This window comes from Yinghuangia sp. YIM S10712 (assembly GCF_051388935.1).
Lineage (GTDB): Bacteria > Actinomycetota > Actinomycetes > Streptomycetales > Streptomycetaceae > Yinghuangia.
The window spans coordinates 81,523-137,445 of the sequence record NZ_JBPKBI010000016.1 but is presented as its reverse complement, the minus strand read 5'-3'; the positions used below and the strand labels follow the sequence as shown (position 1 = coordinate 137,445).

Genomic DNA, 55,923 nt, shown 5'->3' with positions numbered 1-55,923 from the left:
GTAGAGGACGGAGTGCACGCCGCCCTGCGGATTGATGTACACCCTGCCGGCCGCGAAGCCCTGTGCGGTGCCGCGCCCGTCCGGCAGCAGCGCCGCATCCGACGTGGGTAGGCCGATGGAGTGGCGGCGCGTCTTGGCGTAATTCCAGATCCGACCGGTGATGGGGTGGGCTCCGGTGGGCGCCGACCATTGGACCGAGCCGCGCTGGTAGACGACGGTGACGGCGCCGGACTCCTCCGAGCGGCTGACGAAGGCCCCCAGCGTCGCCGCGCCGCCGGCCCGGGCGTAGGCGGCCGCGAGCGGGAACAGGCCGGACCGGTCGGCGGAGGCGACGACCGCGCCCGTGGCGTCGAGGGCCTCGACCCGGACGAGGATGTCGTCGTCCGTGTAGGCGACCGGGACGGCGGTCCGGGAGCCGGTGCGCGGGACAGTGGCCAGCGCACGCAGGCTCTCCTGGCCGCTGCCTGCCAGTACGCGCCATTGGGTGAAGTCCGTTGTGTCGTCCCAGCTCAGATACACGACGGCACGGTTGTCGGGGAGCGTTTCCGCGGTGACGTCGGGAGTGGCTGCCGCGGTCTCGCCGGCCGCCGCGGGTGACTTCGGGTCGTTCGGTGCGGGCGCGGCGGTTGCGGAGATCTGTGCGGAGGTCGACGTCGGCGAAAGCGGAGCGGCCCGGGCGGTGGCTGCCGTCCCGGCCAGTGCGACCAGGCTCGTGACAGCGACGGCGGCCGCCAGTCGACGCAACGGACGAGCTGCATATGTGCTCACGCGTGCGCTCTCTTCCGGACGGTGGTTCTCGACAGGGCTCGGTGGCATCGGCGTTTTTTGCAAAGCCGACCGTTGGGATAGAGACCTGTGGCCCGCGACAGGTTGCATCGGATTCGGCGCCGGGAGGTCATCGAACCCGGCGCACCGCGCCGCGGCAGCGCCGGCCCGCGTGCGCGGCAGCCGCGGCACAGCCGAATGCGGTGCGTTCCAACGAGGCTGTCCGGCAACCAAGTTCGATGCCTCGTCCTCGCGTCCGACTCGATGAGTTCGTCGCCGTCCCCGACCACCGCGGAAGCGCGGGTCGGCCGGGCTCGTCTATCCGCCGAAGCTGGAGAACAGCGAGGCGACGGGGAATCGTTCGGGTCGTGGCAGCCAGGCGGGCTGGTCGGCGCCCCGGGCGGAGAGAACGTTGGTGTAGTGGTGTGGCGTGCGGGACAGCGTGACGTTTTCGGTGACGCCCTGGTACAGGCCGAGGGGTGTCACGGACCGGAAGAGTTGCGGATCGATGAGCTCGTGGTCGCCGCCGGTTCCGACGGTCGCGGCGACGTAGTCCTTGTCGAAGAGGCCGAGGCTCATGATCCACATGGCGGCTCGCGTGAGGGACACATGGACGCGGTAGCTGCCGCCTTCGACGGCGCGGCGGGCCAGCGCGGTCATCGCTCCGGTGGCCGCGAGCCACGCAACGAGGTAGTCGTTGACGATCGAGGTGGGCGGGAGCCGGGGGCGGGTCAGGGTGCCTTCGGCGGCGACCATGCCGGTGACGGTTCCGGCGACCTGGTCGAATCCGACCCGGTTGCGCCACGGGCCGCCTTCGCCGTGGGTGCTGACGGTGACGTGGATGAGGCCGGGGCGCAGCGCTGTCGCGGTTTCCAGGTCGACACCGAGTCCGGCGAGCAGGCCTGGGCGCCGGTTGGCGTAGAAGACGTCGGCCTGACGCAGGAGTTCGTGGAGTTGGGTCCTGCCCTGTGGAGTGCGTACGTGCAGCCGCGTGGAGCGGACGCCGACGTTCGCGGTGGTGAGGAGGGTGTCCGGTTCCCAGTCCATGGCGCGCCAGACATTGAGGCAGTCCGCGCCGAGGGAGCCGAGAGAGCGGCCGATGCCGGCTCCGGCGATGACATGGCCCATGCCGAGTGCGCGGATTCCGGACAGTGGGTGGGTGCCGAATTCGGGCAGTGGCTCGGGGGCGCTGTCGGCGATCTTGTCGATCTCGATCAGGGGGCGGGTGGCCAGGTACGCGAAGACGGGTTCGTCGGCGAACTCGCGAGCCGTACGCACTTTGGCGAACACGATGCCGTGTTCCGCGCCCAGGTGTTCGAGTTCGTCGGCGGTGTGCCGCCGGACGGCTGCGGCTATGGCCTGGGGGTTGTCTGCGCAGTCGAGAACCGCCAGCATGCGTGACCGCAGACCGGGATAGAGATTGGCGGGCAGGATGTGCCGGCCGTCCTTGGTCTCGTAGAAACCCAGGTAGGCGGGCAGGCTCCGGTCGTAGAGGTCGCTGGGGATTCCGTTGACTGTCTCCCAGGTGAGCTCGGAGGCGGGCGCGATGCGGCGGATGGCCTGGCCGAGGTCGACGCTGACGTCCTGGCCCAACCCGGTGCGCATTCTCCACAGGTGGGCGGCGACGACGGACTGCTGGACGAGGGCCAGGGCGGACGCGCCTCCCAGGCGTACGCAGCTCTGCATCAGCGGGTCCTTCCGCACCACGGAGATCCGGCCGCCCGCGTCCTCGGGAGCCAGGCCCAGGGGAGCCAGGATGCGTCGCAACTCGCCGTGGAAGTCGAAGGCGTCGTCGGTGGCCCGCTCCTCGACACCGTCGACGAAGGCCTCGCGAAGCCGTGCCACGTCGCGGTCCTCGGCCATGGGTCCTCCTTCGGGTAGGGGCGATCGCGCCCGCCGTATGGCGTGTCCGCCCGGGGCCGCGCAGGCCGGTACGAGCGAGGACAGCGGCGTCGCCGAGGATTTCGGCGTGCACGCGGGGGCTGCACCCCGTTGCGCGTGATGCGGGCAGTCGGCAGTCGGCAATCGGGGCGTCCAACGCGGCTTCGCGGCAATGAGAATAAACAAACGTTCAAAGAAGTGCCGGCCCATGCTTACCAGGCGCACAACCAAGGCGTCAACGGACTGTCCTGATCGGGGCACGTGGCACCGGCCGCCTGCCCACGCACCGGCTGTGTCCTGGGCAGCGGGCCGCACCACGCACAGCCGTGCGCACCGAGGACACGAAATCCGTTGTCCGTTCGCGGTCACATTCGCGGCACGCGATCCGTCAGTACGGCAGCACCGCAAACAACCCCGACGAAAGGCTGACGCACATGACCTCCGTGGCACAGCACGCCGACCGTTCCCGCCTCCCCAACCCGGCCCTGCTCATTCCCGAGATGGCCGAAGTGGGCGCCGCGTTGTTCAAGGCCACCGGCAACGGCTCGGTGCCGGGAACCACGATCAGCCTCGTCCAATTGCGTGCCGGACAAATCGTGGACAGCACTTACCTGACCGTCCTGCACACCGGCAACCTGCGCAACGCCGGTGAGAGCCAGGAACGCATCGCCGCCGTGGCGACCTGGCAGGACGCGTCCTGCTTCACCGACGCGGAACGCGCCGCCCTGGCCCTGGTCGAAGCGGTGTTCACCGCAAACCCGCGCGGCGAGCGGGTCCCGGACGAGTTGTACGCCCACGCCTCGGCGCACTACGACGACAAGGCTCTCGCCACACTCACTCTGGCCATCGGCCAGGTCGCGTTCTTCGTGCCCCTCGCCCTGATCGGCAAGCCGCTCCCCGGCAGGCCCCCGGCGGAGCAGTGGCGGCAACCGTGACACCCCGGGCGCGGCGGGGCCGTTCGTCACCGCCTCGCCGCCCCGAACGTTCGACTGTTGCCGGGACGTTGCTCGCGGCGGATCCGGCGAACGCGCGGATCGGAAAGTATGCGGGTCATGCCGACGGCGTGGCCCGCCACCCGTCTCCGAGGAGGTCGAACGTCTCCCCCGGCGGCCTCGCGGACGCTGAGACTCGGCGGGAACCGAGTGCGTCCCGGCCCAAGACGTTGACGTCGAACGCACCCCGCGCGCCCGTGTTTCCCGTCGTAAGGGCCTGGTCCGCTGTACGGACGTACCTGTGACTGTCCGGGCCGGATTCCGGTTCCGCCGGTCGAGGTGCGTGCGTCGTCACGATGCGGTGTCCGGCCGGGTCCGTGCGGGGTGCCCCGCCCAGGCGGCAACCGAGCGCGCGTACCCGCCGGGCAGCGGCAGGCCCGGGAGTTCGGCCACCGCGAACAGGCCGCCGTCGGAATGCTCGTCGCTGAGCCGGACCGCGCCGGACCCGGCGGCGAGGTGGCAGCCGTACGTCACGATGCGCACGCGACGGCCGGGCAGAGGCTCGTACACCCACTCGTCCAGCCAGGGGCCGGCGACGACCTCCCAGCCCGCCTCTTCCTCGATCTCGCGGACCACGCACTGCTGGTAGGATTCCCCCGGCTCGGGCCTCCCACCGGGGAGCTCGAACTCGCGGCGCGGATTGCGCAGCAGCAGGACGCGGTCTCGGTCGTCGAAGACCACCCCTTTGACGGACACCGGCAGCGACCTGCCTGCCGGCTTCCCCGTGCTCTCCGCCTGAGCATCGAACGCGTCCATGCGCAACCTTCCTTCGTAGGGGACGTGGCGCCGAACCCCGGTCCGGCGTCGCACCCACGGCCGGCGAGGTGCCTCGCCTGGTGGCAAGCGTCTCCGGTGGAGACCGGCCCCACGCCCCCGGCGAACAAGTCGGCGGAGCGAACGCACTGCGGTGGCCGGGAACGCGATCGGTCGGGGCACCGGCCCCTGGGCGACCAGGGCGGCGGTTGCGGGAACCGGTCGCGGCAACTGACGGCAACGGGTTGTCGCGTGCCGCGGGGTCGGGCTGGGATGTGTTCGCGGTGATCGGCGGGCACGGGGTGCCCGTGTCCGTGGACGGGTGCGGCGGTCTGCCGTGTGTGAATCCGCCCTCGCCGCTTGGGCGTAGCGGAGAGAGCGGCGATGGTCGTCGCGGAAGGGGCTTCATGGTCACCGCCGAGGCTGTCGCGGGTCTTGTCGCACGACTCACCCTCGAACAGAAGGTGGCGCAGCTCGGCGGGCTGTCTCTGCCCAGCCTGGTCGCGTTCGATCCGAAGACGGGGCCCGGTCTCGATACCGGCCGGGTCGCCGAGCTGTGCCCGCACGGCATCGGCCATCTGTCACTGGCCTGGTTCCTCGGCCAGGACGCCGACAGTCTCCGGGACGCGCTGGCGCGTGTGCAGGAAGCGGTGCGTGCGGCTTCGCCGTTCGGGATCGGCGGGCTGGTGCACTTCGAGGGGATCAACGGCTTTCTCCACGCCGCCGGCGAACAGTTCCCCACCGCGTGGGCGCAGGCGGCGACGTGGGAGCCCGATCTGGTCCGGCGGGCATCCTCGGTCACGGCCGCGCACATGCGCGACCTCGGTGTGCAGCTTCTTTTCTCCCCGGTGATGGACCTCAGCCGCGATCCGCGTTGGGGGCGGACGCACGAGACGTACGGCGAGGACCCGGAACTGGCGGCGCAGTTCGCTGTGGCGTTCGTCCGAGGCGTCCAGGGTGTCCGGGGAGACGGGCAGGACGCCGAACTCCTCGCCACCGGAAAGCACTTCCTGGGCTTCGGCGCCTCGGAAGGCGGTCTCAACATGGCGGCGACGCAGCTCGGGCGCCGCACGCTGACCGACGAGTACGCCGAGCCGTTCCGCCGGGCGATCGCCGAGGCGGGCCTGTCGGTGGTCATGAACTCCTACAACGACATCGACGGCGTTCCGGCGGCGGCCAACCGCTGGTTGCTCACCGATCTGCTGCGCGGCGAACTCGGCTTCACCGGCATGGTCGTCAGCGACTACGAGTCCGTCGACATGCTGCGCACCCGCTATCGCACGGCGGCCACTGCTGCGGCTGCGGCCGTACAGGCGGTTTCGGCGGGACTGGACGCCGAGCTCCCGCAAGCGCGGAATTACCCGAGCCTGGTCGAGGAGGTGGCCTCGGGGCGCCTCGACGAGCGCGTCGTCGACGAGGCCGTCGCCCGCGTACTCACCGTCAAGGCCCGCACGGGTCTGATCCCGGCGTTCCACACCCCCTCCCGCGGTCGTCCCTCGCCGCCGGATCGTGCCGCGGCGGCGGAGATCCGCACGGCGGTCGCTGACCGGGCCGTGGTGCTCTTGTCCAACGACGGGACCCTGCCCTTGGCGCCGGGAGGCAGTCGGATCGTCGTGGTGGGCCCGGCCGCCGACGAACTGCGCATCCATTTCGGCGCGTACACGTCGGTGGCGGCGGCCGAGATGCCCGCGGCGATCCAGGCGGTACGCCGCGGCGACATCCCGGGCATCGACCCGGCCGCCTTCGACGCCAGTGCGATCACGACCACCCCCCTGCCCGGCCTCCGGCAGCGCTTCGAGGAGATGGCCCGCGCGCTCCACCCCGACGCACACACGGTGGTGACGGCTTTGCGGGAGGTGGACCCGAAGGTCGAGTGCGTGCCGCTCGGTTCGTTCGACCCGCAGCCCGAGACGGCTCTGGACGCGGCGGCCGTCGAGGCGGCCGTGGCCGGTGCCGACGTGGTGGTGGCCGTCGTCGGCGAGCGCACGGGCCGGGTCGGCGCCAACACCGCGGGCGAAGGCCGCTCCAGCGCGTCTCCGACGCTGCCCGGCGACCAGGACGAACTGCTGGGGCTGCTGGCCGCGACCGGCAAGCCCGTGGTGACCGTGGTGGTTTCCGGGCGTCCGCTGCTGCTGGAGCATGCGGCCCGGTCGTCCGCGGCGATGCTTCTCGCGCCGCTGCTCGGCGAGGCCGCCGGCACCGCGATCGCGTCCGCACTGTTCGGTCGGACCAACCCCGGCGGCAAACTCCCCGGGACGTTTCCCCGTCATCTGGGCCAGATCCCGGCATACCACGGCCACCGCCACGGCAGCGGGTACGACCACCCCACCGGCGACACGTACGCCTACGTCGACTTGCCGGACCCGAGTCCGTTGTTCCCCTTCGGCCACGGGCTCTCGTACACGACATTCGACGTGGCCCTCAGCGGCGGCGCGGAGGTACGCGACGGTGTCCTGAGGGCCGCGGTCACGGTCTCCAACACCGGTGCGGTGGACGGCGAGACGGTCGTGCAGCTCTACGCCCGCCAAGAGTTCGCGAGCGTCGTGCGGCCGGTGCGCCAACTCGTCCAGTTCCGGCGCGTTGCCCTGGCGGCCGGGCAGGCGCGGGACATCGTCCTGGAGGCCCCGGTCGAGCGCCTGTGCCACACTCTGCCCGACGGCCGCCGCGGGCTGGAGCCGGGCGAGGTGACGCTGATGGCCGGGCTGAGCAGCGACGACATCCGCTGTACGGCGACGGTTTCCGTCCCGGGTGTCTGACCCGGTCCGTGCCGCAGGAAGTCACCCGGACGGCTTAATCCGGACGGAGGACGCGCGAGGTCGGCCGGGAACGAGGAGCGCCTTCCGACTGCATAGTTGTCTGTACGCCGAATCTCGGCGCCACGCAGGAGGAACCGAGCGTGATGGCGCGGAAGCATTGAGTCATCGGATGAAGGTGGCATCGGGCCACCGGTACAGCGTCCGGACTCGATTCGAGGAGTGCGCATGAACACCAACGCCACCCGCCGCCCCCGCGCCGCCCGTCGTCTGCGGTCCGCCGCCGTGCTGACCGCCGCCGCGCTTGCCGCGTCGGTGGCCGGCATCGTCTCCACCGCCGGCACCGCGAACGCCGCCCCGGAGGCGTGCGGTTACTACGAGCACGCCGACACCGGCTACTTCAGCAACTGCTCCAGCGAGGACGTCACCGTCGAGATCGACGACTGGGGCTTCAACTCGTACACCTGCGTCCCCGCCAAGTCGGTCAAGAACCTGGGCAGCGCCTGGGACATCGACGACGCGTGGGTCTACCACGTGGGCTGCAACTGATCTCGGACAAGCCCACGGTCACGACGTCGCCGCCGAGCCCGCGTCACGCACAACATGACGACGGGACTCGGCGGCGGCGGCCGGGACAACATGTGATGCCCCCGACCGTCCCCAGGTCGGGGGCATCACGCTGCTTTCGCGCCGCGAACTCCGTGGTGTCACGTCTGCGGCGTCGGGGCAGGTGCCCGCCAGGCCTCGGTGGCGGCTACTCCGCGTACGGCTGGTCTTCGCCTTGGGCGCTGTAGCCGAGGCTCCAGATGTAACCGTCGGGGTCGGCGAAGGATGCGCCGTACCCGCCCCACGGCAGGGCGCCGGCGGGTTTGAGGATCGTGGCGCCGGCCTTCTCGGCCTCCGCGATGATCTCGTCGACGCGGGCCTCGCTGCGGACCACGTACGTCAGCACGAGACCGCTGAACCCGCTGCCCTCCGGGCTCGTGCCCACTTGACCGGCCAGGCCCTCGCGGCCGTAGAAGCCGACGGGTGAACCGCCGTCGGGCGCGAAGAAGACCGAGACCCCGTAATCGTGCTGGATCGTCCAGCCGAGGCCCTCCGTGTAGAACTTCTTGGACCGCTCCATGTCGCGGACGCCGAGAAGGATCGAGCTCACATGCGCTTTCATGCCGTTTCCCCTTGCCGTGTCGATGATCAGGCACATGCGAGTCACGCTAGGGCGGCGGCGGGGAGGGGTGCTTCTTCGTTTCTGCTCAAGCTCGGGCGGGCGCCTGTCTTTCCCCTCGGGCACATCCGAGCCGACCGGCGCCTGCCTTCCGCCTGACTTCGGGCGGCGGAGTCAGACTGTGATGACGACCTTGCCCCTGGCATGGTGTCCGAGCATGTGGGCGACCGCGCTCGCGGCGTCGTCGAGGGCGTAGGTTGCGCCGATGAACACCTTGACGTCGCCGGATTCGAGGAGCGTGGCGAGCGCCGTCAGGTGCTCGCGGTCGACCGAGATCGGAACGGACCGCACATCGGTCGAACCCCGGCCCATCACGGTCGCCCGTGCGACCCTCGGCAGGGCGCCGAACCAACCTCCGGAGACACCGATGCTGTTGGGGATCAGCGTCCCGGTGGGGGTGAGTGCTCGGGCTGTCGCTTTGGGCGGGTGGTTGAGGACGTTGTCGAGGATGACGTCGTAGCGCCTCTCGCCGAGGGTGAAGTCCTCCTCGGTGTAGTCGACGGCATGGTCCGCGCCGAGGGATCTGACCAGTTCGACGTTCCGGGGCCCGCACACGCCGGTGACTTCCGCGCCGAGAGCCTTGGCGACCTGCACCGCGAGCGTTCCGACGCCGCCCGACGCACCGTTGACGAGGACCTTCGTCCCCGGGCCGACTCCGGCAACGTCGCGCATGGCCGACAACGCGGTCAGGCCCGACATGACCGATGCCGCGGCGGCCTCGAAGCCGAGACCGGCGGGCTTTCGGATGAGCCGGGACGCCGGGACGGCCGCGTACTCCGCGAAAGCGCCGCTTGTGGTCAGGGTGTTGTCCCAAAGCGACCCGAAAACCTCGTCGCCGATGTCGAGGTCGGTCACGTTTTCGCCGAGGGCTTCGACGGTCCCCGCGACATCGGTCCCTCGCACGGGTGTCGACGGCCCCCGCAGCCCGGCCTTGAGCCGAAGTACGTAGGGGACTCCGGCCACGGTGATCCAGTCCGGGGTGTTCACGCTGGTCGCCCGTACGCGGACCAGGACGTCGTCGTCACCGACCCGAGGCCGGGCCACTTCGGCGACTCGGAGCACGCGCTCGGGCGGACCGTAGGCGTCCTGGACGACTGCCGTCATCGTGCCTTCGGGGCCTACCACCGCAGCGCCTGACCGACGGCGGTCAAGGGATCGAACATGAGACTCCTTCGCCCGATTTTCGGGACTTACGGCGTAAGTTTTACAGCGTAAGGTAGCTCGGGTGCCGCAGGGATGACAAGACTTACGCGGTAAGGGAAAAGTCGGGACCGGTCAGGCCGCCGTACGAATCCTCTCCAGGCCGTCGAGGATCAGGTCCAAGCCGAACTCGAACTCGAACCGGTCGTCACACCAGCCCAACGTGGAGTCCGGGTCGTCATGCGCGACCTCCGCCACCATCCCCACCAGATAGGGGAGTTCGTCGGCCATCCGGGCGAGCACGTCGTCGTTTTCCGCGTCGTCGCCGTCAGTGGCCTTCGGCTCGAACAGCTCCTGGGTGAAGCCCAGGACCCGGCTTCCCAGGGCATGCAGCGCGTGATGCGCCAGGTCGTAGCTGAAGCCCCCGGCGCGAAACTCCCCGACCACGGCGTTGATGTACCGCACGACGCCCGGGCGCGTGGTGGTGCGCGTCTCGAAGACACCGGGAGCCCACGGGTGGCGGAGCAGGACCTCGCGTGCGGCGAGGATCCTCATGCGCATCGCGGTCTTCCAGTCGTCCTCGGCCGGGGGCGCGCCGGTGCTCTGCACGGCCGCGTCGATCTCGCCCATGACGACATCGATGAGGCCGTCGAGGATCGCCTCCTTGTTGTCCACGTGGTGGTACAACGACATCGCCTCCACGCCGAGCGCTTCCGCGAGATTGCGCATCGTGAGCGATTTGATCCCGCCCGCGTCGGCGACGCCCACGGCCGTGCGGAGAACCCGCTCCCTGCTCAACGGAACCTGCGCCTCGGCTCCTGATTCCGTACGTGTAGCCACCGTGAATTCTCCCGCCCACGCAACACTGCCGTACACGGTAAGTCTGGATCACGCACGGAGTTGCGCAGAACGCGAGGTGTCAGTTCGGACTCCTGCCGGCCGCAGGTGGTCAATCGTCGCAGCGGATGCGGACGACATGGTCGACTGTCAGGTTCTTGTCGAAGGCAATGAGCGCCGCCGCTGCGGCAAGCGTGCGGCGGACATGAATGGCAAGACGCCCGGCGGGTGTCGTGTCCGACGGGGCCACCTCGAACGACACAGGCGGCCCGTAGCTCACCGTGCCCGCCGTTCGGTTGTGCCCATGAGCCACGAAGTCAAGTCTGGTCGCTCCCCTCCCCGTTGGGGCCGCACCCCACAAACCGGCAGGAACACCCGTGCGACGGCGGGCTGGAGTATGCCACGGTGGTCGGCATGACCCTCTACGGCAACTCCGTTCGGTATGAAACCGCACCAGACGCCGGGTGGGTGTTCGCGGCCTGCCAGGCCACTGCCGAACCGGGCCGGGAGCACGCCGTCAACCGGAAGGCAGCCCTCTGCGGCATCCCGCGCGACCAAGTCACGGTCTACCGGCACCACTTCGATGGCCGCAAACCGAACGCCTGCGCGGACTGCCGCGCGGCGGCCTCCGATGCCCCCGATCCGACCCGTGTCCGGCACCGGTTGCGCGTCGGGATCGAGACGGCCGCGCCCGGCCGGCTGCTGGACGCCCTTGACTTCGGGCTCAGACAGGGAGCGGAGGTTCGGATGTGGACGGGGCCGGCCTATCGGATCGTGCACGAACACGCCGACACCGTCCGGCTCGCCGACTGCCGCGCCTACGCGGAAGACCTCGCACTGCGCGGTGGCACGCTCACTCTGGCCAAAGTCAACTATCTCGGACGGGAGTTCGTGGTGTTCCTGCCCATGGACGGTCCCCCGTCGATCACCTACACGCCGCGCGCCGCGCGTGGTCTGTGACGGGGGCGCGGCGACCGGCTGTTCGAAGCCGGTCAGGCCGGCCTCGGTGGGCCTGCGGCAGGCGGGTCGGTAGCGGCACACTGGTGGCCATGGCTGAGAGCACCGCCGCCGCGGTAACCGCGTCCTGGTCCCGTATCGACACGTGGTTGGCCGCGCACGCGCCCGCGAGCCTGGCCCGGCTGCCGGGAGGGGCGGAGCCCGCGGCGCTTGCCGCGGTCGAGAAAGTGTTGGGCATCCCACTGCCCGAAGACCTCGCCGCCTCGCTGCGCTGCCACGACGGCGTCGATCCTCAGTCGCGGGTGCTGCCGCAGATGGTGTTGCTGTCGGCGCAAGGGATCATCGAGCAGGTGGAGCTGCGCCGCCAGGTCATGGCGGAGTATCTGGAGGACGACGAGCCGTTCGCGGACGAGGAGGAGGACCCCTACTGGCATCCGTTGTGGGTGCCCGTGGCCCACTTCCAAGGGGACCTCGACGTCATCGACATGCGCCCGGGACCGGGTCGGGGCCGCCTGGGGTGGGCATCGCACGACGGCAGCAGCGGCTTCGCCGGCGACCACTCGCTGGGCGCGTTCCTGCAAGGGGTCGCCGACACGCTGATGCAGGGCGGCGGGCCGACGGTGGACCCGCGTGCGTGGGACGACCCGCTCGTCAGCCCGGACGGCGAGCTCGTCTGGGGCCGGCCACCGCTTCCGGGTCGCCGCGTGACGCCGGAGGAGGCGGGGTACCGGCCGGCGCCGGTAGGTCTGCCCGGCTAGCAGCGTGTCCGAGTCGGACACCGCCGAAGTCGCCTGGCACCTTGGCAAGTTGCCCTGACACCGGGGCAGACTGCCGCCGACGGGCGACCGCCGGCCATGCCCTCGACGAGATCGACAAGGCTCGGACGATCCGCGCCGCCATCGAACGAGGTCACCGCGACCGTCTCGGGCAACCGGCCTACGAGGCCTTCAAAACCGTCCTCCGGCACATCGCCCGCGATCAACGCACCTGGCGCGAGACCTGAATCTGCGGCTACCGGATTTCCGCGCCCACCGGGCCGTCAATGCGGCGTCGTCGTCTTGCCCGGGTCGGCCGCCGGGTCGGCGATCCGCCGCAGGGCGATGTCCCGGCCGGGGACGACCGCCGCGGAGGGGCCCGGCTCGTAACCATACGCACGGGCTGTCCGCAAGACCTCGTCCAAGGGCAGGGCGCGGTACTTGTGCACGCGCAGCACGAAGACCCGTCCGTTTCGCTTCACCCAGCGGGTGCCGCCGCCCTGCCAGTGCTCGAACATGCGCTGTAGGCGGGCCCGGTAGAACGCGGCGTCCCCTTCGTGCCGCAGTTCGGGCACCGTGACGAACCAGCGCGGCCACATCGGGATGGCGTTCAGGCACGCGTCCGCCGTTTTGTCCCAGGCCCGTTCCACCCCCGGTATCCACGACAGCAGTTCGGCGAAGAGTGTGAACGCGAGAAAGACCGCGAAGCACACGGCCACGAAGGCGGCATGGACCGGGAAGTACACCACCGTCGCCACAAGCCGCAGCAGCAGAACAGACATGGATCGCGCCGCGGGCGGCGCCGTGGCAGCGGTGCCGTAAGGGATCTGAGGCTGTGTGATCACCGCAGCGAGACTAGGGGACACGCAAAAGCCCGGAATCACCCATGCCGTCGCTCGCGCGCTTTGGCCGACGCGCCGCGCGCTTCTTGGACACCACGACGTTGATCGTCGACCCGCGCGACTACGTGTACGCCGTCGTACGCAAGACCACGTCGCCGCCCGCTCCCGGTGTTGTCGGATGGGTCGGGGTGAGCCTGGGCGTACGGCTCAAGGGTGACCCGACGCTGTACCGCTCCGACAACGGCCACGCCGACTGGTCGCTGAGCCGCGACTACCCGGCCGCGACGACGATCCGCCTGCCCGCCGGAACGCGGGCGGCCGACATCGCGGAGATCGTCGCCGTCCGGACGGTCTTCGACGCCGATACCGGCTCGTCGGTCACCGCGAACGGCGTCAATCCCGTGGTCCCGGTGCCTGCCGATGCCGCACTCCTCGACCGCGTCGTCGTCGTGTCCGGCCGCGATCCCGCGTGGCAGACGCGTTGCCGGAGCCGTCGTGCCCGTGAGGGTTCGCGTTGCGTTCGAGGCCGGGCGCGTGCCGTGCCCGGCCTCGAACTCGCCCTGATTCGCCGCTGGTTGGCTCGGGTGGGTCAGCCGTCTTCGCCGGGGGGCGTGCCGCAGCTCAGGCCTCCCGGGCCGTCGAACTGCACCGAGCTGAAGAAGTCCCGGTAGGTGGGGAAGAAGTTGCCCTTTCCGGTGGGGCCGGCGGAGGTGACCGCCGTACAGCCTGTGTAGTTCGCTTCCGACCAGAGGCGGATGGTCGACGCGGTCCGGTTCCAGTCGGATTTTGCACGGTCGTTCATTCCGAGCGCCGCGAGGTCCGGCGTGTCGGTTGTCAGCGCGATCATGTCACCGGTGCCGTCGAGGCCCGAGAACATGCAGTAGTGGCCGGTGGGGCACCGGTCGTACCCGTCGGCCGCGTGGGCCGCGGGGATCGGCAGCGTGGCGGCGGCCATGACAGCCGATGCCGCGAAGAGGGCACGTACGGTTTTCCTCATGTGTTTCCGCTCCTTGGCCCGGACGTCGTACTCGGGTTGGTGCCTGCCCGGCCGCTCGCGCGGGCACGCGGAGTTCACCCGGACGTGGACGGCGGAACGGTCGTACGCCGCCTACCCGTGGAGGTCGAGGACCAGCGCCCGGTGGTCGGAGACCTCGGGTGCGGCCGCGATCTCGAACTTGGCGACGGCGTCGGGGTCGGAGACAAGCAGATAGCTCGCGTGCCGCACCGGTTTGGGGTAGCGGGAGGTACGGGTGTCGGCGTCCCGGACGAGGTCGGTCAGTCCGACTGCGGCGAGCGTCTCGAAGGTCCGGCTGTCGGGGAGCAGGTTGAAGTCGCCGCACACCACGGTCAGGTCGCCGTCCTCGCGCGCATCGGTGACCAGGCCCGCAAGCCGCTCGGCCTGCGCGTGCCGGGCGGGGGTGTCGACCTTCCCGTTCGCGTCCCGCAGGCCGTGGAGGTTGACGACGGTGACGAACCGGCGTGCCCGGCGGTCGAAGACGCGCACCGCCAGGGCGACGCGGGGCCGGTCGTCCGCGGGCCATGCGTCGTGGTACTCGGTGTATTCGCCGTGGATGAACGCCGTGTGCGTTCCGACGAGGGCGAGTGTCTCGTCGGCAAACGTCGCGAGCCCGAAGTCCTCCTGGTGCCAACGTTCTTCCTGGTCCTGGACCGGTCCGGCGTCGCCGGTGGCGAAGAGCCCGTGGTGCCGGGGAAGCCGCGAGCGGACATCGGCGAGGAGGTTGGCTCGCTGAGGCAGCGATCGCTCGGGGTCGTCGAATCGCGTCCAGCCGCCGACGCCCGGGGTGTGGGTCACCTCTTGGAGGCACAGGATGTCGGCGTCGCATGTGTCGATCCAGCGTGCGAGTTCGTCGAACATCGCGCCGCCCCAGGCGTTGAGAGAGATGATCCGCACGACGATGAACGTACCCGGGCCGGCTGCGGCGTGGGGACCCGGGTCCGGCCTGGTTCAGCCGCCCGCCGCTGCGGGCGACCCGGCGGCTGCGACGGGGAACCGGCTCCCCACCGGTCGAATCGTGCGTCGGCGGGGACGCCGTTCGCCGGGGCCTCCTGCGTGTGGCCGGCGGTCGGCGGGGCAGCCGTGGAGGCGGCCGATGCGCGCGGCCTCCGGCCCGCGTCGCGCGGTCCCGCGATTCCGCCGCACAGTGAGGAGCAACCGGCGATGACGACCCACGACGACCGCGTCCGATATTTCGAGGTCTTCCAACGGCACGACGTCGACAATGACGGATTCCTCAATGCGAAGGAGTTGATGGCGGCGCTGCGCGACGTCGGGCGCGAAGCGGAAGCCGCCGGTGCCGAGCAGTTGCTGCGCAGCTACGACGCGGACGGCTCCGGTTCGATCGGCTTCGAGGAGTTCCTGGCGTTGGTGAACAAGGTTTGACCGTGTATGACGGGTCCGCAGGCGGTCTCGGGGGGTTGCGTGTCCGGCGCCGCATTGGACGCCGTCGCAAAGGGCCTGCTATCGCAGGCGGCCCGCGAGCCGGGCTGCGATCCGGGGGAACAAGGCCAGGCTGTTGTCGCGGTTGATGCGGCGGCGGAGACGGAGGTCCAGGCTCGGGTCCCCGTCGAAGGCTCGTCGGTAGTCGGCGACCACTTCCGGCGGGTTGGCGTTCCAATCGGTGCCGAAATGGATGCGTCGGGGGTCGGCGACGGTCAACAGGCTCGGTGTGGCGTGCGGCGACGCCGGGAGCGCGGTGTCGTAATGGAAGCGCCTGAGCGCGGGCAGGACCTTTGCCGGGTCGATGCCTTCGTCGTTGGCGAAGCGCCCCGCGATGTACGGGATGAACCCCCCAGCGTGGGACAGGATGACCGACACGTTCGGGAACCGGTCGAGCGTGTCCGCCGCGATCATGCGGATCGCCGCGCGGGTGGTGTCGAGGGGGAAGTCCGCGATGTCACCAGGGACACCGGGCGCCGCTCCGCCCGGGATGTCGAGGGGGTGTGTGAAGATCACGGCCTTGCGGCGGTCCAGTTCGGCGAAGACCGGGTCGAAGGCCGGGTCGCCGAGATAGCGCTCCCCCGCGTGGGTCATCATCAGCACGCCGTCGGCGCCGAGTTCGTCGAACGCGTAGGTGAGTTCGGCCAGGGCGAGGTCGACGTACGGCAACGGCAGGTAGGCGAAGAAGCCAAACCTGGACGGTTTCTCGGCAGCCAGCGCGGCGAGGGATTCGTTGCACGCGCGGGCACCCGCCCGAGCCTGCCCCTTGCTGCGGAAGACGTCGAACGGCACGGGTGTCGACGCGACTCCGACGGCGATGCCGTTGGCCTCCAGCACGTCTTCCGTCGTCCGCGGGTCCCATCGAGCCCACAACGGCCACGTGTCGCGCTCCGGGGGAAGGATTTGTTCGCGCACGAGCCAGTCGGCCAGGTCGGAGGGGACGGCGTGGTGGTGGACGTCGATCCGTTGCCCGGAAGCGTCGCCCCCGCCACGGTCCTCGGTCTCCGCCTGAGCCTGCCCGGCAGGCGCGGCTTGTGCGTCTCCTGCGGCGGCGCTCAGTCCCGCTGCCGAAGCGGCCGCGGTCACCAGGAGCCTTCGGCGTGACAACGACGCTCGGTGTGCGGTGGGTGTGCGGTCGAGGTCCATGACTGCCGCTCCTATCGGCCGGAATAAGAATGTCTCAAGTGAGACTATAGCAGCCGTCCCTATAATGCGACGGTGAAGCAGGAAGACACCCGCCCGGAGCCGACGCCCGGCCCGACGGTCGCGGACGACGAGGCACTGGGGCGGCTTTTGGCCTCGGCCCACTTCCGGTGCCGCTCTTTGTTCGACGAGGTGTTGCGACAGTCCGGGCTCGAATCCCGGCATTTCAGCGTGCTGTTGGCGCTGCGGCGCCTGGGGCCGGCGAGTCAGCGCCGCCTCATCGACAGCCTCGGCGTCGAGAAGTCGGCGATGGTCCGCATCCTGGACGAGCTTGAGCGCCAAGGCCTGGCCGAGCGCCGACCGGATCCGCGCGACCGCCGTGCGCACGCCGTACACCTGACCGACGGCGGACGTGAGCGCCTCGCCGATGCCGAGGAACTCGCCGCGGGTGCCCAGCCGTTCGGCGCGCTCACCGCCTCGGAACGACGCCAACTGGCAACCCTGCTCGGCCGATTGGCCGGGTGAACCGGGCCCGACGGCTCGGCGGTTGCTCGGGGGACGACACAGACTCGGCCGAGGCGATGATCCACCCCGCCTCGGCGGCGTTCCGACGGTGTTCGGCGAATCAGGAGGTCGACGTCGCTGCGGGACGGCGGCTCACGGGGTGGCCGCGTCGAAGGCGTACGTGAGCGGGTTGCCGACCCCGCGGCGGTAGACGTACAGCGCCTGCACCTGGACGTCCACCGAGTCGTCGACTTGGCACGGGTAGACGACCTGGATGACCGGCGGACGATCCGCGACGCGTACGGTCAGCCCGTCGGCAGGGCCTCCGGCGAGCACGGTCGACTCCCACTCCATGTCTGCCTCCGATCGTCGCTGATCCGGGTCGCCGACATGAATCTACTCATATGTAGAAGGCCGAACTGCACGGGGTCCTGTCATCGACTGCCTCGCACAAGCCTCACTCCCCCGACTCGGCGATGTAGTCGGCGAGGAGGGCGAAGAGCGGTGTCCGATCTGGCTGTTCGAGACCGACGTCGTCAACTCGACGCCGCGACGCACGACTTCACCGTGCTTCCGGAGGTCCGGAAGCCGGCCGCCTCCTTGGCCTCTCGCCTCAGAGTTTGCGCGCCAGAAGCCCGTACGCGGGAACGTGCACCGGGTCCGGCGCCGGGGCGTCGGCGTCGGGGAGCCACTGCGACAGGATCTGCACACCCGGCTCCACGATCTCCCAGCCGTCCGGGACGAGATCCGCCACTTCGGCACGCGTCAGCGCCTGGGTGTTGATGCCCGTCTGCCGGTACGTGTCGACGAGGCGTCCCACGCCGGCCGGGTCGTTGTCGGCGGTCAGGTGTGAGAGCCCCAGATAGCTGCCCGACGGCAGGCGGTCGGTGAGCTGGGCCAGGGTCTCCGCGGGCTTGTCCGGAACGAAGGGCAGGACGGCGATCAGGAGCATCGCCAGCGGCCGGTCCAGGTCGAGTGTCGAGGTGAGCTTGGGGTGGCCGAGGATCGACTCCGGGTCGCGCACGTCCGCGTCGATGTACGCGGTCGCGCCGGCCGGATTACTGGTCAACAGCGCGCGGGCGTGGGCGAGGACAATCGGGTCGTTGTCGACGTAGACCACCCGGGAGGCGGGGATGATCGCCTGCGCCGCGTCGTGGGTGTTGCGGCCTTCGATCGGTATGCCGGTGCCGATGTCGAGGAACTGGTCCACTCCCATGCCGGCAAGGCGACGGACCAGCCGCAGCAGGAACGCGCGGTTCGCCTGCGCACCGACCTTCAGGTGGGGGAACGCCTCAAGCGCCTGCTCGGCCCCGGCGCGGTCGGCGGGGAAGTTCGTCTTGCCGCCCAGGTAGTAGTCGTACATGCGGGCGGAGTGCGCCCGGGACACGTCGATCTCCGGCGGCGTCCAGCCCTCGACGATCGCATTCTGGTCGGGCGTACGGTCGAATGCGGAGCCTGCCATCGTGTACCTCGTTTCCGGATCCGCATCGCCGGCTCGGCGTCCCGCAACGCGCCGCCCGGTGGATCACTCATCGCACATGTTAGCGGCGAACACCCCTGTCTCAGCGGGTGTTTCCCACGTGTTGATCTTCAAGCGGGCGGCCGGCAGCCGCACTTGGCGATCGACAGGAGCGAACGAGGGCTGTCGGCCCGCGACTGTGCACAGCGGTCGTCGCTCCCCCGCTCAGTGATGCGCCACGGTTTCAACCGACCCGCGACCCGTCCCGCCCGGCACGTGCGGGCGGCATCCGCGCGACGACGGCCCGCCGTCACCGCGCCGCCCGGCGGTGATGGAGCGATGGTGGTACAGGGAGGAGGGATGGGGTGATGGACAGCATGGCGCTGCGGCTGGTGCAGGCCGGCCGCACCAGCGATCTGGAGGAGGTTCCGCGGCTGATCGCGGACGCCGGTCGGGCGGTGGGTCTGGACGACGTGCGGATCTACATCGTCGACCTGCGCCAGCGGGTGCTGCGCGAACTCACCGGCGCGGGGCCGAACGCCGGAGAGGGCGGCACAGACCTGCCCGTGGACGGCAGCCTCCCCGGGCGGGCGTTCCAACTCACCGCCTCCCTTTCGACGGCCGAGGCGGGCGGGCGGCTGTGGGTGCCCATCCTGGACGGCACCGAGCGCCTGGGCGTACTGCGCGCCGACGCGCGGGGCCCAGCCGCGGACGAGCGGATCCAGACGGCCGAAGACCTGGCGTCGCTGGCGGCAGTGCTGCTGGTCAGCAAGCGCTCGCATAGCGATTCGTACGCACGGCTGCGCCGTACCGCCCCGATGACCACCGCGGCCGAATTGCAGTGGAACCTGATCCCGCCGCTGAGTTTCGCCAATTCCCGTGTGGTGGTGTCCGCGGCGATGGAGCCGGCGCACGACGTGGGGGGCGACGCCTTCGACTACGCCGTCGCCGCCGACCGGTTGCACTTGGCGGTCTTCGACGCCATGGGGCACGACAGCTTCGCGGGCTTGACGGCGAACCTCGCGGTGGCGGCGTGCCGCAACCAGCGCCGCAACGGCGCCGACCTGCCGACCACCGCGGCCGGCGCCGAACGGGTCCTCGTCGAACACTTCGGCGACAGCCGGTACGTCACCGCCGTCCTGGCCGAGCTGAACATGGCCACCGGCCTGCTGGCATGGACCAACCACGGGCACCCGCCGCCGATGCTGATCCGGGGCGGACGGTGGACCACCACGCTGCACTGCCCGCCCTCCCATCCCCTGGGCACGGCCCTGGGGCTTCCCGTGCAGGTCTGCCATGAACAACTGGAGCCCGGTGACCGGCTTTTGCTCTATAGCGACGGTGTGACCGACGCCGTCGACCGCGCCGGCCGCAGATTCGGCCTCGACCAGTTCGCCGCGTTCATCGCTCGCAGACACGCCGATGAGCTGCCGGTGCCGGAGACTCTGCGACGCCTGATCGCCACGATCATCGAGCACCACGACGGCACCCTCACCGACGACGCCACGATCTTGTTCACCGAGTGGAACGGCCCCGCCCGCAACATCCACCTCCGGCCCCAAGAGGGCCGGCATCAGCCCGCCGACGGCTGAGGCCCGACGTCGCGGCCACCGTGACATGGCGTTCCCGGGGTCGGCGCGACGCACGAGAGGCCGGTCTCGTCGACGAGTCCACGGATGGGTCCGCGACGGCGAACCCGGCCTCGCGTGCCGGTCGAAGCGGCGCCTGCCCAGGGCAGGGAGGCCCCTGACGCGTCCCGTGGGGCGGGCGCGCCATGGAGGCCGTGACCGCCGGGGAGCGCAGCAAGCATCGGCCTCCCGCATGAGGACATTGCATCGCCATAGCAAAACTTAATTTGCAGTCAAGTGTTCAGCTTCACCAAAACCGGATAGTCTCCCCGCATGGCCCGGCCCGCCCCCGCTTCCGTCCGCGCGGCGAACATCGTCTCCTTCCTCACCGCGCACCCCTCGCGGGGTTTCACCATCACCGAGCTGGTCCGCCATCTCGGCATGAACATCGCTTCCGCGCATGCCACGCTCGCGGTGCTGTGCGACTGCGGGTTCGTCATCCGGGACCCGGAGCACCGCACGTACGTCCTGGGCCCGGCCCTCGCCGCGACCGGCCATGCCGCCCTCGAACAGCACCCGGCGATCGAGGCCGCGATCGAACAGGCCGAATCACTTGCCGCCGAACTCGATGCCGAGGTCGGCGTCACCGCGGTCGCCGGCCGGGACGTCATCTTCCTCGCCCGCCGCGGGCCCGAACCGCTCGCCCAGAGCATCGGGTATCCCGGCGACCGTTCGCCTCTGCTCGCCCCCATCGGCGCGATCTTCCTCGCCTGGGCCGACGACGACGTGATCGACACCTGGCTCGAACGCGCCGGGCTCCCGCCCGAGTTGGCCGCGTACTACCGCGAGGTCCTGGCGGACGTCCGCACCCGCGGCTTCAGCGTCCCGCTGCCTCCGATCTCCTCCCCCGCCGTGACCAAGGCGATGTCGCGCGTGCGCAGCGAGCCGACCGACGACGACGCCGTCCGGCGTCTGACCGAGGTGCTTCAGCAGACCCAGGAGATGCTGGTCCCGCTCGGCGGCCTGGCCGACTCCGACGAGATTGTCTTCAAGACCGTCGCCGCCCCGGTCTTCGACCCGATCGGCCGGGTGCTGCTGTCCTTGAGCGTCACCGGGCCCGAGCACCCCGTGCCCGTCGCGGACGTACTCGACCTCGGTCGCCGCGTGGCCCAATCCGCCTCCATCGCCACCCGCCAGGCGCGGGGACGCGCGCCCGCGCCGCGGACGACGACGCGGGCGAGCTGACCCCTTCCGGCCGGTCGGCCGAGCTTCCCGACCGGAACACGGCCGCCAGGCCACGCCTCTGGCGGATCCGATCTCGCCCGGGTTGCCGCGCCCCGATTCGGCGACAGGACTGTCGGCGCGGCCGGGACGGATGACGCACATCCGTTGTGCCCCTTTTGCCACAGCGGCGGGTACGTTCGCGCTACCAACCGTTCGGCAATCCGGGAACCGTTGACACAACTTTCATTTCGCTATCACAATGTGGGCCGTCCCTGAGCCGACAGGTTTTGTCCGCGACGCACGAGCGATTGCCCGCCAGGCGTGCGGGCCCGTGCGGGCCACCAACCGAACCGCGTGTTTCCCCGGCACCGCCGGCCATGAGTCGGCCCCGACGTTCCGCACTTCCGCAAGAAGACCCGGCCTAAGGACGCTCCACGGCCGCGCACTCGCATCACGCGCAGCCGCATCCCTCACCACATCGCTTCGCCGCATCGCCCGGACGGGGAAGCAGCCGGGCCTCGACGAAACCAAAGCGCACATATCCGCATAAAGCAGTTTCTGGGACCAGCTTTGAGGAGGCAGCCCATGAGACCGCAGAGAACCCTGGTCGCCGCGCTGGCGGCGGCCGCTCTGCTCGCGGCAGGATGTTCGGACCGAGGTGACAGCTCCGAACCCGAGTCGGCGCCCGGCAACGCTCAACCGGTTGCCGTATCAGCGGACTTCGGTGATCTGAAGAGCGTCTGCGGGCCCGGCGACCCGACGAGCGCGCCGGCCCAGGGGGTCACCGCCGAGGAGATCAAGGTCGGTGTCTTCAGCGACGTCGGCTTCACCAAGAAGCAGGAATTCCCCGACGCGGCCAAGGTGTTCACCGCCTGGTGCAACGACGCGGGCGGCATCAACGGCCGCAAGCTCGTCGCCAACATCCACGACTCGAAGCTGGTGGAGGTGCGGCAGCGGATGACCGACGCCTGCCGCGACGATTTCGCGCTCGTCGGCGGCGGTGCCGCGCTGGACAACATGGGTGTCAAGGAACGGCTGTCGTGCCTGCTGCCGGACTTCCCCGCCCAACCCGTCTCGCTGGAGAACGGCGGTTCCGATCTCCAGGTGTCCACGCAGCCCGGCGGCTCGTCGTACGTCATGTACGCGGGGCTGTACCACTGGCTGTTGAAGGAGGCGTACCCCGGCTCGGCGAACGCCGTCGGCGTGATCGCCGGCGACTCGCCATCGGTGAAACCGCTGACCGCCATGGCCGACGAGGGTGTCAGGGCAACCGGCGGCACGATCATCTACAACGACCTGTACCCGGCGCAGGGGGTATCGGACTGGATGCCGTACGCGCAGTCGATCAAGAGCAAGAACGTCAAAGGCCTGCTGTTCTACGGGGCGTTCAACCAGCTCTCCAAGCTGGAGCAGGCGCTGACGACGATCGACTACAAGCTCGACTGGATCGACGCCAACAGCAACGCCTACGGCGACGACTTCCTCCAGCTCACCGGCAACCAGGCACTCTCCGCCCAGAACAACGTCGCGGATCTGAGCGGCGTGTTCCCGCTGGAACTTGCCGCGCAGAACCCGGCGACGCAGAAGGTCATCGACCTGTTCGCCAAGTACGCGCCCGGGGCGAAGGTGGGGCTCGGATCCGTCCGCGCGTTCTCGTCCTGGCTGCTGTTCGCCAAGTCGGCCTCGACATGCGGTGACCAGCTCACACGCAAGTGCGTGTACGAAGCCGCACTGAAGGAGAAGGCCTGGACCGCCGGCGGACTCCAGGCACCCTTGGACCTGTCGGTCTCGGACGCCCCGATCGCCTGCAACAACATCGTCACCGCGAGCCCCGACGGCTGGAAGCCCGCGGACTTCAAGCCCGACACCGGCGCCTACCGGTGCAACCTCCCCGTCATCAAACTCACCGGCAACTACCCGAAGCCGGCCACACTCGCCGATGTGGGCAAGAGCATGGCCGACTTCACGTAGCCCCGCGGACACGACGTGGAAGGCTGCCCGCAGCTTGTGGCCGCAGGCAGCCTTCTGCTCGCCGATCGCCGGATGCGGTGGGGGAACTCCCGGCATGACACGGTGAGTTGCCCGTCGGCCGCGTCGGCGTCCCGCACCTGCCTGCCTGGGAGCTCCGGTCCGAACGATCGTGGGCCGCGCCGCATCAGCGACGGGATGTGCTGCGCTTGGGCGGCGTGATGCGCACCCGCGTCTCCTCCGGTGCGGCCTCGATGTCGTCGAGTTGCGCGACGATCGTGCGGCGCAAGTCGTCGTAGTCGTCGAAGCGGTGGTCGTGGAACAGCGTGTAGCCCGTCCACATCAGGTTGGCGCACACCCGTGCCGGCACCCGGCCGGTGCGGGCGCCCATGCCGACCAGGGCGACCGACTCGATGCTGCCCGGCGCGGCCTCGTTCTGCCGGTGGATCGCCTGGAACGCGGCGGCGCACGCGAGCGCCACGTTCAGCGTCCCGCTCACGTTCTCCGACGACGTCTCCATCGTCGGCGTCGAGATCAAAAACTTCGGGTTGACCGCTCCGGAGGCCACGCACACCGCGCTGCCCACCGGGAGGCTTCCGGCGAAGCCGTCGCGGATCGCGCGCTGCACGCGCAGTTGGATGCCGGCTCCGAGGTGCCGCTTGACGGCGGCGTCGACGCCGCCGTCCATCCGGCCGCGCGAGTTGGTCGGACTGACCCACGCGTCGACCTCCTCGTCGAGGATCGAGCCTTTGCGAATCGCGATCCCCGGGGTGTCGGCGAATGCCGCCCGCCATGCCTCCACCACTTTCGGATTGGTGTCGGTGAGCACCACCCTGAGCGGCGGCTGCTCGCGATTCACGGTCATAATCCACTCCGATCGGAAAACGGTCCTTCCACCGCTCACGACCCTACGGGGCGTCGCCGACAACGGTGCGGCGAGGACCGGGAGCCGGCTTCCACCCGGTCGATTGCCGCTGTCATGGGCCGCTGCTAGCGTGCCGCGGGATTTCCACGGGTCGGACCCGGAATACCTTGCCGACAATAGAGGCCAACGCGCCGGATGGGCGTTTTTGGATTTTTGTCGCGCTATCCCGGCATTTCCTGTGGGAATCAATCGTTGTCCCGCCCTGCCGGCTATTGATTCCTCGGAGCTCCTGGAATGAGTGACGCAAACTCCCCCGCCACGCCCGACGCGAACGACCCCCTGGCCCTCACCGAGCTGTTCAAGGGCGGCGGCGAGCCGTGGCTTCCGCTGCTGAAGCCGCTGATCGAGGCGCAGCCGGACGCGCAGTCGTTCATAGGGCCGGGCAGGTCCCCGCAGGTCGTCCCCGTACGCGAACTGACCTTCCAGGCGCTCAAGCCCCATCCGCCGCACAAGTGGAAGGTCGTCGTCTTCGGGCAGAACCCGTACCCGAGGCCGGAGAGCGCCACCGGCATCGCGATGTTCGACAACACGTTCCACGATTGGGCGGACAGCCAGTTCGGCCGGGTCGTCAGCATCCGCTGCATCATCAAGGCCGCGGCGATGTGGAAATACGGCATTCCCAAGAAGACCCCGATCGCCGACGTGCGTGCGCTGTTGAAAAAGCAGGAGACCGTACAGCCGCCGGAATGGTTCCAGGCGATGCTCACGCAGGGCGTTCTCCTGTTGAACGCCTCACTCACCGCGGACAGCGACGGGGCCACGGCGACCGACCGGCACACCGCATTCTGGCGGCCGGTCGCGGAACGCATTGTCGAGGAAATTCTCCAGGCCAAGCAGAATGCGGACGACGAAGAGGACCGGGGTGTCGTCTTCGCATGGTGGGGTGCGCACGCGCGCAATCTGAAAAAGGTGGTCGTCGGGCTGGAGAAGAAATACCCGGACGTCGAGGTCCGGCACATCGACCACCCCAACCCCGCGGCACAGGGCGACATCTTCTGTGACGGCGATCATTTCACCGTGGTCAACGACGCACTGGCCTCGCTCGGCGCCGACGAGATCGACTGGCTGCCCAGCGCCGGATGGAACCAGCTCGCCGCCGACGCCGACGGCGGCAATGCCGAAACGGCAAAGCGCATGGGCGCGTTCATCGCCTCCACGATGGAACTGCACCAGCTCTACCTCGACCGGCTGTCAAGCGTAAAAGACGAAGGCCTCGTCCTCCCTGCCATCACGGGAGTGTTCGACACCCCGCTCATGGATTTCCGCGACGCGGTGTCGCCCGTCGCCGAACTGCTGTCCGGTCTCGGCTCGCACGTCGATCGTTCGTACGACTTCGCCAAGCAGCGGGCGGGCGAGGCAGTTTCCGGCCTGTCGGCCGACGCGATCGCCGCGCTGTACCTCTACACCTGCGAATCCGCCTTCTACCGGGAGATCAACGCCGTCCTGCGGACGCCGGACCGGAGCAAAGTCGTCCCGTACCTTCCGTATCTGCGGCTGCTGTTCTCCGCGGTGTCTCAACTGCCCGCCCGCACCGAGCCGTTGTGGCGCGGCGTTTCACTGGACCTGCGTGCGCAATATCCGCTCGGCCGAACGGTGACGTGGTGGGGTGTCTCGTCGTGCACGTCCGAACTCGGTGTCGCGAAGTCCTTTCTGGGTTCGCGCGGCAAGCGCACGCTTTTCGAGGTCGTTCCCGTGCGCGCGGTGGGAATCCGCAGTTTCTCGGCGTTCACCGACGAGGAGGAGTACATCCTCACACCGGGCACGCAGCTCAAGGTCACCGGCGTCACAGCCGAACGCGGCGGTCTGTGCACGGTGAAGCTGACCGAGTTGGAGGAGCAGACCCTGGTGTCGTAGCCGGTGACTTCCGTGCGCGCGATGCGCCTGTTGGTCCACGCCGATGCCCAGGATCGGACGCCGCTGATCGTGGTCGCCTCGGTCGTGTCGTTCCTGACCGCGCAGTTCGTGCGCGGCGTACGGAAGTCGCGTGAGACGGGACGGTTCCGTCGGTCCGGACGCCGCATCGACGTTGTTTGTCGCTTACTCGACAGCAGACGGAGGTGCCATGGTCGAGTTCGGGGCTCGCCAGTCGGTGGAGACGAACCGGTGGCGGATCAGCCATGCGTCGCCGACGGGTACGAGGACGTCGCGGTAGCGGCCGTAGTGGTCGAGGCCGATTTCGGTGAAGACCGTGAAGTAGGCCTCAACACGTGCCTGTTCGGGGGTGATCTCCAGGAAGCGGACATTCGTCAGCACGTGGCGCACGATGCGGCGCGGGCCGTCGGCGCACGGGGCGGGCCGGGGCTCGTCGTCGCCTCCCGCCGCGACGCCGGAGAGGAAGCGCACGATGGCCTCGCGTCCCTCCAGCGGCTCCCGGCCGCGCAGTTCCAGCCGCCCGTCCGCACAGAACGCGGAGGCCAGCCCGTCGAGACGCAGGGCGTCCCCCGACCAGTTGTAGAGGGCGAGCGTGTCGCGGACGCGTTCGCGGACCGTCAGTTCCCACAGTTCCATGAACGCGGGAGTCTACGGCCCCGCTTCACGCGGACGACAGACGGCAGGGGTCAGTGCGCATTCGACGTCGCTCGAAGCCTCGCGCCCGGCGGTGTTCGGAGAACATCGCCCGCCGACGAACTACGGGAGCGAGGCCGGGCAGGCCCCGCCCCTTGGTGGGGTCGGGGCCTGCCGCATGCCGTCGGCTCAACCGGGCTGGTCGCCGCTGTAGCGGTAGATGTCGCCGTTGCGGTTGACGCCCCACACCGTGCCGTCCGCGCCCGCGCCGATGTCGATGAGGCCACCGGGGATGTTGACCCACGGGTTGCCGTCGTTGTTGGTGTACCGGTAGATGCCCCCGCCGGAGTTCACGCCCCACACGGTGGTCCGCGAACCTGCCGCGATCGCCGCGAGGCCGCCGGAGATCTTCGTCCAATCAGCCATGCCCGAACCTTCTCCCCATCGTTCGGATGTTGCTTTCGGATGACCGCACTGCCGTTTGAACCACCCGGCACCGCCTGTGACTTGGGTCGGCCGCATTGGTGCGTTCCGTCGGTGGTCAGCCGGTTGTCCGGCTGTCGTTGTTCGGCGGCGAACCGCGTGCGCGGGGCCGGATGCGTTCGCCGGCCGCGCTGGTCGATCCGCGCCCGGGGGCACGCCGTCTGCGCCGCCTGACCCGGTCGCCCGGCCGCATTCCGCGTGGCTGCCTCGCCCACGGGCCGCCGGCCTGGTTGTCTTCCCTGGGCAGGACGGACGGCGACCTGCCCGCGCCTGTCCCCCGGCGCTCCCGGGGAGACGCGTTGACCCGGCAGCCGTGCGGCGGCGGCACCCACCCGCAGTCCCGCTCGCCGGCCGGATACTCGACCGGGTTTCGGGTACCGCGCCCGGCGGGTCGCGGCGGCAGGGCCGGCGGGCGGGACGAGGGAGACGAGGGAGTGGGCGCCATGGGCGAGCGGCGCGATGATGCGGCCCCGCGCGGGCGGCGGCTGCGTGCGACGGCGGGCGCGGTCCGGGGGAAGCTGCCCGGCCGTGCCGCCGTACGCCGGTCGCTGGTCGGAGCCGGGCGCTGCTACCGGCGCGGCGCGGAGATCGAACTCATGCACCGCTCGATGGGGTTCGCCGCGCTCGGTCTGGTCACGCTCGTCCCGCTGCTCATCGTCGTCGCCGCCGCGAACCCGTTGCCCGAGCACGTGCCCTATCCCGGCTTCGGCGGCTGGATCGTCGACGCGATGGGCATCTCCGGCCGGTCCGCGGAGTCCGTACAGCAGCTGTTCACCGCGCCACGCCAGGTCCTGAGCACGACCAGCGCGTTCAGCCTCGCGATTCTCGCGCTGTTCGGCCTGTCCTTCGCGGCCAGCGTGCAGACCGGCTACGAGAAGGTGTGGGGGTTGTCGGTGGGCCCCTGGCACAAGGCGTGGCGCGGGGTGGTGTGGCTCGCGATACTCGCCGCCTACCTGTTCGGCATGGCCTCCAGCCGCAGCCTTCCGTTGGGCGGTCCGCTGCACAGCCTGGCGCGGGTTGTGATCATCGTGGTGGGCGGCTGGCTGTTCTTCTGGTGGAGCCAGTACTTCCTGCTCGCCGGCCGCATCCCGGCCCGGTTCCTCGCCCCCGGGGCCGTCGCCACGATGGGAGGGCTGGTGGGGCTGCGGCTGTTCTCCGCCGTGGTCTTCGCCCCGCTGATCGTGGGCAACGCCGTCACCTACGGGCCGGTGGGCACGCTGCTCATGGTCGAATCGTGGCTGGTCGGCGCGGGTTTCGTGGTGTTCGGCGGAGCGCTGGTCGGGCGCCTGCTGTACGACGAATACCACGGCGACGGCACCACGCAGGCCGTCGCGACCAAAAGCTGACAGCATCGCAGGCCGAGGGCCAGGGTGAGCGCGCCGACGCCCGCCACCGGCAGGGAGATCCCGGTGTACGCGACGACGAAGAACGCGGTGCGGGATGCAGCCGGTCGACCACGGGACGACCATGGTGGCAGCGTCCACCACGCCCCGGGGGCACAGGCGCGGCGGGCGGGAAGCTGTCGCCACCGGTCAGGAGCCCGACGATCGCCGAGCACGCACTGATGACGTTCGGTCACGGGACCGCCGATCGAGCCCGGTTGGCCGCGTTGCTGCGCGGCGCCGAGGTCGGTCTCGTCGTCGACGTCAGGACCGCTCCCGGCAGCCGTCGCAACCCGGACGCGCTGCGGGACAGGCTTGAGCGGTGGCTGCCCGAGGAGGGCGTGGGCTACCGCTGGGAGCGCCGCCTCGGCGGGTTCCGCAAGGCGGCGCCCGATTCACCGGACACCGTGTGGCGCAACGCGTCGTTCCGGGCGTACGCCGGCCACACCCGCGAGCCGGATTTCCTCGACGCGATGGACACCTTGCTGGCGGAGGCGGCCGGCACGCGGACCGCCGTGATGTGCAGCGAAGCCGTGTGGTGGCGCTGCCACCGCCGCATCATCGCGGACTTCGCCGTGCTGGTCGCGCGGACGCCCGTGCTGCACCTCATGCACGGCGGACGCCTGATGCGGCACGCACCGACCCCCGGAGCCAGGGTGCGCCCGGACGGCCTGTTGGTGTACGACGGTCGGCCGGGCGAACCCCCTCCCCCGGCCGGCTGAGACCGCCGATCCGTCACCACTTGTAGTCGAGGAATTTGCCGTCGAAGGTGACGACGACCCGGTCTCCGTCCGGGTCCGGGCGGCGGGCGATGTCGACGCGGAAGTTGATGGCGCTCATGATTCCGTCGCCGAACTCCTCGTGGATGAGCTCCTTCAGCGCGGGACCGTAGACGGACAGCGCCTCGACGAAGCGGTACACCGTCGGGTCACTCATCAGTTCGGCGGCGGAACCGCGGGACGGCTGACGGCACAGGCTCTCCGCGACCCGTTCGCCCAGGCCGAGGAACCCACAGATTTTCGCGGCTTGTTCGGGTGCCATCGGATGCTGTCCGAGCAGGGCGGCGGTGGTCCACACGAGCGGCGCGCCGATCGCGGCGGCGAGGTCCGCCCACGTGTGGCCGCCGCGCAGCCGGGCGGCGACGACCAGTTCGGCGGCTTCGGACTTGCTCATGATCGGGGTCATGCCGGGCTCCTGGTGACGGGTGTGCAGGAAGTCCCGGCAGCTTTGCCTGTCATACGCGGCAACGCCAGGCGGAAACACGGCCGTCACACGATTTTGACGTCCGAAACACACAGGCCCCGCGTCCGCGCGTCCCGCGTCATGTACGCGAAACACACCCAACGACGCTCACACCGGGTCGAGTTCGCGGTGAGATCGACGTGACCCGATGTTCGCGGCCAGGTCATCGCAGGGAAAACGCCGCTGCCCACCATCGTCGGGTCACGCCGGGTTCCGGCAGGGCCGACCAGCCGACGCAGCCGCCCAGTAGCCCCAGTTACCCCAGTTGCCCAGTTGCCCCGTTGACCAGTTGCCGCAAGGGAAAGAGCGACGCCATGTCCTACGTGAGTCCCCCGGAGTTCGTCGGCAAGATGATCGACGCCGGTGAGTCGAAAGTGTTCATGTCCACCCGAGACACCGTGATCCGCGCCTTCATGGCCGGAGCGATCCTCGGGCTGGCGGCTGCTTTCGCGGTGACGGTCACCGTGCAGACCGGTCAGGCCATCGTCGGTGCCCTGCTGTTCCCGGTCGGGTTCTGCATGTTGTACCTGTTGGGATTCGACCTGCTGACCGGTGTGTTCACCCTCGTTCCGCTGGCCCTGATCGACAAGCGCCCCGGTGTTCGGCCGCGTTCGGTTCTGCGCAACTGGGGGTTGGTGTTCGTCGGGAACTTCGCGGGGGCGCTCACTGTCGCGCTCATGATGGCCGTGACCTTCACGTACGCCTTCAGTGTGGACCCGAACCAGGTCGGCGAAGCCATCGGGCACATCGGTGAGGGCCGCACAGTCGGCTACGCCGACCACGGGGCCGCGGGAATGCTGACGCTGTTCATCCGCGGAGTCCTGTGCAACTGGATGGTGTCCACGGGCGTTGTCGCGGCCATGCTGTCGACTTCGGTGTCGGGCAAGGTGATCGCCATGTGGATGCCCATCCTGGTGTTCTTCTACATGGGCTTCGAGCACTCGGTCGTGAACATGTTCCTGTTCCCGTCGGGCCTGATGCTCGGCGGTGACTTTTCCGTCGGCGACTACCTGATCTGGAACGAGATTCCGACCGTGCTCGGCAACCTGGTCGGCGGTCTGGCCTTCGTCGGGCTGACGCTCTACGCGACCCACGCACGCACCGCGCCGAACCGCCCGGCACCCGAGAAGGAGACGTCCCCGGCCGAGCCCGACCCCATGGTGAAGGTCTGACACGCCTGCCGGCCACGCGCCGGAACGGCGAGTCGGCCGCTGACGGTTACGTACACAGGTTGGTGACGTCGTCGCCCGGTGGTGCGGCGCAGAATTTCGTGGCGTTGCCGGCCGAGGAGACCAGGTCGACCCGCAGCATCTCCCCGGGCCGGAGGGTGATCGGCGGGCCGCACGCGGTGTCGGCGGTGCCCTGCTCCGAGACAGTGCAGGAGACCGAGTGGTCGACCGCGGTCCCGGCCTCTTGATGATGTGTCAGGGCAGCGTTCGGAGCGGCGAGGAACACGGCGATCAGCGGCAACCTGGCGCGCATGACATGTGCGACTTTCTTCGACGGAGACGTGAAGACCGGCGGGCGGCGCTCGGTCGGGCAACTGAGCGCCGCCCGCCGGTGTGCCCAACTCTTTCGCCGGGTCCTGTCAGCCTGGTCACATGCCGGTCACGTGCCGGTCACGCGCCGCGCCGGTGGGTCTCGTGTGCGATGTCGACGGCGAGAGCGACGGCGTCGTCCGCTGTCGCGCCGCGTTGCCACGCCTTGGCGTACGCCTGCGGGTCAAGACGCTGCCGGACGACGCGCTCCGTGCCGAGATGCAGGTGGTGGAACGGCCGCAGCCCGGTCAGGGCCACTCCGGTCATGCGGCGTAGGCGGTGGGCCGCGCCGAGCAACCGGGCGCTGTGCTCCGGGCGTTCGAGCGCACCGAGCACCCATGCGAGGGTTTCCACGGCCCACGCGGGACCCCAGTTGTCGTCCATGGCGTGCTGCCGCACCAGGGCGTCGCGCAGCGGCATGAGGGCCGACGCGGGGTCGCCGTGCCGGAGTTCGGTGAGGCCGACGCACCACTGGGCCCAGGTGCGGGCCCAGTCTCCGCCGGAGGCCTCGGCTTCGGCGAGGTAGGTCGCGCAGGCGCGTACTGCGGCGTCCGGCGACCCGAGGAAGGCGGCGGCCATCGCCCAGAACATGGTGGCCATGTGGGCGTCACCGTGGTGCCCGAGTGTACGGAACTCACCGCGTACGCGGGCCAGTTGGCTGATGGAGCCCGGGTCGCTGCGAACCAGCAGCGCGAACACGCCCTGGACATAGGCCAACGGAGCGGGGCGGACGAGCGCGGGGACCGACCTGACTTCGTCCAACAGCGCGGCGGCGGCCGGATGGTCGCCCTGGATCGTCGCGATGAAGACCTTCATGGCGGTGACGGCGACGAGTGGTTCGCCTGCCGCCGGGTCGAGGAGCGCTGACAGGCTGTCGATCCACAGCCGTGCCTCGCCCAGTGAGCCGGAATGGAACCACGAGCGCGAACGCATCAGGTTGGCGGCGATCTCCGCCCCGACCGGCGCGCGGTCCGGGTGCGTACGGCAGAACTCCAACGCCGCGCGCAGGTTGGGCAGTTCCTCGCGCAGCCGGCCCAACCACGCGGCTTCGTCCGGGCCACACCACTCGGCGGCGGCCCGCGCGGCCAAGGCGCGGTAGTGGTCGCTGTGGCGGGCCCGGAGCGCGCTCGCGCTTCCGTCCGCACGCAGGCGTGCGATGCCGTATTGCCGAATGGTCTCCAGGAGCCGGTAGCGCGTCGTGCTGCCGGTGCGGTCGCACATCACGACGGACTTGTGGACGAGGCCGGTCAGGTGTGCCAGCACGTCCCCGGGCCCGATGCCGACTCCGGCACACACCGCCTCGGCCGCCTCCAGGTCGAAGCTCCCGGCGAAGACCGACAGGCGCGCCCAGAGCAGCCGCTCCCCCGGTGTGCACAGTTCGTGGCTCCAGTCCATGACCGCGCCGAGCGTCCGCCCGTACCGGTGGGTCCCGGAAAACCGCGGGGCGGCGAGCAGTTCCAAGCTGTCCGCAAGGCGCTCCAACGTTTCCTCGACGGTCAGCGAGCCGAGCCGTACGGCGGCCAACTCGATGGCGAGCGGAATCCCGTCCAGGCGCCGGCACAGCTCGACCACGGCGCTGCCCCGCCGTTCGCCGTCCAACACCGCCCCGCAGGCCGACGCGCGTTCCACGAGCAGCCGGGCCGCTTCCGACGCCGTCCCGTCGGCCTCGTCGTCCAGCGCCAGGCAGGGGACGCGGTAGATGTGCTCTCCGGAGACTCCGAGTTGCTCCCGGCTGGTGGCCAGCACCCGCAGTGCCGGGGCGACCCGCAGGAGACGCAGTACGAGGTCGGCGACCGCGTCCACGAGGTGTTCGCAGTTGTCGACCACGAGCAGTAGTTCTCGATCGCGCACGTGGTCGGCCACCGCGTCGGCCGGTGAACGCGTGGACTGGTCGCGCAGCCCCAGTGCCGCCGCGACCGCGTGTTCGACCAAGGCCGGGTCGGTCACCGCCGCAAGGTCGACCAGCCAGGCACCGTCGCCGAACGCGGGCATGCATCCGCAGGCCGCACGCAACGCCAGCCGGGTCTTGCCGACCCCGCCCACCCCGGTGAGGGTCACCAGGCGAGACGTCGCCAACAGCCTTTTGACCTCCGCGAGTTCGTACTCCCTTCCGATGAAGGATGTCGTTTCCGCGGGCAGGTTCCCGGCGCTGCGCGACGCGCGCCGGACGGGCGCGATCTCGGGCGCCGCCGTCAGCACGCGCTGGTGCATGGCCTTCAGATCTGCGCCCGGGTCGACACCCAGTTCCTCGGCCAGGATGCCGGCGGCGGAACGATAGGCCGCCAAGGCCTCCCCTTGGCGGCCGCACTGATACAGCGCCAGCATCCGCTGCTCCCAGAAACGTTCGTGCAGCGGATGACGCACCGTCAGTCGGCCCAGCTCCACCAGCGTTTCGGCTGCCCGGCCGCACCGGATGAGTGCGTCGGCCCACAACTCGTGGGCGGCGATGCGTTGTTCGCACAGCGCCGAGACCACGTCACGGAAGGGCTCAGGCGGCAGGTCCGACAGCGGGTCACCGTTCCACTGCCCCAACGCGTCGCCGAGCAGCACCGCCGCACGTTGCGGATCTGCCCGCGCCAGAGCACCTCTGCCCTGGTCGACGAGCGCCGAGAAACGGTGTGCGTCCACAAGGCCGGGGGCGATGTCGGCGACGTAGCCGCGGCGATCGGTCCGCACCACCTCGGCACCGATGAGGCGGCGCAGTCGCAGGACGTAGTTCTGCACGGCGTTGCGTGCTCCGGCGGGCGGGCGATCCTGCCACAGCCTCTCCACAAGGACGTCCACAGGGACGACCCGCCCGGCCTCGACCACCAAGGCGGCAAGCAGAATGCGCAGTTTCGCCGCACCGAGCGGGACCGGTACGCCGTCACACGTGACGGTGAGCCGCCCCAGAATCTCGAACCTGTACCGTGCGCTCACCTGCGGATCATAGAACGTTCCGCAATCGAGGTATCACACACAGTGATAAGACGGTTCCGGGGGGTGAACTCCCGCGCCCAAGCCCGGCTTCGTGTGTGCACCGGGGGGACGGATGGTCGGCGGTCGGGGGCCTTCGTGGGCGGTGGACGCGAGGGCCTGGTCGGGAGATAGGCTGGTACGGCATTGGCCAAGGTGGCTGATGTGACGTCAAGAACCTTCGGGGGTACGGGTGTCCGACCAACACGTGGGCGACCCTGCGGCGGATTGGAAGCCGACCGGAATCGATGTGTCGGTTCCGAGTGTCGCCAGGATGTACGACTACTACCTGGGCGGCAAGGACAACTTCAAGGCCGACCGTGACGCCTCCGACCAGTTGGCCGCGGCGGCACCCGGAACCCAGGCGCTGGCGATCAACAACCGCCGTTATCTTCAGCGGGCCGTGCGCGTGCTCGCCGAGGAGCACGGGGTGAAGCAGTTCCTCGACCACGGCTCCGGCCTGCCGACGCAGGACAACGTCCACCAGGTCGCGCAGTCCGTGCACCCCTCGGCACGGGTCGTCTACATCGACAACGACCCGATCGTCCTCGCCCACGGCCGCGCACTGCTCGCGGACAACGCGACCACCACCGTCATCACCGCGGACATGCGCGACACCGACGGCGTGATGCAACACCCCGACGTCGTCAAGCTCCTCGACTTCGACCAACCCGTCGCGGCGTTGTTCGTCTCCGTCCTCCACTGCATCCCCGACAGCGACGACCCCGGCGCGCTGCTGCGGCGGGTCGTGGACCGCCTCGCCCCGGGCAGCTTCGTGGTGGTCTCGCACCTTGTCTCCCACGACGACGAAGTACGCGAGCGGCTCACCGACTTCATGCTCACCGCGACGCAGGGCAACTGGGGACGCGTCCGCACTGCGAAGGACGTGACGGCCTTCTTCGCGGAAGCCGGCCTGGAACTGCTCGATCCCGGCTTGGTCGAGGTCTCGCAGTGGCGCCCGGACGGCAGCGAAGGGCCCGTCCAGGAGACCACCGAGTGGATCGAGTTCGGCGGCGTCGCCCGCAAGCCGTAGGTACGGAACCAACGTGAGGCCGTGTCCGGGGTGGCGAAACGCCCGGTCACGGCCTTCAGTTCGGCCTGCGCCGGGGTGAGTGCGACGTACGTCTCGGCGTCGTGACCGCTGGTGCAGTAGCACGTACCGGGGAGCGGGCCCACAGAGGCCGCAGCCGCGACGGGGCGAAAAAGCAGTCGCCCCACGGCAGTTCGGTGATCCTTACGCGTCGCGCTCCGCTGCGCGGATGCTCCTGCACGTGGCAACAGCCGTGCGGTGAGCGGTGGCGGACGCGTGGCTCACCGCCGTCAGGCGCCGGTGCCGGTGCCGGAACAATCGGACCGCAGGCGACTCGCGAAGCCGCCTACTCACCCTGGCCCCGCCTTCCCCCGTCGGGTGGCGGCCGGCGCCAAGGAACAGCGCTTGTTGCCGTGACGCCGCGGCGTGGCGCGGGCGTCAGGTGTCGCTCGACGCCAGCCAGGCGCCGATGCCGGTGAAGGCGCCGGGGCCGTGCGTGGTGCGGACGTCCCGCGCCAGGTCGGCGAGTGAGACCTTGCCCAGGGACGCGCGCCAGGCGGCGTCGGCCTCGGCCATGACCCGGGCGATGCCGCAGGGGCCGGTGCACGACTCGGGTGGGAGGGCGAGCGGACCCCGCTGCCGGATCTCGGTGCAGACGAATGCCGGGTCCGGACCGTCGATCGCCTCGACGACGTCGAGCACCGTGATGTCCTCGGGCGGGCGCGTGAGTACGTAGCCGCCCGCTTTGCCCTGCACCGAACGGACGAGCCCGGCGCGGGAAAGCGCCTGGAGTTGTTTGGCGAGGTAGCTGGGCGAGACATCGTGCAGTTGCGCCAGGCGCGTGGCCGGGACCGGCGCCCGCACGGAGGTGAGCGCGACACAGCAGTGGATCGCCCACTCGACGCCGCCGGACATCTTCACCCGATCACTCTAACGGCGCCCGCTTGACTCGGATAGTTTCTATCCGAGTATCATTCGCGGACAGAAAGTATCCGAGTTAGAACCCGGGTGCGGCCCGTGCCGGACGCGTCCGTGACGGAAAGGCGTTGCCATGCAGATCGCAGTTCTCGGCGGAACCGGCCTCATCGGGTCGCAGGTCGTGGAAAAGCTGAACGCCGCCGGACACCGTGCGGTGCCGCTTGCGACGTCGACGGGCGTCGACGTCGTCACCGGGGAGGGCCTGGAGGAGGGACTGGCCGGCGCGGATGTGGCGGTGAACCTGACGAACTCCCCCACGTTCGACGACGCTTCCGCGGACTTCTTCCGCACCAGCATGGACAACTTGCTGTCCGCGAGCCGCAAGGCCGGTGTCGGGCACGTGGTGGTCCTGTCGATCGTCGGCGTCGACAAGGTGCCCGACCTCGCCTACTACCGCGCCAAGGTCCTCCAGGAGGACGTGCTCAAGGCGGGTTCGATCCCGTGGTCGATTGTCCGGGCCACGCAGTTCATGGAGTTCATCGACGCGGTCCTGTCCTGGACCACGGAGGGCGACACCGTACGCCTGCCGGCCACCCCGATCCAGCCGATCGCCGCCGCCGAGGTCGCCGAAGCGGTCGCGGACGTCGCCGCGGGCGCCCCGCTCAACGGCATCCTCGAAGTGGCCGGCCCCGAGGTCTTCACCCTCGACGAACTCGGCCGGATCACCGTGGAAGCCCATGGCGACCACCGCAGCGTGGTCACCGCCGACGCCGGGATGTTCGCCGCCGTACCGGGCGACGCGCTCGTCGCCCACGGCGACGGTACCCGCATCGCCCAGACGCGCTACGCCGACTGGCTCGCCTGAGGCACCGCGGCACGGCCCGCCGGGTGCCGGCGGGCCCTCAGCCGGGGAACTCGAACCCCGGGAGGATGACGAGGTTGCTCTCGGCGGCGCTGTCGCGGAGGGGCTTGGCTGCCTGGTAGCCGGCCGATTCGTACCACGCGCGTGCCGCCTCCACCGACGCGAATTCCAGAACCACGGTCCGGGTGCCGTGCCAGCGGCCTTCGACGACCTGGATGTCCTCGGTGGCGGCGAGCACGGTCCCCCGGTGCTCGACGAGCGGTGCGGTGGACGCCTTTTCGTACTCCGTCATCACCGCCCGGTCGTGGATCGCCTCGGTGAGGATCACGTAGCCCTTGCTCATGCGTGCCGCCCCTCTCGCGGTCGTGTCGCCTCGGCCATGGCGCGCAGTTCGCGTGCCACGTCGGGGCCGGCCGGGGTGTAGATGATCTCGTCGAAGCCTGCCTCGGCGAGATCATCGACTTTCCCGGCGATCCGGGCTGCGTCGCCGACCAGGTTCGCGACGTCGATTTCGGCGTCGCCGACCAGGTGTGCGGCGTCCAACTGCTCAAGGACGCGGCGGTCGCGGTCGGGCAGGTGCGTGACGTGGCCCTCGAAGGTCAGCAGGTGGCGTTCGCTCTCGGGCGCCGAGGCCTCCAGCGCGTCGCGCCAGGCCCGCCCGCCGGGCAGGGCGTCGACCGCGGCTGCGCCGCCGAAGGCGTACGCGGTGTGCCACTCGACGATCCGCCACGGACCGATCGCCTCCCGGACGCGCTGCGAACCGGGGTCCTCGCCGGGGGCGAGCACGGTGCCGGAGATGAGCGTCGCGGTCGGGAGGGCAGGGTGCGGCGGCCCGATGATGCCGTCCGCGAGCTCGGCGGCCATGGCGTTGCCGCGGGGACCGAACACGCTGAGCCACAAAGGCACTTCGATCGGCCGGGGGGCGGTCAGGCCCGCCGCGTGCAGCATCCGCACGGGCCGGCCGTCCACGGTCGCGGTCTCCCCCGCCAGCAGTCGGCGCACGGCCGCGGTGTAGTCGGCGAGCGCCTTCAGGGCCATCGGGCGTCGCCCCACCGTCAGTCGCGCGGTGAACCCGGTGCCGAAGCACGCCCGGAAGCGCCCGCCGGAGATGCGGGCGAGGGTGGCAATCCCGGACGCCATGGCCATAACGGACCGCTGCTGGGGGATCAGGACGGCGGTGCCGAGCCCGATGCGCGTCGTCCGCTGCGCGGCGAGGGCGAGATGGACGAACGGGTCCTCCCACAGCGGCGCCGAGTCGAATATCCAGACCCTGGCGTAGCCGAGCTCCTCGGCCAACACGGCCAGGTCGGCGAACTCCGGCCCGGGCGGCAGACCGCACGACAGCTCCGGACCTGCGCCGACCGCCGCGCTCACAGCGCTCCCTCGGCGGCGATGGGGGCGCCGGTACCGGACGTGGTCCGTTGCGGCGGAACGGTTCCCGACACCGGCATCAACTCTCCTCGCAATAGTTTCATTCCTTATAAGGAAAGGAGAGTTTCACGGACGGCCTTGAGCCGTCAACGCACCGAGGGCGGACGCGGATTCACCGGTCGGGCCCGACGGCGTTCAGGCGTCCCCGGCGGACGGCCCTTCGGGCCGGGCGACCAACGCGCGCAGCAGGCCGGGGAAGGCTTCGTCGATCTCGTCGCGGCGCAGCGCGTTCATGCGCGAAGTACCCACGTAGTACTGGCGGATGAGGCCGGCCTCGCGCAGCACGTGAAAGTGGTGGGTGGCGGTGGACTTGCTGACCGGCAGGTCGATCGTGCCGCAGGCGAGGTCCTCGTGGGAGGCGTACAGGGCGCTGACGATATGACGGCGCACAGGGTCGACCAGGGCTTCGAGCACCTGCTGAAGGCTGATCGTGCGGACATCCGGATGGGCGGGGATCCGCGCGTCCTTGTTCTTCTGCCGTGTTGCCGCCATGGCCTCCACCTCCTGCGCGCATCGTACGGCAGTCATCAAAGTACCATCGTGGTCGAACTTTGACAGCCGTCGTACTTTGCGCTTGGCTGAGCGCGGCGACAACGTTCCGAAAGGGGGCCGGGTGATGGCTGCGACGGTGCGATTTCATGAGTACGGCGGGCCGGAGGTGCTGCGGCTGGAGGATGTGGAGGTCGGCGAGCCGGGGCCCGGCGAGTTGCTGATCAAGGTGGACGCGATCGGGGTCAACCGGGCCGAGGTGCTGTTCCGCGGCGGCCACTACATCGAGCCCGCCAAACGGTTCCCGGCCCGGCTCGGCGCCGAGGCCGCCGGTGTGGTCGAGGCCGTCGGCGCGGGAGTGACGCAGTTCGTGGCGGGACAAGTGGTCAGCGTCGTGCCCGCGTTCTCGATGAACGACTACGCCGTCTATGCCGAGCGCGCGATCGTCCCGGCGAGCGCGGTCGTGCATCGCCCGGCAGAAGTCGACGCGGTCGAGGGCGCGGCGGTCTGGATGCCGTATGTGACGGCGTACGGGGCGCTGGTCGAGGTGGGCGGCATGCAGGCGGGCGACACCGTCGTGCTCACCGCCGCCTCCAGCAGTGTCGGCCTGGCCGCGATCCAGGTCGCCCGGCGCGTCGGCGCGACACCGGTCGCCACGACGCGCAGCCGCGTCAAGCAGGAGGCGCTGCTCAAGGCGGGCGCCGCGGACGTGATTGTCACCGACGAGGAGGACGTCGCCGACCGTGTGCTCGCCCTGACCGCGGGCCGGGGTGCAGAATTCGTCTTCGACGCGGTCGCGGGACCCGGTGTCGTCGACCTGGCCAGGGCGGTCGCTCCCGGCGGCACGCTCTTCCTGTACGGGGCGGTGAGCGGTCGGGAGACGCCCTATCCGGGATTCACGCTCGGCATGCCCGCGCTGAACATGCGCACGTACACGATGCACGAGACGACACGAGACCCGCAGCGGCTGCGCCGGGCCGAGGCGTTCGTCTCCTCCGGTCTGCGCACGGGCGCGTTCCGGCCCGTGATCGACCGGACCTTCGACCTGCACGACGTGGCCGCGGCACACCGCTACATGGAGGCGGGCACTCAGGTGGGCAAGATCGTCATGACCGTCGGCCACTGACGTACCACGGCGGCGTTCCACGGCGCCGCTCCATGGCGCACCTGCGTACGGTGGTCGTCCGAACGGCTTTCCACAGGTCGGCAGTTGGCCTTGCGCGGGCCGCGCTACAGGCCCGCGTCCGGGGCGAGGAGCACCCCACGCGCCTCCATCCAGTTCTGGCCGGTCAGGCGGCGGAACCCGGAGACAAGTGTCTCGCCGAGGTCGAACGTCGGGTCGACCAGCCACTGGGCGCGCAACCCGTTCCACAGGGCCAGGAACTGGCGGGCGGTGTCGGACGGGTCCAGTCCCGGGTGTGCCAGGCCTGTCTCCTGGCGCGCAGCGATGATGTCGGTCCAGCGTTCGCGTGCCTGGCTGTGGAGTTCGGCGAAGAATTCGCGCGCGGGGTGGCCGGGCGTGCCCGCGTGGCCGGCCAGTGCGGTGTCCAGGTTCGTCACCTCCCGGTGGACTCCGGTGGCGTACCGCCGCAGCCGGTCCAGGTCCAGACCTGTCGGGCCGGGTGGCATCCGCTCCTCGTCCTCGTCGTAGGCGCGGCGCAGGGCCGCCACCAGCAGGTGGTCGCGGGTCGGGAAGTGGTACAGGACGGTCGCCTCGCTGGTGCCGGCCCGGGCCGCCGTCTCGGCCGTGGTGACGCCGGCGTGTCCCTTCTCCAGGACGAGGTCGAGGACGGCGCGGGCGATCGTCCGGCGACGCTCGGCGGTCCGGGCGTACGTGCCGCGTGTCCTGGACGGTCCTGTCGACGTCATGGCCGGAACTCTATGGCCCTTGGAACATTGAGTGAAGAGGTGTTTTTAGCGCGCCGAAAACCCGCTGATGACCCCTGGACGGCCTGCGAGGCGAGGATTTACTGTGTGTCACTCGGATTTCTGCTGAGGAGACCCCGTGGACAACGCCGCGCCCGACTTCACCGGCCCCTACCTCGACGTCGACGAATGGCATGACACGCCCGTCCGTCACCGGTACGTGCACGGCGGCTTCACCGGGACCGACACCCGCTTCTCCCTGTACTTCCCGCCTCCCGAGCAGTACCGGGGGCGGTTCTTCCAGCACATCACTCCCGTCCCCGACAGCGAACACCTCGCGCAGAGCGCGACGGGCCGCGAGGACAAGATCGGGTTCGCCGTCTCCAGCGGCGCCTACTTCGTGGAGACGAACGGAGGCGGCAGCCCCGCGACTCCGGGCGGCCAAGCCGATCCGACGGTCACGGCGTACCGCGCCAACGCCGCCGCCGCGCAGCACTCCCGCGAGGTCGCCCGGTCGATGTACGGCGACCACCGCCCCTACGGCTACGCGTACGGCGGCAGCGGCGGCGGCTACCGCACGATCGGCGGCGCCGAGAGCACCAAGGGGGTGTGGGACGGGTTCGTGCCGTATGTCATCGGCAGCCCCATGGCGATACCCAACGTGTTCAGCGTCCGCATGCACGCCCAGCGCGTTCTGCGCGGTGCGCTGGACCGCGTCGCCGACGCCGCAGACGCAGGATCCCGGCAGGCGCCGGACGCCGGGCTGACCGAGGAACAGCGGCAGGCCCTGGCCGAGGTCACGCGCATGGGCTTCCCGACCCGCTCCTGGTTCGGCCACGCGACCATGGGCTTCCACGCCTTCGGCACGCTTTATCCGCACGTCGGGTTGGTGGACCCCGGCTACTTCGAGGACTTCTGGACCGTCCCCGGCCACCTGGGCGCCGACCCCGACTCCTCGGTCCACCGCGACCGCGTACGCCACCGCTGCGCCACCACCGGCACCCTCACCCGCAGCCAGGCCACCGCCCTCGGCGTGCCGGAGCGTCACGCCGAGGGGACTCCGCGCGGCGGCGTCGACAACGCGTTCCAGGGACCGGGCGGCGACGAGGACACCGCCGTGGCCGTCGGTGTGCCCGGGCTGCCCGCCGACACGACGATCCAGGGCGCCGACCTCAAAGTCGTCAGCGGCAAGGCGGCCGGGGCCCGCGTCACCGTCACGGCCGTCCACGGCGACACGGCCGTCCTGGACAACCCCGACAGCCGCGGCGTGTTGGCCGACCTGCAACCCGGCGACACCGTCGAACTCGACAACAGCGCCTTCCTGGCCGCGCAGACCTACCACCGCCACCAGGTCCCGGACGGGACCTATCCCGTGTGGGACCAGTTCCGCGCGGCCGACGGCACACCGCTGTATCCCCAACGGCCTTTCCTGCTGGGCCCGTTGTTCACCGAGGCGGCGTCCGGCCACCTGCCCACGGGGCGCTTCACCGGCAAGATGATCGTCGTGTCGTGCCTGCTGGACCGCGAGGCCTTCCCCTGGCAGGCGGCCTGGTACCACGACCGTGTGCGCGAGCATCTCGGCGACCGCACCGACGACGACTTCCGGCTCTGGTATGTCGACCACGCCCTGCACGGCGACGACGAGGTCCAAGAGCACCCCACTCGCACGGTCAGCTATCTCGGCGTCCTGCACCAGGCGCTGCGCCGGCTCAGCGCGTGGGTCGAGACCGGCGAGGAGCCAGCCGCCACCACCCGCTACACGGTCGACGACGGTCAGGTCCGCGTGCCCGACCGCGCCGCCGACCGGCTCGGCGTCCAGCCCGTGGTCACCCTCACCGCCGACGGCGCCGACCGCGCCGAGGTCGCCGCGGGGCAGAGCGTACGGCTCAAGGCGGTCGCCGAGACGCCTCCCGGCGCGGGCCAAATCGTTTCCGTCGCCTGGGACTTCGACGGCACCGGCTCCTTCTCGGACACCACCGACCCCGGCCCGGCCGTCGCGGTGACCGTCGAACGCGACCACGTGTTCACCGAACCCGGCACCCACTTCGTCACCGTCCGCGTGGCCTCCCAACCCGATGGCGACCCCGCGACCCCCTACGCGCGCATGGACAACCTGGCTCGCGCTCGCATCGTGGTGAGCTGAGGCCCACGGTCTGGAAGGACCGAAGCCGCCGAAGAGGCCGGTGGACTCAGCCCAGGCTGCGCAGGAAACCGCCGCGGGATGTGCCCGATCCCAGGAGGTCGGCCCAGTCCGGCACTTCGGGAAGCCGGTCGAGGGACAGGACGATCGCGCCACCGGCCCGGTCGACGTCCTCGCACCATGCGCCCATCGCGTCCGGCCCGGTGGTCGTGCGCCCTTCGGCGACGACCGCCGCGTCGAACGACGGGATGGCGACCCCGGCGTCACCGGGCCCGTCGACGACGCACATGGTGAGCCGCGCCATGATGCCCCATCCGTCGCATGCGGGCACCGCGCCGTCCGGCGCGGTCACCACGGGCAGGGCGTCGTGGACGGCGGCCTCGGCCAACAGCAGGACGGGTGTGGCGCCTCGAACGAACAGCGTTTTCTCGGGAGTCATCAGCACCCGAACACTCTCGCAGAGCCGGACGACAGTCCACCGCGGGCGGGTCGTCACGTGCACGGTCGTACCGGAAAGTGTGCGGGTGGCCGTCGCCGGACACCTGGCACCTGGTCCTTCGACAGACTAGGGAGCCAGGCCATGGCCAAGCAGACCGTTGCGGAGCAGTACGTCGACCTTCTCGCCCGTGCGGGTGTGCGACATGTGTTCGGAGTCGTGGGCGACAGCCTCAACCCCGTCGTGGACGCCATCCGGCGCAGCGGAGCCGTCGACTGGGTGCAGGTGCGGCACGAGGAAGCCGCGGCGTTCGCGGCCGGGGCGGAGGCGCAGCTCACCGGGCGGCTCGCGGCGTGTGCGGGGTCGTGCGGGCCGGGGAACCTGCACCTGATCAACGGCTTGTTCGACGCGCACCGCTCGATGGCGCCGGTGATCGCCCTCGCGTCGCACATCCCGAGCGACCGGATCGGCACGGGCTACTTCCAGGAGACCCACCCCGACCGCCTGTTCCAGGAGTGCAGTCACTACTGCGAGTTGGTCTCCACCCCGGAGCAGATGCCGCGCGTCGTGCAGACCGCCATCCGGCACGCGGTCGGGCGGCGCGGGGTCTCCGTGGTGACGCTTCCGGGCGATGTGGCGGGCCGTCCGGCGCCCCGGGGCGCGGTGGAGCCGGCGATGGTATCCGGGCCGCCGACGATCCGGCCGGGCGACGACGAGATCGACCGGCTGGTCGCCTTGGTCGACGCGGCCGACAAGGTCACCGTGTTCTGCGGGCGCGGTGTCGCGGGTGCGCACGCCGAGGTGATGGCGTTCGCCGACAAGGTCAAGGCGCCGGTCGGGCACGCGCTGCGCGGCAAGGAACACATCCAGTACGACAATCCGTTCGATGTGGGGATGTCGGGCCTGCTGGGCTACGGCGCCGCGTACGAGGCGATGCACGAGTGCGACCTGCTGATCCTGCTCGGCACCGACTTCCCGTACTCGGAGTTCCTGCCGCACAACGTGCGGATCGCGCAGGTCGACGTGCAGCCGGACCGGCTGGGCCGCCGGACGCAGCTCGACCTGGCGGTCTGGGGAGACGCGCGCGAGACACTGCGCTGCGTGACGCCGCGCGTGCGGGCGAAGACGTCGCGTGCGTTCCTGGACCTGATGCTGGACAAACACCTTGAGGCGCTGGAGCGCGTGGTCGGGGCGTACACCAGGAACGTCGAGGGGCACGTCCCGATCCACCCGGAGTACGTCACCTCGATCCTGGACGAAGAGGCAGCCGACGACGCGGTGTTCACCGTGGACACCGGCATGTGCAATGTCTGGGCCGCCCGCTATCTGACCCCGAACGGCCGCCGCCGCGTGGTGGGTTCGTTCGTCCACGGGTCGATGGCGAACGCGATGCCGCAGGCCATCGGCGCGCAGTTCGCCAACCGGAACCGCCAGGTCGTCTCCATGTCGGGCGACGGCGGGTTCGCCATGCTCATGGGCGACTTCCTGACCCTTGTGCAGTACGGACTGCCGGTCAAGGTCGTGGTCTACAACAACTCGTCGCTCGGCATGGTCGACCTGGAGATGATGGTCGACGGCCTGCCGCCGCACGGCACCCGCTACCCGCACACCGACTACGCCGCGATCGCGACGGCGATGGGTGCCAGGGGCATTCGTGTCGAACGCCCGGCCGAGGTGCGCGGCGCGCTGCGTGAGGCGTTCGCGCACCCCGGCCCGGTGCTGGTGGACGTCGTGACCGACCCCGACGCGCTGTCCCTGCCGCCCAGGATCACGTCGGCGCAGGTCAGCGGGTTCGCGCTGTCGGCGGGCCGCATGGTCCTCGAAGGAGGCGTCGGCCGCATGGTGCAGATGGCGCGGTCCAACCTGCGCAACATCCCCAGGCCGTGACGTGGGTCAGGCCATCGCGCCGGCGGTCAGCAACTGCTGTCGTGTGGGCGGCATCTTCGCGTTGCCGGCCGGGGTGGTGCGGACGGCCAGGATCTGGTTGACGCCGATGCGGTTCTGTTCGAACGCGAGGGCGGATGCGGCCATGTAGAGGCGCCAGACTCGGGCGCGGCCGGGGGTGGTGAGGCGCGCCGCCTCGGCCTGGCCGCGTTCGAGATTGGCGACCCAGGCGCGGAGGGTCCGGGCGTAGTGCTCGCGCAGGGCTTCGACGTCGCGGACCTCGAATCCGGCTTCCTCCAGCACGGACGCGGTGGTGCCGACGGGAGCGAGTTCGCCGTCGGGGAAGACGTAGCGGTCCATGAACTCGCCGATGCGGTATGGCGTTCCATCCACGTGCGGCCGGCAGGAGATCTGGTGGTTGAGGAACCGGCCGCCGGGCTTGAGGAGCTTGTGCATGGTGTCGGCGTAGGCGCGGAACTGCACCGACCCGACGTGTTCGGCCATCCCGATCGACGAGATCGCGTCGTAGGGGCCGTCCTCGATCTCGCGGTAGTCCTGAACGCGGATTTCCGCCCGGTCGGAGCATCCGGCCGCGGCGAGGCGTTTGCGGGCGAAGGCGGCTTGTTCCTCGGAGATCGTGATGCCGACGGCTGTCACCCCGTACCGCTCGGCGGCGTGCGTCACCATGGCGCCCCAGCCGCAGCCGACGTCCAGCAGCCGTTGCCCGGGGCGGAGGCCGAGTTTGCGGCAGATCAGGTCGAGTTTGGCTGTCTGGGCCTCCTCCAGGGTCGCGTGGGGGCTCTCCCAATAGGCGCAGGAGTAGACCATCGACGGGCCCAGGATGAGGGAGTAGAAGTCGTTGCCGACGTCGTAGTGGTGGGTGATCGCTTCGCGGTCCCGGCGCAGACTGTGCAGGCGCCCGCGGCGACGGCGCGCCTCCTCGCGCGGCGGAGCAGGAGGGACGGGGCTTCCGGCGAGTCTGAGTGCTTCGACGGCGAGCCGCAGGTTACCGGTGTCCCGCAGCGCGGCCAGTGCGCGCAGCGTGTCCCGTCTCGTTGTCGTGAGATTCGGTGCCGCACCGAAGAAGCGGCTCAGCGCCTCGTACAGGTCGCCATCGATGTCGAGGTCACCTGCGACCCATGCCCGTCCGAGCCCCAACTCCCCGGGCTTCCACAGGAGCCGGCGCAGCGCCCGCCGGTTGCGGACGACGAGCACGGGCCCACCCGGAGGACCGGCCTCACTGCCGTCCCAGGCGCGGATCCGCAGGGGCAGCGAACCGCCCAGCGGTGTTCGGACGAGTCTCGCGAGACGTTCGGCGGCGTCGGTCATGTTCCAACCTCCCGACAGGGCTGCGACGCACATGCAAAGGAACGGGACCGCCCTTGCCCGCGATCGGCGGGCAATACACAGGACCCGCCCGCACGGCCCACGACGCCGGACGCCATGGACACCGAGGACCGCCCGGGAAGGCCGGGCGTGGATGGCGTCGTACGCGAACTCGGCTGTCACACTCGGTGGTTCGCGTGTCTCGGCGACAGCCTGTCGGTGTCCGGACGCCCTGGAGACCGACAGCGCGGCGGTGGCGGCAGCCTGCGGTTCGACGAGGCGCTGCGCACCCGGATTGCCGCGAGTGCGCAGGTCATGAAGGCGCAAACCCCGAGCATGCGGTCGGGCGGCGGCCCGGACGTCCAAGCCGCGCGCTACGACGGGCCCCCCAGCGAGCCGCGGCCTCGGGTTTGGCGCGGTCAGCCACAAGAAGCCCCACGTCGGATTCGCGGCCCCACGCCTGCCGGGGCCGCGGTGAACTCCGGAGCCGGCCTCACACCCACGCGCGGCCGGGCGTCGGCGTCGAATCGCGAGCGCGGATTTCGTGCCGCGCAGGGCCGAGGCCGCGCGAGACCCGCCGGCTTCGCCGCGCCGACCGATGAGGCGTGCACACCGGAATGCTCGGCCCTGCGAAGAGTCGGTTCACCGTTTGAGGGCGACTCCGCCGAACTCGAACCATTCGGTGGTCTCCTGGACCGGGCCCGCGGTGCCGTCCGGTCGCCAGTCCGAGACGTTGCCGAGCCCCGGTTCGATGGGGTCGAGGCCGGCGTCGGCGATGAAGGCGGTCACCTCGTCCGCGGTGCGCACGCGACCCCAGTTGCCGTGCGTCGTGGCGAGTATCAACTCGGTGCGCTGCCTGCGTACTTCGGGATCGGCGGAGACCAAGTGGGACACGACGACGAGGCTGCCGGGCGCCAGGCGGTCCACGACGCGCCGCAGCAGTGCGCCGGGGTCGTCGCTGTCGGGGACGCAGTGCAGGAGCGACACGAACAGCGCCGCGACGGGACGGTCGAAGTCGATGAGTTTGACGACGTCGGGGTGCCCCATGACGCCGTCCGTGTCGCGGACGTCGGCGGTGATGACCGTGGTGGACGCGTTTTCGGCGAGCAGCGCGCGGCCGTGGGCGAGGACGATCGGGTCGTTGTCGACATAGACGACCCGCGCCTCGGGGTGCACCGACTGCGCGATCTGGTGGACGTTGTCCTGGGTCGGCAGGCCGGAGCCGTGGTCGAGGTACTGCGTGATGCCGTAGTCCTCGGCGATGACGCGGACGGCCCGCTGGAGGAAGCGGCGGTTGTTGATCGTCATGGCCCGGCTGCTGGGGTCGACGGCCAGCATGGCCTCGGCGGCCTCCCGGTCGGCCTTGAAGTTGTCCTTGCCGCCCAGGAGGTAGTCGTATACGCGCGCCACACTGGCCACCGAGACATCGATCCCGGTGGGTGTCCAGTCCGCTATGGGATCTTCTGCGTGATGCTCGGACACCCTTACCCCCGACAGGTTTTGACGGCATGTCAGCCATGCTCGGCGCGTGATCACGCACAGCCTACCCAGGTCGTCAAACCACTCCGAGCGTGCTCCGGGGGCGCGGCCGGACCGCTCGTACAGCCTGCGCGCACCCGCCTCCCGACATAGGCTGAAACGGTTATTTATCGACATGTCTTGTGTATCCAGGGGGCAACATGCGCGGCGACGACGGTGTGGACAGCGCCCCGGAGCCGGACGAGCCGATCGACGTGGACGACGCGTACGACTACGGCGACAGCGACGAGCCGGAACGTCCGCTCTCCGACGAACCGGACGTCTACCTCGACGTTCCGCTCCTCAAAGTCGACGAGATCACCCTCGATGTGGAGGAGCTGCGGGCGCGGGTGTCGCTGGGGGCGGACGTGCTCGACCTGCTCAAGCTCAACGTGGGAGCGGATGTCTCGCTGGGTGCCGTCCACCTCGGGATCAAGGGCGTGGAGGCCCAGGCACTGCTGAAGGTCCGGCTCGACAACGTCGCGGCGATCATCGGCCGGGTCCTGACGACGATCGACCGGAATCCGCAGATCCTGGAGCAGATCACCTCGGGTGTGGGCCGTGCGGCGGAGGAGCTGGGGGGCGGCGCGGGCCGCGCCGTCGGCGAGCTCGGCCAAGGCGCCGGAGGGGCCGTCCGGACCGTCGGCGAGGGCGCCGGGCGGGCCGTCTGGGACGTCGGCAAAGGCGCGGGGCGAGCGGTCGGGGAGGTCGGCGCGGGCGCGGGCAGGACACTCGAAGACGTCGGCGAGGGCGCCGGGCGGGCCGTCGAGGACATCGGCAAAGGCGCCGGACAAGCGGTCGAGGACACCGGACGCGCGGTCGAAGACGTCGGCAAAGGCGCCGGGGAAGTCGTCGAGGACACCGGACGCGCGGTCGAAGACGTCGGCAAAGGCGCCGGGGAAGTCGTCGAGGACACCGGACGCGCGGTCGAAGACGTCGGCAAAGGCGCCGGGGAAGTCGTCGAGGACACCGGACGCGCGGTCGAAGACGTCGGCAAAGGCGCCGGGGAAGTCGTCGAGGACACCGGACGCGCGGTCGAAGACGTCGGCAAAGGCGCCGGGGAAGTCGTCGAGGACACCGGACGCGCGGTCGAAGACGTCGGCAAAGGCGCCGGGGAAGTCGTCGAGGACACCGGACGCGCGGTCGAAGACGTCGGCAAAGGCGCCGGGGAAGTCGTCGAGGACACCGGACGCGCGGTCGAAGACGTCGGCAAAGGCGCCGGGGAAGTCGTCGAGGACACCGGACGCGCGGTCGAAGACGTCGGCAAAGGCGCCGGGGAAGTCGTCGAGGACACCGGACGCGCGGTCGAAGACGTCGGCAAAGGCGCCGGGGAAGTCGTCGAGGACACCGGACGCGCGGTCGAAGGCATCGGAGAAGGCGCCGGCGAGGCGGTGGAGGGCACCGGGCGCGCGGTCGGCGGCGTCGCCGGGAGGGCGGGAGACTCGGCAGTCGAGGCAGCCGGAGAAACCGCCAAGACGGCTCGGAAGCCCGACGCGCCCCGGCAGCCGAGGACCCACAAGACGACGCGGCGCGCCGAACGGCGAACGGCCGACGACGGTCGTGCGGCCACGCGGCCCCGGGCGCGCAAGGCGCGGACCGACCAGGACGCGCCCAGCCCGCCTCGCCGCCCCCGCCGGGACCGAGGGTCCGATCAGCACCCGCCGTGAACGTCCGGCTCCGCCGACGTAGGGATCACCGCGACCGTGGCGGCGGATGACCTGCGCTTCCACGCGCCGCCCCGCGCCGAAGTTCGGTTCAGCGGCAGCCCCGGCCGCGCGTCCGAGACGAAGAGCACCCGCACGAACCTCCCCGACCCGGTGCCGGAGGGGGTGGACTTCCACGACATACGGGTCGTCTACACCCTGGCGAACCGTCTCGTCGTGAGCGCCGGCCCGCCACCGAGACCGCCGGACCGATAGCACCGCGTGCACTCCGCAACCGGTTTGCCGGCGCACAAGTTCTACGCGGCAGGAATGACCGGCGTCCCAAGCGATCGGTGCGCGCGAGACATACGCGCCGCCACCGGACCGCCGCAATACCGCTGTGACCAGGGCAGACAGCCGCTGCGCACGGCACGATCCGCGACACCGCCGGCGTGTCCCCCGAAACCCTCCCTTGTAGGGTTCCTACAAAGTTCCGGCTGCGGCGCACGCGGCGAGGAGCATTGGTCGGCCGACCTTGATCGAGCAGGCTGGCAGCCAGGTACAGGCGATGCCCGGTCCCCGGACGTCGCCTGTTATGCGTGCAAGTCTGGGAGGTCGCAGCCGGTGTTCAGTCGTGTCGCCATCGTCAACCGTGGAGAGGCCGCCATGCGGCTCATCCACGCGGTGCGGGATCTTTCGGCAGAAACCGGCACACACATCGAGACGGTGGCTCTCTACACGGACGCCGACCGCAACGCGACGTTCGTCCGTGAGGCGGACGTCGCGTACGCGCTCGGCGCCGCCGCGTCCCGCCCGTATCTCGACCACGCCGTCCTGGAGCGGGCGCTGGTGGAGACCGGGGCGGACGCCGCGTGGGTGGGCTGGGGATTCGTCGCGGAGGATCCGGCGTTCGCCGAGTTGTGCGCCCGGATCGGCGTCACCTTCGTCGGGCCGAGCCCGGAGGCCATGCGCAAGCTGGGCGACAAGATCGGCGCGAAGCTGCTCGCCGAGGAGGTCGGCGTCCCGGTCGCGCCGTGGAGCCGCGGCGAGGTCGCGACGCTGGAAGAGGCGCTGCGGGCCGGCGACGAGGTCGGCTATCCGCTGATGCTCAAGGCGACGGCGGGCGGCGGCGGGCGCGGGATCCGGAGAGTGGACTCGGCCGAGGACCTGACCGACGCGTACGAGCGCACCAGCCAGGAGGCGCTTCGCGCCTTCGGGTCCGGTGTGGTCTTCCTTGAGCGCCTGGTCACCGGCGCCCGGCACGTCGAGGTGCAGGTGATCGCAGACGGGCAGGGCACCGCGTGGGCGCTGGGCGTGCGGGACTGCTCGGTGCAGCGCCGCAACCAGAAGATCATCGAGGAGTCCGCGTCCCCCGTGCTCGCGCCCGAGCAGGCCGCGGAGCTCAAGGCGTCGGCGGAGCGGCTCGCGCTGGCCGTGGGCTACCGCGGCGCGTGCACGGTGGAGTTCCTGTACCAGCCCGCCGAGAAGCTGTTCGCGTTCCTGGAGGTCAACACCCGGCTCCAGGTCGAGCACCCGATCACCGAGGTGACGACCGGCGTCGACCTGGTCCGGCTCCAGTTGCACGTGGCGAGCGGCGGGAAGCTGGAGGGCGACCGGCCGCGCGAGATCGGGCACGCCATCGAGGCCCGGCTCAACGCCGAGGACCCCGACCGCGACTTCGCTCCCGCACCGGGCCGCGTCGCGCGCCTGGTGCCGCCCGCCGGTCCCGGGGTCCGGGTGGACGCCGGTGTCGGCGAGGGAGACACCATCCCGGCGGACTTCGACTCGATGATCGCGAAGATCATCGCGTACGGCCGTGACCGCGAGCAGGCCCTGGGCCGCCTGCGCCGGGCGATGGCCGACACCGAGGTAATCATCGAGGGCGGTGCGACGAACAAGAGCTTCGTGCTCGACCTGCTCGACCGGCCCGAGGTGGTCGGCGCCGTCGCGGACACCGGCTGGATCGACCGCGTCCGTGCCGAGGGCGATCTCGTGTCGCACCGGCACTCCGGGGTGGCGCTGGTGGCCGCCGCGATCGAGGCGTACGAGGAGGAGGAACGCGTCGAGCGGCGGCGGCTGTTGGCGACGGCGTTCGGCGGGCGCCCACAGTTGCGCCACGAATCCGGACGTCCGCTGGACCTCAAACTGCGCGGCGCCGGTTACCGCGTGCGGGTCGCGCGGGTGGGCGCGCAGCGGTTCCGGGTCGCCGTCGAGGCCGGCGGCGAGGTCCGCACGGCCGATGTCGACCTGGAGCGCTTCGGCCGGCACACCGCGCGGATCGCCGTCAACGGCACGCGGTACCGCCTGCTCACGGATGTGCACGGGCCGACCCACCTGGTCGAGGTCGACGGCACCGCGCACCGCATCAGCCGCGACGAGGGCGGCGTCGTACGCTCCCCCGCCCCCGCGCTGGTCGTCGCCACGCCCGTGCCGGTGGGCGCGGAGGTCGAGGCGGGCGCCGCGGTTCTGGTGCTGGAGAGCATGAAGATGGAGACGGTGCTGCGGGCACCGTTCAAGGCGCGCCTGAAGGAGTGCGCGGTCTCCGTCGGCAGCCAGGTGGAGACGGGCGCGCCGCTGCTGCGGCTGGAACCGCTGGGCGACGGGGCCGAGGACGAGTCGTCGGCGGTCGGTTCGGTCGCGCTGGACCTGCCCGTGCGCCCGGGCGACGTCCCGGCGCGGGAGCGCGCCGCGCGGGGCCGGGAGGATCTCCGCGGTCTGCTGCTGGGCTTCGATGTCGACCCGCTCGACGACCGGCGGGTTCTCGACGACTACCTGGCCGCGCGCCGGGCGGCGGCCGAGGACGGCCACGAGTCGCTGGCCGAGGAGCTTGAGCTCGTCGGGGTGTTCGCCGATCTCGCGGAGCTGAGCCGCAACCGGCCGGCGAGCGAGGAGGGCGGCGGGCACGTCTACAGCGCCCGCGAGTACTTCCACACGTACCTGCAGAGCCTCGACGTCGAGCGCGCCGGGCTGCCGGAGGCGTTCCAGGCCAAGCTCGCCAAGGCACTCGGCCACTACGGGGTCACGGGCCTGGACCGCTCCGGCGAGCTGGAAGCCGCAGTGTTCCGGATCTTCCTCGCGCAGCAGCGCGCGTCCGCCGATGCCACAGCCGTGGGGGCGCTGCTGCGCGCCTGGCTGCAAGAGCCACCGCCGGACGAGACGCTGCGCGGCGCGGTCGGGCCGGCGTTGGAGCGGCTGGTGGCCGCGACCCAGGTCCGCTTCCCGGTGGTGGCCGACCTCGCGCGCAGCGTGGTGTTCGGGTGGTTCGTCCAGCCGGTGCTGCGCCGCGACCGCGCCCGCGTCTACGCCGACGTACGCAAGCACCTGCGCCACCTGGACGCGCAGCCGGACGCGCCGGACCGCGCTGAGCGCATCGCCGAGATGGTCCGCAGCACCGAACCGCTCGTGCGGCTGCTCGGCAGGCGGCTGGTCCGCGACGACCTGGACAACACGGTCATGCTGGAGGTGTTGACCCGGCGCTACTACGGCAACAAGGGCCTGACCGCCGTCCGCACCCACCAGGCGGCGGGCTGCACGTTCGTGGTCGCCGAGCGCGAGGACTCCCGCGTGGTCTCCGCCGCGGTCCGCTTCGAGGCACTGGACGACGCCCTGCGCGGTCTCGCGGAGCTCGCGGACGGCCGGGACGACATCGACGCCGACCTGTACCTGTCGTGGGAAGACCAGCCTGAGGACTCCGAGGCGATGGCCGCCGCGCTCCACGCGATGGTCGGCGCGCGGGCTCTGCCCGGGCAGGTCCGCCGGCTCACCGCCACGGTCGCGGGCGGCGGCGCGGTGATGCACCACCACTTCACGTTCCGCCCGTCCGATTCGGGACCGGGGATGGCCGAGGAGCGGCTGATCCGCGGCCTGCACCCGTGCATCGCGCAGCGGATGCAGTTGGAGCGGCTGAACGCGTTCGACCTCACCCGGCTCCCGGCGTCCGACGAGGAGGTCTACCTCTTCCGGTGCGTGGCCCGGGACAACCCGTCGGACGACCGTCTGGTGGCTTTCGCCCAGGTGCGCGACATGGCCGAACTACGGGGTCAAGACGGCAAGTTGGTCGCACTGCCGACGGCAGAGGACACGGTCGCGGTCTGCCTCGACTCGATCCGGCGCGCCCAGTCTGGTCGGGCGAGGAAGGGGTTCACCACCAACCGGATCGTGGTCTACGTGTGGCCGCCGGTCGACTTCACCCACGAGGAACTGGAGACGATCGGCAGGCGCGTGCTGCCGACGACCGCGGGCGCGGGCCTGGAGGAAATCCTGTTCCTCGCGCGGCAGCGCGACCGGGAGACGGGCGCGCTGTCCGAGATCGCCGTGCGCTTCTCCTTCGACGCGGCCGGCGGATCCGAGCTGACCGTGGGCGAGCCGTCGACCGAGCCGGTCGAGCCGATCGACGGCTACCGCCAGAAGGTGCTGCGCGCCGCCGGCCGCAACACCGTGTATCCGTACGAACTGACAAGCCAGCTTGGTGACTTCGTCGAGTACGACCTCGACGACGACCACACGCTGGTGCCGGTCGACCGGCCGAAGGGGCGCAACACGGCGGCGATCGTCGCGGGCGTGGTCAGCACGCCGACCGAGCGGCACCCGCAAGGTGTCACCCGGGTGGTGCTGCTCGGCGACCCGACGAAGTCGCTCGGCGCGCTGTCGGAGCCGGAGTGCCGCCGGGTGATCGCGGCCCTCGACCTGGCGGAGCGGATGCGGGTACCGCTGGAGTGGTACGCGCTGTCGGCCGGGGCACGGATCTCCATGGAGTCCGGCACCGAGAACATGGACTGGGTGGCGGCGGCGCTGAAGCGCATCGTCGAGTTCACCCAGGGCGGCGGCGAGATCAACATCGTCGTGGCCGGCATCACCGTCGGGGCGCAGCCGTACTGGAACGCCGAGGCGACGATGCTCATGCACACCAAGGGCGTGCTCGTGATGACGCCGGACTCGGCGATGGTGCTCACCGGCAAGCAGTCGCTGGACTTCTCCGGCGGGGTGTCCGCCGAGGACAACTTCGGCATCGGCGGTTACGACCGGGTCATGGGCCCGAACGGCCAGGCGCAGTACTGGGCGCCCAACCTGCTCGCCGCCCGCGACGTGCTGATGGCGCACTACGAGCACACCTACGTGGCGGAGGGTGAGAAGACGCCGCGGCAGGCCGCCACCGACGACCCGCTGGGCCGCGACATCTCGGACTTCCCGCACGCGGTCGAGGGCAGCGACTTCACCTGCGTCGGCGAGATCTTCTCGGCCACGCACAACCCGGACCGGAAGAAGCCGTTCGACATCCGCACGGTGATGCGCGCGCTGTCGGACCAGGACCACCCGGTGCTGGAGCGCTGGTCGGGCATGGTCGACGCGGAGACGTCGGTGGTGCAGGACGTCCACCTCGGCGGCCACCCGGTGTGCCTGATCGGGATCGAGTCGCGGTCGGTGCCGCGGCGCGGCTTCCCGCCCACCGACGGGCCGGACACGTACACCGCGGGCACGCTGTTCCCGCAGTCGTCGAAGAAGACCGCCCGCGCGATCAACGCCGCGTCCGGCAACCGGCCGGTGGTCGTGCTGGCGAACCTGTCCGGGTTCGACGGCTCGCCGGAGTCGATGCGCAAACTCCAGTTGGAGTACGGCGCGGAAATCGGCCGGGCGATCGTCAACTTCGACGGGCCGATCGTGTTCTGCGTGATCTCGCGGTACCACGGCGGAGCGTTCGTGGTGTTCTCGAAGGCGCTCAACCCGAACATGACCGTGCTCGCACTGGACGGCTCGTTCGCGTCGGTCCTCGGCGGCGCCCCGGCGGCGGCCGTGGTCTTCTCCGGCGAGGTCGACAACCGGACCGCCACCGACCCGCGCGTGACCGAGTTGCAGTCGAAGATCTTCGCGACCGATGGCGCCGAACGCGCCGCGCTGCACGCGCAGTTCGCCGAGGTGCAGCCGGCCGTGCGAGCGGAGAAGCTGGGCGAGGTCGCCGCCGAATTCGACCGCGTGCACAGCATCCGGCGCGCGGTCGAGGTCGGCTCGGTGGACGCGATCATCAGCGCCGCGGAGCTTCGGCCGAGGGTCATCGAGGCAGTCGAGCACGGCCTGAAGCGCTGGCAGGGCTAGCCTGCTCTGCCCTGTGCACTCCGCCCTCTGCGCCGG

At 70.5% G+C, this 55,923-nt stretch carries 51 protein-coding genes (1 of these 51 only partly in view); 24 read left to right on the top strand and 27 right to left on the bottom strand.

Annotated features, from left to right (window positions below; translation table 11 throughout):
• Both ACRX5W_RS26340 and ACRX5W_RS26335 read right to left on the bottom strand, forming a co-directional pair.
• Positions 1–768, bottom strand: the 5' portion of a protein-coding gene (locus ACRX5W_RS26340; RefSeq protein ID WP_436790804.1) for an LGFP repeat-containing protein. It extends 189 nt beyond the left edge of the window; only the first 768 of its 957 coding nucleotides appear in the window; it begins with the start codon at positions 766–768; its stop codon lies off the left edge, out of view.
• A 315-nt stretch (positions 769–1,083) separates the two neighbouring features.
• The gene (locus tag ACRX5W_RS26335; protein WP_436790803.1) at positions 1,084–2,628 is read right to left on the bottom strand and encodes a CoA transferase; all 1,545 of its coding nucleotides are present in this window, start codon (positions 2,626–2,628) and stop codon (positions 1,084–1,086) included.
• 452 nt (positions 2,629–3,080) lie between these two features.
• On the opposite strand from ACRX5W_RS26335, the gene ACRX5W_RS26330 reads away from it, so the two are divergent.
• Positions 3,081–3,581 (top strand): carboxymuconolactone decarboxylase family protein, encoded by a 501-nt coding sequence (locus ACRX5W_RS26330; RefSeq protein ID WP_436790802.1) that lies wholly within the window; start codon positions 3,081–3,083, stop codon positions 3,579–3,581.
• Positions 3,582–3,929: 348 nt separating this feature from the next.
• On the opposite strand, the gene ACRX5W_RS26325 is transcribed toward ACRX5W_RS26330, so the two are convergent.
• A complete protein-coding gene (locus ACRX5W_RS26325) occupies positions 3,930–4,394 on the bottom strand; it encodes an NUDIX hydrolase (protein WP_436790800.1) in 465 nt (154 codons plus the stop codon).
• A 404-nt stretch (positions 4,395–4,798) separates the two neighbouring features.
• Here ACRX5W_RS26325 and ACRX5W_RS26320 point away from each other — a divergent pair, with 404 nt between their 5' ends.
• Entirely contained in the window at positions 4,799–7,147 is a 2,349-nt protein-coding gene (locus tag ACRX5W_RS26320; RefSeq protein ID WP_436790799.1) for a glycoside hydrolase family 3 N-terminal domain-containing protein, read from the top strand.
• Between the two features lie 225 nt (positions 7,148–7,372).
• Positions 7,373–7,693: a DUF6355 family natural product biosynthesis protein gene (locus ACRX5W_RS26315; RefSeq protein WP_436790798.1), complete on the top strand. Its 321-nt coding sequence runs from the start codon at positions 7,373–7,375 to the stop codon at positions 7,691–7,693.
• 205 nt (positions 7,694–7,898) lie between these two features.
• On the opposite strand, the gene ACRX5W_RS26310 is transcribed toward ACRX5W_RS26315, so the two are convergent.
• From ACRX5W_RS26310 to ACRX5W_RS26295, 4 genes are all read right to left on the bottom strand, one after another.
• Entirely contained in the window at positions 7,899–8,312 is a 414-nt protein-coding gene (locus tag ACRX5W_RS26310; RefSeq protein WP_436790797.1) for a VOC family protein, read from the bottom strand.
• 171 nt (positions 8,313–8,483) lie between these two features.
• Entirely contained in the window at positions 8,484–9,473 is a 990-nt protein-coding gene (locus ACRX5W_RS26305) for an NAD(P)-dependent alcohol dehydrogenase (protein ID WP_436790796.1), read from the bottom strand.
• Between the two features lie 171 nt (positions 9,474–9,644).
• Complete coding sequence (locus ACRX5W_RS26300; RefSeq protein ID WP_436790795.1) at positions 9,645–10,349, bottom strand: TetR/AcrR family transcriptional regulator C-terminal domain-containing protein; 705 nt, start codon at positions 10,347–10,349, stop codon at positions 9,645–9,647.
• Between the two features lie 109 nt (positions 10,350–10,458).
• Entirely contained in the window at positions 10,459–10,659 is a 201-nt protein-coding gene (locus ACRX5W_RS26295; protein ID WP_436790794.1) for a hypothetical protein, read from the bottom strand.
• Positions 10,660–10,760: 101 nt separating this feature from the next.
• On the opposite strand from ACRX5W_RS26295, the gene ACRX5W_RS26290 reads away from it, so the two are divergent.
• The 3 genes from ACRX5W_RS26290 (at position 10,761) to ACRX5W_RS26280 (ending at position 12,306) form a co-directional block, all read left to right on the top strand.
• On the top strand, positions 10,761–11,306 hold the full coding sequence (locus tag ACRX5W_RS26290) for a hypothetical protein (protein WP_436790793.1): 546 nt from the start codon (positions 10,761–10,763) through the stop codon (positions 11,304–11,306).
• An 89-nt stretch (positions 11,307–11,395) separates the two neighbouring features.
• The gene (locus ACRX5W_RS26285) at positions 11,396–12,061 is read left to right on the top strand and encodes an SMI1/KNR4 family protein (RefSeq protein WP_436790792.1); all 666 of its coding nucleotides are present in this window, start codon (positions 11,396–11,398) and stop codon (positions 12,059–12,061) included.
• 41 nt (positions 12,062–12,102) lie between these two features.
• Positions 12,103–12,306: a hypothetical protein gene (locus ACRX5W_RS26280; RefSeq protein ID WP_436790791.1), complete on the top strand. Its 204-nt coding sequence runs from the start codon at positions 12,103–12,105 to the stop codon at positions 12,304–12,306.
• A gap of 36 nt (positions 12,307–12,342) precedes the next feature.
• Here the strand turns inward: ACRX5W_RS26280 and ACRX5W_RS26275 are convergent, their stop codons facing one another.
• A complete protein-coding gene (locus ACRX5W_RS26275; RefSeq protein ID WP_436790790.1) occupies positions 12,343–12,840 on the bottom strand; it encodes a hypothetical protein in 498 nt (165 codons plus the stop codon).
• Between the two features lie 104 nt (positions 12,841–12,944).
• On the opposite strand from ACRX5W_RS26275, the gene ACRX5W_RS26270 reads away from it, so the two are divergent.
• Entirely contained in the window at positions 12,945–13,571 is a 627-nt protein-coding gene (locus ACRX5W_RS26270; RefSeq protein WP_436790789.1) for a hypothetical protein, read from the top strand.
• Here the strand turns inward: ACRX5W_RS26270 and ACRX5W_RS26265 are convergent.
• Both ACRX5W_RS26265 and ACRX5W_RS26260 read right to left on the bottom strand, forming a co-directional pair.
• Complete coding sequence (locus tag ACRX5W_RS26265; protein ID WP_436790788.1) at positions 13,490–13,897, bottom strand: peptidase inhibitor family I36 protein; 408 nt, start codon at positions 13,895–13,897, stop codon at positions 13,490–13,492. The two genes, ACRX5W_RS26270 and ACRX5W_RS26265, sit on opposite strands and share 82 nt — an antisense overlap.
• A gap of 111 nt (positions 13,898–14,008) precedes the next feature.
• On the bottom strand, positions 14,009–14,812 hold the full coding sequence (locus ACRX5W_RS26260; protein ID WP_436790787.1) for an endonuclease/exonuclease/phosphatase family protein: 804 nt from the start codon (positions 14,810–14,812) through the stop codon (positions 14,009–14,011).
• 267 nt (positions 14,813–15,079) lie between these two features.
• On the opposite strand from ACRX5W_RS26260, the gene ACRX5W_RS26255 reads away from it, so the two are divergent.
• Positions 15,080–15,301, top strand: coding sequence for an EF-hand domain-containing protein (locus ACRX5W_RS26255; protein WP_436790786.1), 222 nt, complete (start codon positions 15,080–15,082; stop codon positions 15,299–15,301).
• Between the two features lie 78 nt (positions 15,302–15,379).
• On the opposite strand, the gene ACRX5W_RS26250 is transcribed toward ACRX5W_RS26255, so the two are convergent.
• Positions 15,380–16,504, bottom strand: a complete 1,125-nt coding sequence (locus ACRX5W_RS26250) for an amidohydrolase family protein (protein WP_436790785.1) — start codon at positions 16,502–16,504, stop codon at positions 15,380–15,382.
• A 72-nt stretch (positions 16,505–16,576) separates the two neighbouring features.
• On the opposite strand from ACRX5W_RS26250, the gene ACRX5W_RS26245 reads away from it, so the two are divergent.
• Positions 16,577–17,026, top strand: a complete 450-nt coding sequence (locus ACRX5W_RS26245) for a MarR family winged helix-turn-helix transcriptional regulator (RefSeq protein ID WP_436790784.1) — start codon at positions 16,577–16,579, stop codon at positions 17,024–17,026.
• Between the two features lie 132 nt (positions 17,027–17,158).
• Here ACRX5W_RS26245 and ACRX5W_RS26240 read toward each other — a convergent pair whose 3' ends face one another.
• Together ACRX5W_RS26240 and ACRX5W_RS26235 are read right to left on the bottom strand one after the other, a co-directional pair.
• Positions 17,159–17,359: a hypothetical protein gene (locus ACRX5W_RS26240; protein WP_436790783.1), complete on the bottom strand. Its 201-nt coding sequence runs from the start codon at positions 17,357–17,359 to the stop codon at positions 17,159–17,161.
• A 259-nt stretch (positions 17,360–17,618) separates the two neighbouring features.
• Entirely contained in the window at positions 17,619–18,467 is an 849-nt protein-coding gene (locus tag ACRX5W_RS26235) for an SAM-dependent methyltransferase (RefSeq protein WP_436790782.1), read from the bottom strand.
• A 365-nt stretch (positions 18,468–18,832) separates the two neighbouring features.
• Between ACRX5W_RS26235 and ACRX5W_RS26230 the strand changes: the two genes are divergently transcribed.
• The 3 genes from ACRX5W_RS26230 (at position 18,833) to ACRX5W_RS26220 (ending at position 23,227) form a co-directional block, all read left to right on the top strand.
• Positions 18,833–20,056 carry a PP2C family protein-serine/threonine phosphatase gene (locus ACRX5W_RS26230; protein WP_436790826.1) on the top strand — a complete coding sequence of 408 codons (1,224 nt, stop codon included), beginning with the start codon at positions 18,833–18,835 and terminating at the stop codon, positions 20,054–20,056.
• Positions 20,057–20,365: 309 nt separating this feature from the next.
• Entirely contained in the window at positions 20,366–21,277 is a 912-nt protein-coding gene (locus ACRX5W_RS26225; protein ID WP_436790781.1) for an IclR family transcriptional regulator, read from the top strand.
• Positions 21,278–21,841: 564 nt separating this feature from the next.
• The gene (locus ACRX5W_RS26220) at positions 21,842–23,227 is read left to right on the top strand and encodes an ABC transporter substrate-binding protein (RefSeq protein WP_436790780.1); all 1,386 of its coding nucleotides are present in this window, start codon (positions 21,842–21,844) and stop codon (positions 23,225–23,227) included.
• Between the two features lie 184 nt (positions 23,228–23,411).
• Here ACRX5W_RS26220 and ACRX5W_RS26215 read toward each other — a convergent pair whose 3' ends face one another.
• Positions 23,412–24,089 carry a macro domain-containing protein gene (locus ACRX5W_RS26215; RefSeq protein ID WP_436790779.1) on the bottom strand — a complete coding sequence of 226 codons (678 nt, stop codon included), beginning with the start codon at positions 24,087–24,089 and terminating at the stop codon, positions 23,412–23,414.
• Between the two features lie 294 nt (positions 24,090–24,383).
• Between ACRX5W_RS26215 and ACRX5W_RS26210 the strand changes: the two genes are divergently transcribed.
• A complete protein-coding gene (locus tag ACRX5W_RS26210; RefSeq protein WP_436790778.1) occupies positions 24,384–26,003 on the top strand; it encodes an ADP-ribosyltransferase domain-containing protein in 1,620 nt (539 codons plus the stop codon).
• Between the two features lie 183 nt (positions 26,004–26,186).
• On the opposite strand, the gene ACRX5W_RS26205 is transcribed toward ACRX5W_RS26210, so the two are convergent.
• Positions 26,187–26,657, bottom strand: coding sequence for a nuclear transport factor 2 family protein (locus tag ACRX5W_RS26205; RefSeq protein WP_436790777.1), 471 nt, complete (start codon positions 26,655–26,657; stop codon positions 26,187–26,189).
• Positions 26,658–26,843: 186 nt separating this feature from the next.
• On the bottom strand, positions 26,844–27,080 hold the full coding sequence (locus ACRX5W_RS26200; protein WP_436790776.1) for a tectonin domain-containing protein: 237 nt from the start codon (positions 27,078–27,080) through the stop codon (positions 26,844–26,846).
• Between the two features lie 500 nt (positions 27,081–27,580).
• Here ACRX5W_RS26200 and ACRX5W_RS26195 point away from each other — a divergent pair, with 500 nt between their 5' ends.
• Positions 27,581–28,483, top strand: a complete 903-nt coding sequence (locus tag ACRX5W_RS26195) for a ribonuclease BN (protein WP_436790775.1) — start codon at positions 27,581–27,583, stop codon at positions 28,481–28,483.
• 218 nt (positions 28,484–28,701) lie between these two features.
• Positions 28,702–29,241 carry a DUF488 domain-containing protein gene (locus tag ACRX5W_RS26190; RefSeq protein WP_436790774.1) on the top strand — a complete coding sequence of 180 codons (540 nt, stop codon included), beginning with the start codon at positions 28,702–28,704 and terminating at the stop codon, positions 29,239–29,241.
• 13 nt (positions 29,242–29,254) lie between these two features.
• Here the strand turns inward: ACRX5W_RS26190 and cynS are convergent, their stop codons facing one another.
• Positions 29,255–29,704 carry a cyanase gene (gene cynS, locus ACRX5W_RS26185; RefSeq protein WP_436790773.1) on the bottom strand — a complete coding sequence of 150 codons (450 nt, stop codon included), beginning with the start codon at positions 29,702–29,704 and terminating at the stop codon, positions 29,255–29,257.
• A gap of 371 nt (positions 29,705–30,075) precedes the next feature.
• Here cynS and ACRX5W_RS26180 point away from each other — a divergent pair, with 371 nt between their 5' ends.
• Positions 30,076–30,933, top strand: coding sequence for a formate/nitrite transporter family protein (locus ACRX5W_RS26180; protein WP_436790772.1), 858 nt, complete (start codon positions 30,076–30,078; stop codon positions 30,931–30,933).
• 46 nt (positions 30,934–30,979) lie between these two features.
• Here the strand turns inward: ACRX5W_RS26180 and ACRX5W_RS26175 are convergent, their stop codons facing one another.
• Positions 30,980–31,243, bottom strand: a complete 264-nt coding sequence (locus ACRX5W_RS26175; protein ID WP_436790771.1) for a hypothetical protein — start codon at positions 31,241–31,243, stop codon at positions 30,980–30,982.
• A 137-nt stretch (positions 31,244–31,380) separates the two neighbouring features.
• Entirely contained in the window at positions 31,381–34,218 is a 2,838-nt protein-coding gene (locus ACRX5W_RS26170) for a BTAD domain-containing putative transcriptional regulator (protein ID WP_436790770.1), read from the bottom strand.
• 229 nt (positions 34,219–34,447) lie between these two features.
• Between ACRX5W_RS26170 and ACRX5W_RS26165 the strand changes: the two genes are divergently transcribed.
• Positions 34,448–35,287 carry an SAM-dependent methyltransferase gene (locus tag ACRX5W_RS26165; protein ID WP_436790769.1) on the top strand — a complete coding sequence of 280 codons (840 nt, stop codon included), beginning with the start codon at positions 34,448–34,450 and terminating at the stop codon, positions 35,285–35,287.
• Between the two features lie 435 nt (positions 35,288–35,722).
• Here ACRX5W_RS26165 and ACRX5W_RS26160 read toward each other — a convergent pair whose 3' ends face one another.
• Complete coding sequence (locus ACRX5W_RS26160) at positions 35,723–36,199, bottom strand: RrF2 family transcriptional regulator (RefSeq protein WP_436790825.1); 477 nt, start codon at positions 36,197–36,199, stop codon at positions 35,723–35,725.
• A 136-nt stretch (positions 36,200–36,335) separates the two neighbouring features.
• Between ACRX5W_RS26160 and ACRX5W_RS26155 the strand changes: the two genes are divergently transcribed.
• A complete protein-coding gene (locus ACRX5W_RS26155; RefSeq protein ID WP_436790768.1) occupies positions 36,336–37,067 on the top strand; it encodes an SDR family oxidoreductase in 732 nt (243 codons plus the stop codon).
• Between the two features lie 37 nt (positions 37,068–37,104).
• Here the strand turns inward: ACRX5W_RS26155 and ACRX5W_RS26150 are convergent, their stop codons facing one another.
• From ACRX5W_RS26150 to ACRX5W_RS26140, 3 genes are all read right to left on the bottom strand, one after another.
• Positions 37,105–37,407: a DUF1330 domain-containing protein gene (locus ACRX5W_RS26150; protein WP_436790767.1), complete on the bottom strand. Its 303-nt coding sequence runs from the start codon at positions 37,405–37,407 to the stop codon at positions 37,105–37,107.
• Positions 37,404–38,438 (bottom strand): LLM class flavin-dependent oxidoreductase, encoded by a 1,035-nt coding sequence (locus tag ACRX5W_RS26145; protein WP_436790766.1) that lies wholly within the window; start codon positions 38,436–38,438, stop codon positions 37,404–37,406. Before ACRX5W_RS26145 ends, ACRX5W_RS26150 begins: the two co-directional genes overlap by 4 nt.
• 192 nt (positions 38,439–38,630) lie before the next feature.
• On the bottom strand, positions 38,631–38,987 hold the full coding sequence (locus ACRX5W_RS26140) for an ArsR/SmtB family transcription factor (RefSeq protein ID WP_436790824.1): 357 nt from the start codon (positions 38,985–38,987) through the stop codon (positions 38,631–38,633).
• A gap of 124 nt (positions 38,988–39,111) precedes the next feature.
• Between ACRX5W_RS26140 and ACRX5W_RS26135 the strand changes: the two genes are divergently transcribed.
• Positions 39,112–40,110, top strand: coding sequence for a zinc-dependent alcohol dehydrogenase family protein (locus ACRX5W_RS26135; protein ID WP_436790765.1), 999 nt, complete (start codon positions 39,112–39,114; stop codon positions 40,108–40,110).
• A gap of 104 nt (positions 40,111–40,214) precedes the next feature.
• Here the strand turns inward: ACRX5W_RS26135 and ACRX5W_RS26130 are convergent, their stop codons facing one another.
• The gene (locus tag ACRX5W_RS26130; RefSeq protein ID WP_436790764.1) at positions 40,215–40,853 is read right to left on the bottom strand and encodes a TetR/AcrR family transcriptional regulator; all 639 of its coding nucleotides are present in this window, start codon (positions 40,851–40,853) and stop codon (positions 40,215–40,217) included.
• 136 nt (positions 40,854–40,989) lie between these two features.
• On the opposite strand from ACRX5W_RS26130, the gene ACRX5W_RS26125 reads away from it, so the two are divergent.
• The gene (locus ACRX5W_RS26125) at positions 40,990–42,993 is read left to right on the top strand and encodes a PKD domain-containing protein (protein WP_436790763.1); all 2,004 of its coding nucleotides are present in this window, start codon (positions 40,990–40,992) and stop codon (positions 42,991–42,993) included.
• Between the two features lie 46 nt (positions 42,994–43,039).
• Here ACRX5W_RS26125 and ACRX5W_RS26120 read toward each other — a convergent pair whose 3' ends face one another.
• Positions 43,040–43,429 (bottom strand): hypothetical protein, encoded by a 390-nt coding sequence (locus ACRX5W_RS26120; protein ID WP_436790823.1) that lies wholly within the window; start codon positions 43,427–43,429, stop codon positions 43,040–43,042.
• Positions 43,430–43,570: 141 nt separating this feature from the next.
• Here ACRX5W_RS26120 and ACRX5W_RS26115 point away from each other — a divergent pair, with 141 nt between their 5' ends.
• Positions 43,571–45,313, top strand: coding sequence for a pyruvate dehydrogenase (locus ACRX5W_RS26115; protein WP_436790762.1), 1,743 nt, complete (start codon positions 43,571–43,573; stop codon positions 45,311–45,313).
• A gap of 6 nt (positions 45,314–45,319) precedes the next feature.
• Here ACRX5W_RS26115 and ACRX5W_RS26110 read toward each other — a convergent pair whose 3' ends face one another.
• Both ACRX5W_RS26110 and ACRX5W_RS26105 read right to left on the bottom strand, forming a co-directional pair.
• Positions 45,320–46,639 (bottom strand): class I SAM-dependent methyltransferase, encoded by a 1,320-nt coding sequence (locus ACRX5W_RS26110; RefSeq protein ID WP_436790761.1) that lies wholly within the window; start codon positions 46,637–46,639, stop codon positions 45,320–45,322.
• A gap of 639 nt (positions 46,640–47,278) precedes the next feature.
• Positions 47,279–48,118, bottom strand: coding sequence for an SAM-dependent methyltransferase (locus tag ACRX5W_RS26105; RefSeq protein WP_436790760.1), 840 nt, complete (start codon positions 48,116–48,118; stop codon positions 47,279–47,281).
• Positions 48,119–48,315: 197 nt separating this feature from the next.
• On the opposite strand from ACRX5W_RS26105, the gene ACRX5W_RS26100 reads away from it, so the two are divergent.
• From ACRX5W_RS26100 to ACRX5W_RS26090, 3 genes are all read left to right on the top strand, one after another.
• Complete coding sequence (locus ACRX5W_RS26100) at positions 48,316–49,821, top strand: hypothetical protein (RefSeq protein WP_436790759.1); 1,506 nt, start codon at positions 48,316–48,318, stop codon at positions 49,819–49,821.
• Positions 49,822–49,857: 36 nt separating this feature from the next.
• The gene (locus tag ACRX5W_RS26095) at positions 49,858–50,073 is read left to right on the top strand and encodes a hypothetical protein (RefSeq protein WP_436790758.1); all 216 of its coding nucleotides are present in this window, start codon (positions 49,858–49,860) and stop codon (positions 50,071–50,073) included.
• A gap of 348 nt (positions 50,074–50,421) precedes the next feature.
• Positions 50,422–55,887: a carboxyl transferase domain-containing protein gene (locus tag ACRX5W_RS26090; protein ID WP_436790757.1), complete on the top strand. Its 5,466-nt coding sequence runs from the start codon at positions 50,422–50,424 to the stop codon at positions 55,885–55,887.
• Positions 55,888–55,923: the final 36 nt, after the last annotated feature.

Coding starts and splice junctions, on each gene's coding strand:
- ACRX5W_RS26335 (WP_436790803.1), bottom strand. CDS start 2,628: ATGGCCGAGGACCGCGACGTGGCACGGCTTCGCGAGGCCTTCGTCGAC.
- ACRX5W_RS26330 (WP_436790802.1), top strand. CDS start 3,081: ATGACCTCCGTGGCACAGCACGCCGACCGTTCCCGCCTCCCCAACCCG.
- ACRX5W_RS26325 (WP_436790800.1), bottom strand. CDS start 4,394: ATGGACGCGTTCGATGCTCAGGCGGAGAGCACGGGGAAGCCGGCAGGC.
- ACRX5W_RS26320 (WP_436790799.1), top strand. CDS start 4,799: ATGGTCACCGCCGAGGCTGTCGCGGGTCTTGTCGCACGACTCACCCTC.
- ACRX5W_RS26315 (WP_436790798.1), top strand. CDS start 7,373: ATGAACACCAACGCCACCCGCCGCCCCCGCGCCGCCCGTCGTCTGCGG.
- ACRX5W_RS26310 (WP_436790797.1), bottom strand. CDS start 8,312: ATGAAAGCGCATGTGAGCTCGATCCTTCTCGGCGTCCGCGACATGGAG.
- ACRX5W_RS26305 (WP_436790796.1), bottom strand. CDS start 9,473: ATGACGGCAGTCGTCCAGGACGCCTACGGTCCGCCCGAGCGCGTGCTC.
- ACRX5W_RS26290 (WP_436790793.1), top strand. CDS start 10,761: ATGACCCTCTACGGCAACTCCGTTCGGTATGAAACCGCACCAGACGCC.
- ACRX5W_RS26285 (WP_436790792.1), top strand. CDS start 11,396: ATGGCTGAGAGCACCGCCGCCGCGGTAACCGCGTCCTGGTCCCGTATC.
- ACRX5W_RS26275 (WP_436790790.1), bottom strand. CDS start 12,840: ATGTCTGTTCTGCTGCTGCGGCTTGTGGCGACGGTGGTGTACTTCCCG.
- ACRX5W_RS26270 (WP_436790789.1), top strand. CDS start 12,945: ATGCCGTCGCTCGCGCGCTTTGGCCGACGCGCCGCGCGCTTCTTGGAC.
- ACRX5W_RS26265 (WP_436790788.1), bottom strand. CDS start 13,897: ATGAGGAAAACCGTACGTGCCCTCTTCGCGGCATCGGCTGTCATGGCC.
- ACRX5W_RS26255 (WP_436790786.1), top strand. CDS start 15,080: ATGACGACCCACGACGACCGCGTCCGATATTTCGAGGTCTTCCAACGG.
- ACRX5W_RS26250 (WP_436790785.1), bottom strand. CDS start 16,504: ATGGACCTCGACCGCACACCCACCGCACACCGAGCGTCGTTGTCACGC.
- ACRX5W_RS26240 (WP_436790783.1), bottom strand. CDS start 17,359: ATGGAGTGGGAGTCGACCGTGCTCGCCGGAGGCCCTGCCGACGGGCTG.
- ACRX5W_RS26235 (WP_436790782.1), bottom strand. CDS start 18,467: ATGGCAGGCTCCGCATTCGACCGTACGCCCGACCAGAATGCGATCGTC.
- ACRX5W_RS26230 (WP_436790826.1), top strand. CDS start 18,833: ATGGACAGCATGGCGCTGCGGCTGGTGCAGGCCGGCCGCACCAGCGAT.
- ACRX5W_RS26225 (WP_436790781.1), top strand. CDS start 20,366: ATGGCCCGGCCCGCCCCCGCTTCCGTCCGCGCGGCGAACATCGTCTCC.
- ACRX5W_RS26220 (WP_436790780.1), top strand. CDS start 21,842: ATGAGACCGCAGAGAACCCTGGTCGCCGCGCTGGCGGCGGCCGCTCTG.
- ACRX5W_RS26215 (WP_436790779.1), bottom strand. CDS start 24,089: ATGACCGTGAATCGCGAGCAGCCGCCGCTCAGGGTGGTGCTCACCGAC.
- ACRX5W_RS26210 (WP_436790778.1), top strand. CDS start 24,384: ATGAGTGACGCAAACTCCCCCGCCACGCCCGACGCGAACGACCCCCTG.
- ACRX5W_RS26205 (WP_436790777.1), bottom strand. CDS start 26,657: ATGGAACTGTGGGAACTGACGGTCCGCGAACGCGTCCGCGACACGCTC.
- ACRX5W_RS26200 (WP_436790776.1), bottom strand. CDS start 27,080: ATGGCTGATTGGACGAAGATCTCCGGCGGCCTCGCGGCGATCGCGGCA.
- ACRX5W_RS26195 (WP_436790775.1), top strand. CDS start 27,581: ATGGGCGAGCGGCGCGATGATGCGGCCCCGCGCGGGCGGCGGCTGCGT.
- ACRX5W_RS26190 (WP_436790774.1), top strand. CDS start 28,702: ATGACGTTCGGTCACGGGACCGCCGATCGAGCCCGGTTGGCCGCGTTG.
- cynS (WP_436790773.1), bottom strand. CDS start 29,704: ATGACCCCGATCATGAGCAAGTCCGAAGCCGCCGAACTGGTCGTCGCC.
- ACRX5W_RS26180 (WP_436790772.1), top strand. CDS start 30,076: ATGTCCTACGTGAGTCCCCCGGAGTTCGTCGGCAAGATGATCGACGCC.
- ACRX5W_RS26175 (WP_436790771.1), bottom strand. CDS start 31,243: ATGCGCGCCAGGTTGCCGCTGATCGCCGTGTTCCTCGCCGCTCCGAAC.
- ACRX5W_RS26160 (WP_436790825.1), bottom strand. CDS start 36,199: ATGTCCGGCGGCGTCGAGTGGGCGATCCACTGCTGTGTCGCGCTCACC.
- ACRX5W_RS26155 (WP_436790768.1), top strand. CDS start 36,336: ATGCAGATCGCAGTTCTCGGCGGAACCGGCCTCATCGGGTCGCAGGTC.
- ACRX5W_RS26150 (WP_436790767.1), bottom strand. CDS start 37,407: ATGAGCAAGGGCTACGTGATCCTCACCGAGGCGATCCACGACCGGGCG.
- ACRX5W_RS26140 (WP_436790824.1), bottom strand. CDS start 38,987: ATGGCGGCAACACGGCAGAAGAACAAGGACGCGCGGATCCCCGCCCAT.
- ACRX5W_RS26135 (WP_436790765.1), top strand. CDS start 39,112: ATGGCTGCGACGGTGCGATTTCATGAGTACGGCGGGCCGGAGGTGCTG.
- ACRX5W_RS26130 (WP_436790764.1), bottom strand. CDS start 40,853: ATGACGTCGACAGGACCGTCCAGGACACGCGGCACGTACGCCCGGACC.
- ACRX5W_RS26120 (WP_436790823.1), bottom strand. CDS start 43,429: ATGACTCCCGAGAAAACGCTGTTCGTTCGAGGCGCCACACCCGTCCTG.
- ACRX5W_RS26115 (WP_436790762.1), top strand. CDS start 43,571: ATGGCCAAGCAGACCGTTGCGGAGCAGTACGTCGACCTTCTCGCCCGT.
- ACRX5W_RS26110 (WP_436790761.1), bottom strand. CDS start 46,639: ATGACCGACGCCGCCGAACGTCTCGCGAGACTCGTCCGAACACCGCTG.
- ACRX5W_RS26100 (WP_436790759.1), top strand. CDS start 48,316: ATGCGCGGCGACGACGGTGTGGACAGCGCCCCGGAGCCGGACGAGCCG.